This is a genomic window from Nostoc sp. PA-18-2419, assembly GCF_005869855.1.
In the GTDB taxonomy this organism is placed as follows: Bacteria; Cyanobacteriota; Cyanobacteriia; order Cyanobacteriales; family Nostocaceae; genus Nostoc.
The window spans coordinates 57,672-115,342 of record NZ_SZNH01000003.1 but is presented as its reverse complement, the minus strand read 5'-3'; the positions used below and the strand labels follow the sequence as shown (position 1 = coordinate 115,342).

Annotated in this window: 47 protein-coding genes and 1 tRNA gene (2 of these 48 cut by a window edge); 14 read left to right on the top strand and 34 right to left on the bottom strand. The window is 40.9% G+C overall.

What is annotated here, in order from left to right:
• Positions 1-1,480, top strand: the 3' portion of a protein-coding gene (locus tag FCR06_RS04295; protein ID WP_138497614.1) for a PAS domain-containing protein. The gene continues 1,616 nt to the left of window position 1, outside the view; the window shows 1,480 of its 3,096 coding nt (coding positions 1,617-3,096); the start codon falls outside the window, past its left edge; its stop codon occupies positions 1,478-1,480.
• Between the two features lie 6 nt (positions 1,481-1,486).
• Here FCR06_RS04295 and FCR06_RS34750 read toward each other — a convergent pair whose 3' ends face one another.
• The 7 genes from FCR06_RS34750 to FCR06_RS04260 all read right to left on the bottom strand — a co-directional run bounded on the left by FCR06_RS34750 (position 1,487) and on the right by FCR06_RS04260 (position 7,730).
• Positions 1,487-1,561 carry a hypothetical protein gene (locus tag FCR06_RS34750; protein ID WP_223280042.1) on the bottom strand — a complete coding sequence of 25 codons (75 nt, stop codon included), beginning with the start codon at positions 1,559-1,561 and terminating at the stop codon, positions 1,487-1,489.
• Between the two features lie 182 nt (positions 1,562-1,743).
• A complete protein-coding gene (guaA, locus tag FCR06_RS04285; RefSeq protein ID WP_138497613.1) occupies positions 1,744-3,366 on the bottom strand; it encodes a glutamine-hydrolyzing GMP synthase in 1,623 nt (540 codons plus the stop codon).
• 230 nt (positions 3,367-3,596) lie between these two features.
• Entirely contained in the window at positions 3,597-4,718 is a 1,122-nt protein-coding gene (gene cbiD / locus FCR06_RS04280) for a cobalt-precorrin-5B (C(1))-methyltransferase CbiD (RefSeq protein WP_138497612.1), read from the bottom strand.
• A gap of 58 nt (positions 4,719-4,776) precedes the next feature.
• Positions 4,777-5,301, bottom strand: a complete 525-nt coding sequence (locus FCR06_RS04275; RefSeq protein ID WP_138497611.1) for an opioid growth factor receptor-related protein — start codon at positions 5,299-5,301, stop codon at positions 4,777-4,779.
• Between the two features lie 178 nt (positions 5,302-5,479).
• Entirely contained in the window at positions 5,480-5,893 is a 414-nt protein-coding gene (aroH, locus tag FCR06_RS04270; RefSeq protein ID WP_138497610.1) for a chorismate mutase, read from the bottom strand.
• Between the two features lie 202 nt (positions 5,894-6,095).
• Positions 6,096-6,917, bottom strand: coding sequence for a signal peptide peptidase SppA (gene sppA, locus FCR06_RS04265; RefSeq protein WP_138497609.1), 822 nt, complete (start codon positions 6,915-6,917; stop codon positions 6,096-6,098).
• Positions 6,918-7,433: 516 nt separating this feature from the next.
• Positions 7,434-7,730, bottom strand: a complete 297-nt coding sequence (locus tag FCR06_RS04260) for a hypothetical protein (protein ID WP_138497608.1) — start codon at positions 7,728-7,730, stop codon at positions 7,434-7,436.
• A 482-nt stretch (positions 7,731-8,212) separates the two neighbouring features.
• Between FCR06_RS04260 and FCR06_RS04255 the strand changes: the two genes are divergently transcribed.
• From FCR06_RS04255 to plsY, 4 genes are all read left to right on the top strand, one after another.
• Positions 8,213-9,007 carry an MlaE family lipid ABC transporter permease subunit gene (locus FCR06_RS04255; protein ID WP_138497607.1) on the top strand — a complete coding sequence of 265 codons (795 nt, stop codon included), beginning with the start codon at positions 8,213-8,215 and terminating at the stop codon, positions 9,005-9,007.
• A 72-nt stretch (positions 9,008-9,079) separates the two neighbouring features.
• Positions 9,080-9,496: a DUF3119 family protein gene (locus FCR06_RS04250; RefSeq protein ID WP_138497606.1), complete on the top strand. Its 417-nt coding sequence runs from the start codon at positions 9,080-9,082 to the stop codon at positions 9,494-9,496.
• A 193-nt stretch (positions 9,497-9,689) separates the two neighbouring features.
• Positions 9,690-10,964, top strand: a complete 1,275-nt coding sequence (locus FCR06_RS04245) for a DUF3086 domain-containing protein (protein ID WP_138497605.1) — start codon at positions 9,690-9,692, stop codon at positions 10,962-10,964.
• A gap of 135 nt (positions 10,965-11,099) precedes the next feature.
• A complete protein-coding gene (gene plsY, locus FCR06_RS04240; protein ID WP_138497851.1) occupies positions 11,100-11,780 on the top strand; it encodes a glycerol-3-phosphate 1-O-acyltransferase PlsY in 681 nt (226 codons plus the stop codon).
• 160 nt (positions 11,781-11,940) lie between these two features.
• Here plsY and FCR06_RS04235 read toward each other — a convergent pair whose 3' ends face one another.
• The 20 genes from FCR06_RS04235 to pilM form a co-directional block, all read right to left on the bottom strand.
• Entirely contained in the window at positions 11,941-13,332 is a 1,392-nt protein-coding gene (locus FCR06_RS04235; protein WP_138497604.1) for a PP2C family protein-serine/threonine phosphatase, read from the bottom strand.
• A 744-nt stretch (positions 13,333-14,076) separates the two neighbouring features.
• Positions 14,077-15,705 (bottom strand): signal recognition particle-docking protein FtsY, encoded by a 1,629-nt coding sequence (gene ftsY / locus FCR06_RS04230; protein WP_138497603.1) that lies wholly within the window; start codon positions 15,703-15,705, stop codon positions 14,077-14,079.
• 187 nt (positions 15,706-15,892) lie between these two features.
• Positions 15,893-16,534 carry a transcription antitermination factor NusB gene (nusB, locus tag FCR06_RS04225; protein ID WP_138497602.1) on the bottom strand — a complete coding sequence of 214 codons (642 nt, stop codon included), beginning with the start codon at positions 16,532-16,534 and terminating at the stop codon, positions 15,893-15,895.
• Positions 16,535-16,680: 146 nt separating this feature from the next.
• Positions 16,681-17,370: a DUF502 domain-containing protein gene (locus tag FCR06_RS04220; protein ID WP_138497601.1), complete on the bottom strand. Its 690-nt coding sequence runs from the start codon at positions 17,368-17,370 to the stop codon at positions 16,681-16,683.
• A gap of 383 nt (positions 17,371-17,753) precedes the next feature.
• Complete coding sequence (locus tag FCR06_RS04215; protein ID WP_138497600.1) at positions 17,754-18,629, bottom strand: glycosyltransferase family 2 protein; 876 nt, start codon at positions 18,627-18,629, stop codon at positions 17,754-17,756.
• 208 nt (positions 18,630-18,837) lie between these two features.
• On the bottom strand, positions 18,838-19,680 hold the full coding sequence (locus tag FCR06_RS04210; protein ID WP_138497599.1) for an HpsJ family protein: 843 nt from the start codon (positions 19,678-19,680) through the stop codon (positions 18,838-18,840).
• A gap of 516 nt (positions 19,681-20,196) precedes the next feature.
• Entirely contained in the window at positions 20,197-20,334 is a 138-nt protein-coding gene (locus FCR06_RS34555; RefSeq protein ID WP_317616797.1) for a DUF2064 domain-containing protein, read from the bottom strand.
• A 351-nt stretch (positions 20,335-20,685) separates the two neighbouring features.
• Positions 20,686-21,342 (bottom strand): Tfp pilus assembly protein FimT/FimU, encoded by a 657-nt coding sequence (locus FCR06_RS04200; protein ID WP_138497598.1) that lies wholly within the window; start codon positions 21,340-21,342, stop codon positions 20,686-20,688.
• Positions 21,308-22,363 carry a glycosyltransferase gene (locus tag FCR06_RS04195; RefSeq protein WP_138497597.1) on the bottom strand — a complete coding sequence of 352 codons (1,056 nt, stop codon included), beginning with the start codon at positions 22,361-22,363 and terminating at the stop codon, positions 21,308-21,310. Before FCR06_RS04195 ends, FCR06_RS04200 begins: the two co-directional genes overlap by 35 nt.
• Before the next feature lies 1 nt (position 22,364).
• Positions 22,365-23,396, bottom strand: coding sequence for a hormogonium polysaccharide biosynthesis glycosyltransferase HpsE (gene hpsE / locus FCR06_RS04190; protein ID WP_317616796.1), 1,032 nt, complete (start codon positions 23,394-23,396; stop codon positions 22,365-22,367).
• On the bottom strand, positions 23,374-24,336 hold the full coding sequence (gene hpsE, locus FCR06_RS04185) for a hormogonium polysaccharide biosynthesis glycosyltransferase HpsE (RefSeq protein ID WP_138497596.1): 963 nt from the start codon (positions 24,334-24,336) through the stop codon (positions 23,374-23,376). The genes hpsE (FCR06_RS04190) and hpsE (FCR06_RS04185) overlap by 23 nt, the downstream gene beginning before the upstream one ends.
• A gap of 173 nt (positions 24,337-24,509) precedes the next feature.
• The gene (locus tag FCR06_RS04180) at positions 24,510-25,181 is read right to left on the bottom strand and encodes a prepilin-type N-terminal cleavage/methylation domain-containing protein (RefSeq protein ID WP_223280035.1); all 672 of its coding nucleotides are present in this window, start codon (positions 25,179-25,181) and stop codon (positions 24,510-24,512) included.
• An 80-nt stretch (positions 25,182-25,261) separates the two neighbouring features.
• Positions 25,262-26,230, bottom strand: a complete 969-nt coding sequence (gene hpsC, locus FCR06_RS04175; RefSeq protein ID WP_138497595.1) for a hormogonium polysaccharide secretion pseudopilin HpsC — start codon at positions 26,228-26,230, stop codon at positions 25,262-25,264.
• Between the two features lie 65 nt (positions 26,231-26,295).
• Positions 26,296-26,946, bottom strand: coding sequence for a hormogonium polysaccharide secretion pseudopilin HpsB (hpsB, locus tag FCR06_RS04170; protein WP_138497594.1), 651 nt, complete (start codon positions 26,944-26,946; stop codon positions 26,296-26,298).
• A gap of 290 nt (positions 26,947-27,236) precedes the next feature.
• On the bottom strand, positions 27,237-32,096 hold the full coding sequence (gene hpsA, locus FCR06_RS04165) for a hormogonium polysaccharide biosynthesis protein HpsA (RefSeq protein ID WP_138497593.1): 4,860 nt from the start codon (positions 32,094-32,096) through the stop codon (positions 27,237-27,239).
• 557 nt (positions 32,097-32,653) lie between these two features.
• The gene (gene metH / locus FCR06_RS04160; protein ID WP_138497592.1) at positions 32,654-36,184 is read right to left on the bottom strand and encodes a methionine synthase; all 3,531 of its coding nucleotides are present in this window, start codon (positions 36,182-36,184) and stop codon (positions 32,654-32,656) included.
• A gap of 791 nt (positions 36,185-36,975) precedes the next feature.
• Positions 36,976-39,354, bottom strand: a complete 2,379-nt coding sequence (locus tag FCR06_RS04150) for a type IV pilus secretin family protein (protein WP_138497591.1) — start codon at positions 39,352-39,354, stop codon at positions 36,976-36,978.
• Positions 39,355-39,542: 188 nt separating this feature from the next.
• Entirely contained in the window at positions 39,543-40,307 is a 765-nt protein-coding gene (locus tag FCR06_RS04145; RefSeq protein WP_138497590.1) for a pilus assembly protein PilO, read from the bottom strand.
• A complete protein-coding gene (locus FCR06_RS04140) occupies positions 40,304-41,077 on the bottom strand; it encodes a PilN domain-containing protein (protein ID WP_138497848.1) in 774 nt (257 codons plus the stop codon). Before FCR06_RS04140 ends, FCR06_RS04145 begins: the two co-directional genes overlap by 4 nt.
• Positions 41,078-41,233: 156 nt before the next feature.
• Positions 41,234-42,340, bottom strand: coding sequence for a type IV pilus assembly protein PilM (gene pilM / locus FCR06_RS04135; RefSeq protein ID WP_138497589.1), 1,107 nt, complete (start codon positions 42,338-42,340; stop codon positions 41,234-41,236).
• 196 nt (positions 42,341-42,536) lie between these two features.
• Between pilM and FCR06_RS04130 the strand changes: the two genes are divergently transcribed.
• Entirely contained in the window at positions 42,537-43,835 is a 1,299-nt protein-coding gene (locus FCR06_RS04130) for an ABC transporter substrate-binding protein (protein WP_138497588.1), read from the top strand.
• Positions 43,836-43,857: 22 nt separating this feature from the next.
• On the opposite strand, the gene FCR06_RS04125 is transcribed toward FCR06_RS04130, so the two are convergent.
• The 3 genes from FCR06_RS04125 to FCR06_RS04115 form a co-directional block, all read right to left on the bottom strand.
• The gene (locus FCR06_RS04125; RefSeq protein ID WP_138497587.1) at positions 43,858-45,156 is read right to left on the bottom strand and encodes a bifunctional folylpolyglutamate synthase/dihydrofolate synthase; all 1,299 of its coding nucleotides are present in this window, start codon (positions 45,154-45,156) and stop codon (positions 43,858-43,860) included.
• A 184-nt stretch (positions 45,157-45,340) separates the two neighbouring features.
• A complete protein-coding gene (locus FCR06_RS04120) occupies positions 45,341-45,466 on the bottom strand; it encodes a photosystem II protein Y (protein WP_138497586.1) in 126 nt (41 codons plus the stop codon).
• A 319-nt stretch (positions 45,467-45,785) separates the two neighbouring features.
• A complete protein-coding gene (locus FCR06_RS04115) occupies positions 45,786-46,313 on the bottom strand; it encodes a gamma carbonic anhydrase family protein (protein ID WP_138497585.1) in 528 nt (175 codons plus the stop codon).
• A 301-nt stretch (positions 46,314-46,614) separates the two neighbouring features.
• Here FCR06_RS04115 and FCR06_RS04110 point away from each other — a divergent pair, with 301 nt between their 5' ends.
• The 3 genes from FCR06_RS04110 to FCR06_RS04100 all read left to right on the top strand — a co-directional run bounded on the left by FCR06_RS04110 (position 46,615) and on the right by FCR06_RS04100 (position 50,794).
• Entirely contained in the window at positions 46,615-47,127 is a 513-nt protein-coding gene (locus FCR06_RS04110; RefSeq protein WP_138497584.1) for a TIGR02652 family protein, read from the top strand.
• Positions 47,128-47,284: 157 nt separating this feature from the next.
• Entirely contained in the window at positions 47,285-47,713 is a 429-nt protein-coding gene (locus tag FCR06_RS04105; protein WP_138497583.1) for a VOC family protein, read from the top strand.
• A 225-nt stretch (positions 47,714-47,938) separates the two neighbouring features.
• Complete coding sequence (locus FCR06_RS04100) at positions 47,939-50,794, top strand: M16 family metallopeptidase (protein ID WP_138497582.1); 2,856 nt, start codon at positions 47,939-47,941, stop codon at positions 50,792-50,794.
• Positions 50,795-50,830: 36 nt separating this feature from the next.
• Here the strand turns inward: FCR06_RS04100 and FCR06_RS04095 are convergent, their stop codons facing one another.
• Positions 50,831-51,637, bottom strand: a complete 807-nt coding sequence (locus tag FCR06_RS04095; protein WP_138497581.1) for a tetratricopeptide repeat protein — start codon at positions 51,635-51,637, stop codon at positions 50,831-50,833.
• A 160-nt stretch (positions 51,638-51,797) separates the two neighbouring features.
• Positions 51,798-52,898: a Holliday junction branch migration DNA helicase RuvB gene (gene ruvB / locus FCR06_RS04090; RefSeq protein ID WP_138497580.1), complete on the bottom strand. Its 1,101-nt coding sequence runs from the start codon at positions 52,896-52,898 to the stop codon at positions 51,798-51,800.
• Between the two features lie 182 nt (positions 52,899-53,080).
• On the opposite strand from ruvB, the gene hisF reads away from it, so the two are divergent.
• From hisF to FCR06_RS04075, 3 genes are all read left to right on the top strand, one after another.
• Positions 53,081-53,854: an imidazole glycerol phosphate synthase subunit HisF gene (gene hisF / locus FCR06_RS04085; RefSeq protein ID WP_138497579.1), complete on the top strand. Its 774-nt coding sequence runs from the start codon at positions 53,081-53,083 to the stop codon at positions 53,852-53,854.
• Positions 53,855-53,953: 99 nt separating this feature from the next.
• Positions 53,954-54,145 carry a hypothetical protein gene (locus tag FCR06_RS04080; protein ID WP_073644843.1) on the top strand — a complete coding sequence of 64 codons (192 nt, stop codon included), beginning with the start codon at positions 53,954-53,956 and terminating at the stop codon, positions 54,143-54,145.
• A gap of 93 nt (positions 54,146-54,238) precedes the next feature.
• Positions 54,239-54,311 (top strand) — tRNA-Ala (locus FCR06_RS04075).
• A gap of 272 nt (positions 54,312-54,583) precedes the next feature.
• On the opposite strand, the gene FCR06_RS04070 is transcribed toward FCR06_RS04075, so the two are convergent.
• The gene (locus FCR06_RS04070; RefSeq protein WP_138497578.1) at positions 54,584-55,240 is read right to left on the bottom strand and encodes an NAD(P)H-binding protein; all 657 of its coding nucleotides are present in this window, start codon (positions 55,238-55,240) and stop codon (positions 54,584-54,586) included.
• A gap of 178 nt (positions 55,241-55,418) precedes the next feature.
• Between FCR06_RS04070 and FCR06_RS04065 the strand changes: the two genes are divergently transcribed.
• The gene (locus FCR06_RS04065; RefSeq protein WP_138497577.1) at positions 55,419-56,066 is read left to right on the top strand and encodes a DUF1997 domain-containing protein; all 648 of its coding nucleotides are present in this window, start codon (positions 55,419-55,421) and stop codon (positions 56,064-56,066) included.
• Between the two features lie 247 nt (positions 56,067-56,313).
• Here the strand turns inward: FCR06_RS04065 and FCR06_RS04060 are convergent, their stop codons facing one another.
• Positions 56,314-56,784: a DUF4079 domain-containing protein gene (locus FCR06_RS04060; protein WP_138497576.1), complete on the bottom strand. Its 471-nt coding sequence runs from the start codon at positions 56,782-56,784 to the stop codon at positions 56,314-56,316.
• A gap of 207 nt (positions 56,785-56,991) precedes the next feature.
• On the opposite strand from FCR06_RS04060, the gene FCR06_RS04055 reads away from it, so the two are divergent.
• Positions 56,992-57,671, top strand: partial view of an ankyrin repeat domain-containing protein gene (locus FCR06_RS04055; protein WP_138497575.1) — the 5' portion only. 604 nt of this gene lie beyond the right edge of the window; 680 of the gene's 1,284 nt are visible here — the first part of the coding sequence; its start codon is at positions 56,992-56,994; its stop codon lies beyond the right edge, outside the window.

Sequence of the window (57,671 nt, the reverse complement as noted above, 5' to 3'; positions counted from 1 at the left end):
AGAAAGTGAAGCTAAGTTCCGCCGGATTGTAGAATCTAATATTGTTGGAATTTATTTCGGTGACTTCAGCGGTCGAGTCTATGAGGCAAATGACGCTTTTTTAGAAACCTTCGGTTACAGCCGTGAAGATTTGGCAGCAGGAATTATCCGCTGGGATTCCATGACACCGCCGGAATATCAAATCCTTGACCAACAAAAAATTCAAGAACTACAAGTCTGTGGTGTTTGTACTCCCTTTGAGAAGGAATATCTTCACAAAAATGGTACTCGTGTCCCTATTTTATTAGGAATAGCCGGGCTAGAAACTAGAAAGTCTGAGGGTTATAGCGTCTGCTTCGTTCTTGATCTCACCCAACGCAAACGTGCTGAACTAGCGCTGCGCGAAAGCGAAGAACGCTACCGCTACTTATCCAATGCCATGCCACAACTTGTTTGGATCTGCAATTGTGATGGTGAATGCGAGCATGTCAATCAACGCTGGTACGAATTTACTGGGCAAACACTTGAGGAGGTAATGGGGTTTGGTTGGACAAAAGTTATCCATCCCGACGATATCCAAGCAGCTATTCAAGGATGGACTCAAGCCTTGCGAACAGGAGAACTTTATCAACAGGAAATGCGCTATCAAAAACACGATGGTAGTTATTCCTGGCATTTAGTCCGAGGCGTACCCATTCAGGATGAACAAGGAAGTATCATTAAGTGGTTTGGCACGAGTACAGATATTGATGATCGCAAACACTTAGAAGCCGAACGCGATCAGCTTTTGCAACTCGAGCAAGCCGCCCGCGTCCAAGCTGAGTCTGCTAACCGCACTAAAGATGAGTTTGTCGCAATGGTATCCCATGATCTGCGCTCTCCACTCAATGCCATTCTCGGCTGGGTACGATTGTTGCGAACTCGCAAATTCGATGAAATCAGCCTTACTAAAGCTCTAGAAACCATTGAACGCAATGCTAGGTCTCAGGAAAAACTTCTCGAAGACTTACTGAATATATCCCGCATTCTCCAAAGTAAGTTACAGCTCGAACTGAGCCAAGTTAATCTTGGTGTAATTATAGGCGCAGCAATAGAAACTGCTTATCCATTGGCAAACGCTAAGAATATTTGTTTAGAGTTCATAGCCGACAGGTCAATTCCCCCAATTTCCGGCGATATCAATCGTTTGCTGCAAATTTTAGGAAATTTACTTTCAAACGCTGTTAAATTCACTTCGTCAGGGGGACGGGTAGAAGTTAGATTATTTCACACTGGCTCTCATATCCAAATCACAGTTAGCGATACAGGTATCGGCATCAGCCCAGAGTTTCTACCCTACGTCTTTGAACGCTATCATCAAGGACATTCTACTCACAAACAAGGTGGTTTGGGATTAGGTTTGGCGATCGCTCGTCATCTGGTAGAATTACATGGCGGCTCTATTGAAGTTGCTAGTCTTGGCGTTGGACAAGGAACTACCTTTACCGTCAAGTTACCGTAATAAAAATTAAAAATTAATACTATTAATTTCCTCAATTAAGTTGGATAAATCTAATTGACTCCATTGCTGATGAGGTAACAAGTTAGCCTGTTGTTAAGTCCAGGGCTGGAAATCGCTTTTATAGAGGTTTTGGTTCGCACTTTCACCTTTTTGCCCTACTTGTGGTGTTTGCACGGTGGGATCAAAACCTGGCAATGTTTTCCCAACTTTAGTATTTAGTCAAAGGGGAAAGAGAAACTCATCTTCCCCTTACCAAAACTAAATCATTCCCATTCGATGGTTCCAGGCGGCTTGGAAGTTATGTCATAAACTACTCGATTCACCCCTTTAACTTCATTGACAATCCGAGTGGAAATTACTTCCAGTACATCGTAAGGAACTCTCGCCCAATCTGCTGTCATCCCATCTTCACTAGTGACAATCCGCAAAACGATGGGATAAGCGTAGGTACGTTGATCTCCCATGACACCCACACTGCGAATAGGCAGCAATACAGCAAATGCTTGCCAAAAAGTATTATACAAACCGCGTTGATTTATTTCTTGCCGCACAATTAAATCGGCATCGCGCAAAATATTTAACCGTTCAGCAGTGATTTCACCGAGAATGCGAATTGCCAAACCAGGGCCAGGAAAAGGTTGGCGTTGGACAATTTCTTCTGGTAAACCGATGGAACGTCCAACTTTGCGGACTTCATCTTTAAATAGTTTCCGCAGTGGTTCTACTAATTTAAATCGTAAATCTTTGGGCAAACCACCCACATTATGATGGCTCTTAATTTTCACTGCTACTCGTTCGCCAGTTTGGGGATCGACGTTGGTATCAGCAGATTCGATCACATCTGGATAAAGAGTCCCTTGAGCAAGATAGTCAAAGTGACCGAGGCGTTTGGATGTTTCTTCAAATACTCGAATGAATTCGTGTCCGATGCGGCGACGTTTTTCTTCGGGATCTGTAACACCAGAAATGCTGGCTAAAAAGCGATCACGAGCATTCACATATTCTACAGGAATATGAAACTGCTCTTGGAACAGCTTCACCAATCGCTCTGGCTCATACTTTCGCATGAAGCCTTGGTCGATAAACACACAAGTCAGTTGGTCACCAATGGCTTGATACAACAAGAACGCCAAAGTAGAAGAATCCACACCCCCAGACAAAGCCAACAACACCCGTTTATTGCCGACTCTGGCGCGAATTTCCCGAATTGCTTCTTCTACAAAAGCTGCTGTTGTCCAAGTAGGTTCGCAATCGCAGATCTGGTAGACAAAATTCCGAATTAATGCTATACCACCTATTGAATGCACCACCTCTGGATGGAACTGCACGCCATAAAGTTTCCTTTTATGGTCAGCAATGGCAGCACAGGGAGTATTTTCTGTATGCGCCAATAATTCAAACCCTGGTGGCATTTGGGTAACTGAGTCTCCATGACTCATCCACATGGTGGTACCATCTTCAACATTAGTGAGCAAATCTGTAGGATCGTCTATATATAATGATGCTTTTCCGTATTCGCCTCGGTCAGCCTTTGCCACTTCCCCACCGAGTTGATTCACCATCAGCTGCATCCCATAGCAAACACCCAAGATGGGTATTCCCAAATTCCAGATTTCTGAGTCACAATGGGGAGCGTTATTACCATAAACCGAACTCGGCCCCCCAGAGAGGATGATTCCCTTCGGATTGAGTTGGCGCAAATGTGCAGAACTAGTGCGATAAGACAAAACTTCAGAGTATACTTGAGTCTCGCGGATGCGACGGGCAATCAGCTCGGAATATTGAGAGCCAAAGTCCAAAATCACAATTAATTGACGATTCAGCTGCCCATAATTTTCTAATGTTTGGGGCGCTTGTTCTGTTGGTAGAGTCACCGCTGTATTCATAACGGGGAGAATTATGTCTGTGAAGGATAAATTGAGGCCCTGTAATCTTAGCTTGATGTTATTATTCAGCCTGGGTGGGCTGATAATGGTATAAATAACCTTGACAAACGCCTATTTATATGCGCTTGTCTATTCCCGGAATCGGAGATGGTATTAGAAGGATAAACTTACCCCAAAGAGATTACTTAAAAGATTATTTATGCAAATTGTTTACGATTATTCATAATAAGTTAACATAATTTTCCCATCAACAGACCAGCAGTTTTACTCTTGACAATAATTTTACGATCACGATCAAAGAGGATCGAGCCACAGACTGTAACTTCTCTACCCCTTTGGCTGTGGCTTTGGATGTATTCTTGAGAACGAACATCGATGGTTTCGCTGATCGCACTGTAAACTTGATTTACCCAATCACTGTCTGTGGACGCGTCTAGGGATCTGAGATATGTGAGTGCAGCTTCAGTGGTAGGACTATGAAAGACAGCTTGAATATCTGGTAATTTTAAACCAGCGATCGCACAATGGGCTGCTAAAATTTCCCGGCGTCCATCAGCTAGATGGTGATGAGTGTGAAAAATTCCTCCTGCTAGTTTCAGCAGTTTACCGTGATAGCCAAATAATAAAATTTCTTTAATACCCAGTACATCAGCTTCTATTAGCATTGGCCCAAGCCAGTTAGCAGTTTTCACCAATTGTTCGGGATTAATCCCTAGTTGGCGCGCCAAATCTAGCCCATTCTCGCCAATGCAAAACACCAAACTATCAAAACGACTGGCTTTATTTTGTAATTGAGCTTGAAAAACCGCAAGTTGCTCTGGTGTACTCAAAGGTTGGGAAATGCCAGTTGTGCCTAAAAGCGAAAGTCCTTCAACCACACCAAAAGCAGAATTTGAAGTCCGAACAGCAAGCGATCGGCCTTCAGGTAGAATAATCGTCACCGTGATTTTTTCTAACGGTGCCAACATTCGTTGTAAATTCTCTTGTAACAACCTTCGAGCATAGGTATAAATAGCAGGTTTGCTATCGGCATTCATCTGTCTGCCAATTCCTTCTCCCCCCTTAATAATTACTGTCTCTCCCTCTTGTTCATCTTTGCTTCTCCACTCCACTAGCGCCCAAATCGGTGTATTTCTAGTCAAATCGAGATTATCACCAGGTTCGCTGCGGGTGATTGCCAAAGCCATATTTTCAGATAGTCCTGCTACCTGTTCAATTGGTATTTCTGCTATTTGATTTGGTTCGATTAGATTTATCGATGTTATGCTTAAAGGCTGGCGATCGCGTAACCAATGTAAAGCTGCAACCGCAGCAGCACACGCAAATACAGGTAGTGTGTATCCAGAGGGCATTTTTTAAATTTAAAAATCAAAATAATTTTTTAAAGTTCACAGAGCAATTGAGACTTGATTAAACTGTGCGATTTTGTTTGACTGCAATTGTCCAATATTGAAATGTTTCAAAGCCAATACGCTCGCTATCGTCGTGGTAGATTTGCTCTAAGCACTCATAAAACGCTTGGGCTTCATTCTCCAATCCGAAATTCATCAGGCACTTTAAAATTCGGGTGATGCGAAGATAATTGTGGTTAAATGTACAAACCCATTCGCTTTTGCATTTTAGATATTCTTCTGATTTGCTGATAACTATTTTCTGATCTTCGCTGTTTTGGCGCTGCAATCCATAAAACTTAAGTATAACTGTGAAAGAATGCAGCAAATTTTGACGTAGGCGTGGGTTGGTATGAAATGATTGTATTACTTGCTCATTAACAACAGGAGCATGAAAATTGAATGCACTTGGCTCAGGTAAAGGAAACAACCACTGAATATAATTATGGACGTATTCCAATTGTTCAAAATTCCAAGCCCATATTTCGGCAATCATCCGACCTTCTGAGTCTGGTTGCTCCCCTAAATAGAATCGGACAATCATTACAAACTACCTAATAACTCAACACCTGAATTTTGAGTCCGATCGCCTTACCAAGGATTGTAAATCACTACCAGAAGCAAGTAATCATTTTTCTACTCATCACAGCAAGTTCAGTAGCCCCATTACTACCGTAATACTTTATTCAATTTTGTTTTTTAAATAAATTTGTCTAAATAATTTACACTTTGGATTTAACTGCTTGCTGTGGTGTCTGTAAAGACTGGGGCAAACTCCAATCGGGGCGCAAACTCGCGGCGTTGCGTAAATATATATGATGAATTGGGGCGGAGGCTGGCAGGTAGGCGTGAATTAAAAACCGGATACAGCGCTGTAAACTGCCTTCCACATGCATTTGTTGGACATCTAGCATTGCCACATTATCCCAGCCAGGACGCGCTCTGGCGATCGCTGCTGGAAAAATAGCATCTAAATCCTGTGTTACGGAGAATGTGACACTAATCATATCTTTTGGCTGGAATTCATTCCGATTTTCTAATTCATCGAGTAATTCTGTAACTACCTCTCGCATTGCTTCAATAGTATTTTCGGCAACTGTTGTTGCCCCGCGAATAGCCCGCATTTGCCACTCCACGCGAAAATCCTCCTTAATTAGTCATTAGTCATTGGTCAGTGGTCATTCTTACAAAGTTCTGAGCGGAGGAAACCTCCGATCAGACTTGGCGCTTAGTCATCAGTCATTTGGTCATTGGTCATTGGTCATTAAACTTTGGACAAAAAACAAATGACTAATGATAAACAACAAAGGACAAATGACTAAATTACAAACAACCATATTATGGTCGATACAACCACAAGGGTAAACCACTAGTAGACATTTCAAATTCGAGCCAATCAATTCCAGAGCGAATTCCAGATGAAACCTGGCGATTACCTGGGAGAATCCGACTCAATAAAGGTTTACGTTCTTCTAGGGTATAGCAAAGAGTTTTTTCTGGATCGAGACCGACTAGTTCCGCTGTCCAACGACGGGCATCTTCTTCTGTGCCTAAGCGGTCTACAATTCCTAATTCTAGGGCTTGCTGTCCAGTAAAAATCCGCCCATCGGCAAAATTTCTCACGGCTTCTACCGTCAAAGAACGACCATCAGCTACCGTTTGCACAAATTGCTGATAACTTGTGTCAATCAATTCTTGAAGAATGTTCGCTTCTGGTTGAGTCAGTTCCCGGTCAAAAGCCAAAATGTCTTTGTAAGGCCCTGACTTAATTACCTTGAAGGAAACACCGATTTTTTCTAACAAGCGTTCCAAATTATTCCCACGCAGAATCACACCAATGCTACCTGTAATCGTACCTGGGTTAGCTATGATGTGTTCGGCTCCCATCCCGATATAGACGCCTCCGGAAGCCGAAATATTGCCAAAGCTGGCAACGATTTTAATTTTTTCGCGCAAACGCTTTAAGGCACTGTAGATTTCTTGGGAATCTCCAACTGTACCGCCAGGACTATCGATACGCAGTAATAAAGCCGGAAACTTTTTTTCTTCTATTGTTTTTAGGGCTTCTAGGACGCGTTTGCGAGTAGCACCCGCGATCGCACCAGTAATTTCAATTCGTGCGATTTGTTTCTTAAACTTGGGCTTAAACGGCCAAACCATGAGTTGTCAACATAACTTCGTCATAAACTTAATATAAGATGCCCAGCGGTCAAACGACCTGCTTGGTTCTGTTAAGAAACATGAGCAACCATTGTTTTCACCATAATTTTAATAATTTTTTATAATTTAGAGAGACTTTTTGTCAAATTTTCCAGTGAATATTAATTAAGTTATTGAAGATTCTGGCTAGTATAAAATACCTAAATTTAGTTTCATGTCCAGGAGATGATTTAGAAAAGCTATTTTTGCTGTTTTACGGCATTCAAAATTTCAAAGTCTTTGGGCTTCTATCTTAGAAGCAGTTTGTTACAGGCAGAGACTTGCATTAGTTATTAGTAATTAATAGCTAATAATTCATTAAGTATTTCATCAATCATTTTAGTATTTTAATTAATCAAAAATTCGTTTATTAATGCTAATCCTGATCAAGGTTCAGACCGGCCGTACTTTTAGTTTAGAAAATCACTTTTTTGTTTTGTACAGTTCATGAACATCTGAGCAAAGCTATTGTCACTATTAAGAATCGCTTCGTAAAATTTGACACCGATAACAAACATAAATATCAAACAGTGTGCCGACAAAACTACAGGTCAAGCTAATTACAAATAATCCGCGTACAGGAGTTCCACTGCCAAAGGTGGCAAGAAAATCAACAATCGCAGTAGCGATCGCGTCAGTTAACTCTTGTAAACCCGGGAAACAACCCATCAGGAATAAAAACAGCAATCCCCCGCCAACTAGCAACATGGGGGCAACAAAACTAAAAATGACCGTTAGTAACACAGAGCGGAGAAAGCTAGCGAAAATAGTCATTGAAGACAAACTCCGTGAGTGAAGATGACAAGAGCTCGATAGCGATTTGTCATTTTCTACAATACGTGTAATTGCTTGAGACTAGACAATCTGTCAAAAATCTTAAGTTTTCATTAAAATAAACTGCTACAAGTTACATCATATGCAGGGGAATGTAAAAAAAACTGAAATCTACAAAATCTTTGTCAAATAAAGGTTTTAGACAAAGTCAGTACCTGCTTACCGCTTAGCAACGCGTTTAATGACAGCTTTATTTTCTGAGAGCATCTTTAAACTAAGTTAATATTCAGCCCTATTTAGAGAGTCGGGAGATGTGGTTCGACTTGGCGGTAGTTGAGCGTAGCCCAAACTCACCAACTGGAAGGTGTGGAGATTATAAAAAAGCAACAACCCTGACTAAACTCCCAATGCCCAATGCCCCATTCCCCATTTACCACGACTTTCGCTATTCTTAAGGCAGTTACCAACTTAGCTACAAAACATTGAACCAGACTACATCCAAATCCAGTTTAGGAGAATGGAGTCAGCGGTTGCTGGCAGCGATTTTTCTAGGTGGGCAAGTACTAGTTCACCTATTAAAGGGTAAAATTCATCGCCGCAATACCTTAGAGCAAATGGCAGCAGTCGGACCAGATTCCCTATTTATTGCTCTATTGACGGCTATTTTCGTCGGCGCAGTGTTTACCATTCAGGTGGCGCGAGAATTTATCAACTTTGGCGCAGGAAACATTATCGGTGGAGTGCTTTCCGTAGCCTTGACACGAGAACTCTCTCCCGTTTTAACAGCAGTGGTTTTAGCGGGGCGAGTCGGTTCTGCCTTTGCAGCAGAAATCGGTACGATGCGGGTAACAGAACAAATCGATGCTATGTTGATGCTAAGAACAGATCCAATCGATTATCTAGTTATCCCCCGCGTTATTGCTTGTTTTTTAATGCTCCCAATTTTAACCCTGTTATCTCTAGTCACAGGGATGTTAGGAGGATTGATAATTGCGACAAATATTTACAACCTCTCTGATACTGTCTTTCTAGACTCAGCCCGTAACTTTCTTGGTCTTTGGGATATTTTTAGCGCCATGATTAAAGCGTGCTGCTTTGGTATTCTAATCGCTGTAATTGGTTGCAGTTGGGGCATGACAACAACAGGAGGAGCCAAAGGTGTAGGACAGTCAACCACAGCTGCTGTTGTGACTGCCTTGCTGATTATCTTTGTTACTAATTTCTTTCTTTCTTGGTTAATGTTTCAAGGTACTGGGAGTGCATTCCTGCAAGGCTGATAAAATTTGGAAGTTCACAGAGTTAGGAGTTTTAACTTTTAACTCCTAACTTCTCACTCTTAAAATAGAGAGATATCTACTAGCAAAGCACAATTTAAGACTGTGACCAGTTCATTTGCCCCTAACTCCACTGCGACTGTGGAACTCAAGCCTAGCTACAATATACCTATAGTGTTGGTAATTGGTGGTATTCCATTAATATTAGTACAACCGTGGATAGGCTTTGCTTTCATGGTATTTGGCTTATTTCTAATGTTTCAAGCGTTAACACTGCGCTTACAATTTACCGCTACCGACTTAGATATTCATAGAGGCGAAAAATTGATTCGACATTTTCCGTATCAAGAATGGCAAAATTGGCGTATCTTCTGGAATAGAGTCCCTATCCTGTTTTACTTTAGAGAAATCAAAAGCATTCACTTTTTACCGATTTTATTTGACCCCATCACCTTAAAAACTTGCTTGGAAGAACGTTGTCCGCATACTTAGTACCAAGTCCTGAGTCAGCGAAGATTTGAGTGGTAAAAGCCGCCGCTCAAACTTTTACCTGAATGATGAGTGGTTGTAATCTATACTTAAAGCTCAAAATTTAGTAGGCTCGAAACTTACGAATTTGAAAGCTTGTTAATCGTAATATTTTAAAAGCTATTTATCGGCATCATTAGAAATTACAACATTGTTTATGAACCCAGAGGCATCTCAAACCCCAGAACCAGTTGATGAATGGTTGGCACAAGAAGAACAGACCAATGTAGTTGAACCTCAAACAAACTCATCTGTTAATTCAGTGGTAGAAACAGCAGCCATTAGCTCATCAGAAAACCACGCAACTTTTGATTCAACTATCTCCGATACAGCAGAGGTAGATTACACACTAGAGCCAACACAAAATTTAAATGGTGAGTTTATGGGGCAGTTAGAACCGGAAATTACTGCACTGGGCTCAGACACAGCAAAATCAGAAAATAGTATATTGTACGCCGCAGCCGAGCAGCGAGTGGCAAAGTTGCAAACTACCGAAGCAGCCCTTAAGCAAGAAATAGCCAAACTGCAAGCTTCCTATAAAACCCTTCAGGCACAATTGAGTGAAACTCAAACTTCTCTGGGACGACTCGTACAAGAGTCTGTAGTGCAGTTAGAACAACGCAAACAAGCCCTGCAAATTTCTATAGAACAGCTAGAACGCCGTCAAGAACGTATTCGCAACGAGATGCGAACTACTTTTGCTGGAGCATCCCAAGACTTGGCAATTCGAGTGCAGGGTTTTAAAGACTATCTCACGGGTAGCTTACAGGATTTGGCTGCTGCTGCTGAGCAGTTGCAACTCACGCCAACTGTGGTAGAAAGAGAAAAACCATCTCTCAAAGAGGCTAAAGCAGTTGAACCTCAGCTAGGAATACCACAATTTGCTCAACAACAGTTTCAAGATACTACAAAGCAAATTCGCCGCTTAATTGACCAATACCGCAATCAGCCAGATTACTATGGTCAAGCTTGGCAACTGCGCCGCACTTTTGAACCAGTCCACGCTGAACGAGTCTCCAACTGGTTTTTCAGCCAAGGAGGGCGGGGTGCTTTGCGGACAATGGGTAGTCGTTTGCAAAATATCCTGATTGCCTCAGCCGTAATTTCAATCTTACACAAGCTGTATGGCGATCGCGTCCGTACTTTAGTTTTAGCTAATACACCTGAACGATTAGGTGAATGGCGGCGCGGCTTGCAAGACTGTCTGGGAATCAGTCGCCCAGATTTTGGGCCAGACCGAGGCGTGATATTATTTGAAGCATCTGAAGCTGTAGCCCAAAAAGCAGACCGATTGGTAAAAGCTAATCAATTGCCTTTGATTATTATTGACGATTCAGAAGAGCAAATCAGTTTGTCCCTGCTGCAATTTCCTCTTTGGTTAGCCTTTGCCCCCGACCCCAAAACAGTGAGAAACTATGATGATGACTTTTAATCAGTTATTAGTGGATTAGTCATTCGTCATCTTAAATCTTTGTCAGGGCGTGCTCTATTTATCTAATTGTCATCGGCGCATCTTCAAAAAGAAATGGTGTTAACCCAAATTTATTTCGATTTTTGAATTCTTATGATGGCTATCTGGTTGACTCTATGCGGGGTAATTGTATTTGTAGCCTACCTGCTGGGTTCCTTTCCCACCGGGTATATTGCTGTCAAGCAGTTAAAAGGTATTGATATTCGAGAAGTTGGTTCGGGTTCTACTGGGGCAACGAATGTGCTAAGAACCTTAGGCAAAAGGGCAGGAGCATTCGTTTTAGTACTTGATTCTTTGAAGGGAGTATTAGCGATCACTTTAGTTTATTTGTTGTTCAATTTTGCCATTAGTCAAAATTTTATACCCCCAACGATAGATGCAAAAACGTGGCAACCTTGGTTAATAACTTTAGCTGGTTTAGCTGCCATCCTTGGACACAGTAAATCAATTTTTTTAGGGTTCACTGGTGGTAAATCCGTTGCTATTAGCTTGGGGATTTTGTTAGCAATGAATTGGCAGGTAGGTTTAGCAACAGCGAGTGTGTTTGCCGTCGTCGTGGCGATATCGCGGATTGTTTCTTTGAGTTCAATTGCAGGTGCAATGGCTGTTTCTATTTTCATGTTGCTTTTGCATCAACCCTTACCTTATGTTCTATTTGGAATTGCTGGCGGGTTATATGTAATTTTCCGCCATCGCAGTAATATCGAACGAATAATTGCTGGTACTGAAGCAAAATTAGGACAAAATTTAGCTAAGGAAATAGATCAAACTGCATAATTAGCTAACAACCAACAGATATATCTTTAGCAGCGAACAGACGCCACTAAAGGAACTGCCAGACCGCAGTCGAGCAGTGGCTTAACAGCTGTTCCTTTAAGCGGGGGAAAATAGCCAACGGACTGCCTCAACTTTGCACCAGAGGACAAAGGACAAATAACTAAAGAATTTGCAAAACAACTAATGTCATATCATCAGTGTTTTGTTTTTCAGCGCCGATGAATTTTTGAACTTGGTCAAATAAATAATCAACAATTTCCTGTGGTCCATTACAATATTTACAAGCTGTATTGAAGTCAGCAATAAAGTTTTCTTCGTCAAAGCGATCGCCACTAGCAGCAGCAGCATCAGTCAAGCCATCTGTATAGTAAATAATTGTATCCCCAGGTTCTAACTGTACCTGGGCATCTTCATATTGGCTGTTAGCATCTAAACCAATTAGCATCCCTAAAGTATCTAAACGGCTGACACTTTTCGTAGCTGCGTGCCACCACAAAGGAGGATTGTGTGCCGCATTGCTATAGGATAAAGTTCGATTTTGGGGATTGTATTCTGAGTAAAATAGCGTTACAAAGCGATGAGAATTTTCTAAGTCCGCATACATAACTCGATTTAAGTTTTGCAGAATTCTGGCTGGAGAATTACCGTGTAGTACTTCTCCTCGTAGCATTCCCCGCATCATCGTCATAATCAGCCCAGCAGGAACACCTTTGCCCATAACATCACCAATTACCAAACCCCAACGACCATTTCCTGTGCCGCCTCTGGTGTTTGGCTGAATCTGATTATTATTGGTGGCGATAAAGTCATAATAGTCTCCACCCACACGATTTGCAGGTTTACAGCGTGCTGCTAGCACTGCACCAGGAATCGTAGGACATTGGCGTGGTAGAAGTCGCCGTTGAATTTCTGCACCAATTTCTAGTTCTTGGTCTAAACGTTCTTTTTTTCTCAGTTCTACAGCTAGTTCATCATTTTCGATCGCGACTGCTGTTTGATCTGCCACTAACCTAACTAACTTTTGCCTAGTTTCTGTCCAAGTATATTCCGGATCGCGGCTCAAAACATACAGCCAACCCCGTTCTGTATGCTTTACCAAAATCGCTGTACCAAATATTTGCACATCCGGCCCCAAATAGCGATGCATTTGGTCATCCAAAATTCCTGTAGCATTTGCTATCGGCGCAGTATTGGGCACAAGTGTGATTTGACTGGTGGCTATCTCTAACGCTTTGCGGATATTCTTACGCTGGTGACTATCTTGCCAGTGGAGTTGCTCTAGCCTGACTTGACCATTTGGTTTGTAGAGAAACAGGGCACTGCCATCTGCATCTGTTACTCTTGTTGCCATCAGCGGGATCAGTTCCAAAAACTGATTCAAATTATTGAAGCTTCTGAGGGCAAATCCTAAAGAACTGAGTAAATCTTGAATCTTATTCTGTTCCCGGTGCAACCTTGCCACGAGTTCTTTCAAGGCCACGACTGGTGTGACATCAGTCGCAGGACTACTATTATTATCAGTGGGTTGAGAAGGCAGTTGAGACACAGGCACAGGTACTATTACACTTTATTTAGTAGGTTTAAGATTATATGAGATTATATAAAAATCTTTTGGCTGTTTTGGCTTTGGTATTGCTAAACCATATTTAGACAAGACTTGTGACTTTAGCAAGAGTATAAAGACGTAACAGGAAAATTTTATAAGTATTTTATTTGCCTATTGCATTCTAAATTGGATGTTAGTCACTTCGAATCATACATTTTTAATTAAAACTCAATTCCGGAAAATTTTTACTTTAGAATAACATCTCATAAAGTTTTTTATTCTTTCATAATTTAATTTTTAAAGCATATCTCTCAAGTCATAAAAATACTTTAATAACAGAACAATTCCTATGGCTTTTGGAGTAAGTATTTGTTTTCATGTTTTGTCTTTCATCCTTTGTCATTTCTTTAGACCCATAACTAATGACAAACACTTAAAATCTCTAGATTTGTTCTAGAAAATATTTCTAAATACTTTTGGAGTATGAGCCAAGAGGACACTTGGGAGTTTTGAAGCAGTCTAATTGTACCAATTGATGATTTTAGGACTTCAGCTGTTTCTAGTGTTTTGTTTCTAGTTAGTTCCAGCGATAATACCAGATTTAATTACACTTAAATATATCAATTTGTCAAGCAAAATTTTTAATCCTAGCTTTTTTAGCTAATGGTCTGTGAAGGCAAATTTGCCGGATTTAAAACTCTTTGCCTAAAAGCCTCAGTCATAATCCTTCAAACTTCGCGTAACAAACCATTAACTGCTCAACAGGGCTTCAACAAACTCGTAGCTAGAAAAGGGGCGCAGATCTTCGATTCCTTCACCAGCACCAATAAAGCGAATAGGTAAACCTAATTGCTGGACAACGGCAAGGGCAACGCCGCCTTTGGCAGTACCATCAAGCTTGGTTAAGACAACACCACTAAGTTGGGCAGCTTGGGAGAAAATTTCGGCTTGTCGCAGTCCATTTTGACCTAAAGTGGCATCTAAAACCAACAGTGATTCTACTTTTGCATTTGGGGCTTTTTTGTCGATAATTCGCCGAATTTTACTGAGTTCGTCCATTAAATTTTTCTTGTTTTGCAGTCGTCCGGCAGTATCTACTAAAAGTAATTCTGTTTGACGTGCTTGGGCAGCAGCGATCGCATCAAATACAACTGCTGCTGGATCTGTATTCTTGCCAGGATTGGCAATGACTTCTACACCGCTTCTACTACCCCAAACTTTCACTTGTTCCACCGCAGCAGCGCGGAAGGTGTCTGCTGCCCCAATCAAGCATTTATAACCAGATTTTTGTCCTAAATGAGCAATTTTACCAATAGTAGTGGTTTTACCAGCACCATTAACTCCGGTAATTAGCCAAATATTTAAAGTTTCTTTTTCTGGAGTAAAGCTAGATTTATGGGATGTTTTCCCTGGTGTATCCAGCATATCCCGAAGGATTTGTTTTAGATAAGCGATCGCTTCTTCTGGTGGGGTGACTTCTTGAAGCAATTTTTTCTGTAGGGCATCAATAATTAAGTCTGTGGCTTCTACACCCACATCAGCTTGCAGCAGTAATGCCTCAATTTCTGATATGGCAGCTTGGTTAAGTGGCCCTTTGCCGACAATCGCTTTGAGTTGGTTAAGGATGCCACGGCGAGTTTTATCTAATCCTTGTCGCAGCTTTTTGAGCCAGGTAATTTCTTCAATCGAAACATCTTCTGCGCGTCTACCTTGAGCTGCTAAAACTTCTGCTGACCAAACAAATCCATCATCAAATACTACTACAGGGGTTTGGTCTTGTGTCTTTAATACTGGCTGTACCACCTCTGGTTCTGGGACTTCGATAGCACTGGCTATGAGTTGTTCCAACTTTGCTTGCCGTTCTGCTGCCGCCCGTTCTAAGAAGGATGGTACTGTTGGCTGTGTTGTCTCTGGCGTAGTTAATGGTTCGGTGGTTGTTATCTGAGTTTCATTTGCAGTTAATTCTGAGCTTTTAACATCAGACTGATCAGCAATTGCAGTTACTGGAGAATCTTCTATACTTTCTTCATCTGTGGTCGTTTGATTACCTTCTGCCTGTTTTCTTTGTGTTGTAGCAGTAACTTGTTCAATTGCTTGAGTTTCTATTTCAGAAGTTACTGTTTCAGTAGTTTCAGGTAGTTCTGATGGTGCTAAAGCCTCTGCTGAATCAGACTGGGTTTCTCCTGGTTGGGATTGTTGTTTTTGTTGAATATTTTTATAAGCGGCTTTAGCAAACGCCAACAAGTCTGTTGTTGTATCTGATGAAGTTTCGGCTGTCTCTGGTTGGGGTTCTTGTACAGGAGGAGTTTGTTCCTGCTTCTTCTCAGAGGGGGTTTCAGAGGAATCATTATATTGACGACGGAACCAATTAAAAACCATTGCAGCAGTATTAGTTGTTATGGAATTTATAAGTTATAAGTAATGAGTTTAATTGAACTTGGGGCATTACGAGTGCTGTTAGCTTTTTTATAGGCGTTGAGCCAGTGCTGAGTTAGGAGTCACAGTTATTCTCCCTATGCATCATCTCCTATATCTACACTTACTTCATAAACTAAGTATAGAAACACTATGCGCTTTTCTTCTGCTCGATAACTCGGCGCAAAACACCATTAATAAACCGATGACCTTCGTCTCCACTGTACCGTTTGGCAAGCTCTACTGCTTCGTTGATGGCGATGCTATCTGGAACTCCCAAGAATTTCATTTCAGCTACAGCAATTTGTAGGATATCTCGGTCAATCTGGGCGAGGCGAGTTACTTGCCAGTCTACTAAGGCATTGGATATGAGTTCATCTATAATTTGTCGATTTTCGCTGACTGTAATTACAACATCTTTAGCGTAATTACGCACTCCTTTGTCCTGATTAGCTAACTGAATTAATTCTGGGAAATCGATAGCCGTTCCCAACTGATTGATTGCTATTTGGGTAGATGCGATCGCCTCTTGGAGCATTTTTCTGGCAGTATTGAGGTCGGAGGCACGAGTTTGGCTACTTAAAAGGCGATCATTACTGCGTTGCAGTTCACCTGCGGCATTATTCAGGGTATCTTGCACTTCGGAAGTCAAGGTGCGTACTGCTCCTAACACTAACTTTGATACCAGTTGCTCGTCTTGTAATTTATCTAATTTTTTTGGGTTTACTGGTAATTGGCTAAGGCTTAAAAGTGCCAATTCACGAGCAATTTGTTGGGGTTTACGAGGTTGCATAAAAGTGAGGGGTGATTGTGCGAGAATTGATTAACCAGGTGGGACAAGCTTATAAGTCTATCAATTTTGGCACAGTCCAACAACAAAATTACGCATTTGCTTACCACTTTGCCAGATAGAATTTAAGTTTCTTCCACACGAATAACTTACTGTTGGATTCGGTCGTGTTTCATTTCCGATGCGGACTCTTTAGGGAAAACCAAGTGCGTATTGGGGGCGACAATTCCACCTGACACAATTATTTTAAAAGCGTCTTCAATCGAGATGGAGAGGTTCACCACCTCGTCCTCAGGAACGGCTGCGTACCATCCAGTAGTAGGATTGGGAGTGGTAGGGATAAAAACACTCAGCATGGGACGAGCCATCTGGGCTTGAATATCGTCGCTGATTGCACCAGTGACAAAGCCGATCGCCCAAATTCCTCGGCGAGGATACTCTACTAAAACTACACGCCGAAATTTGCCATTAGAATCTTTTAGAATTGTTTCTAAAAGCTGCTTGAGAGTTTTATATACCTGTCCCGCTAAAGGAATTGCCTGTAATAACCGTTCACCAAAATCTAGCAACCATCGCCCAGCAATATTCCGAGCCATCAAGCCAATCACAAGAATACTCAATAATGGTACAGCCAATCCTACTATTAAATTAAGTATATTTACTAGTATTGGATGTAATCCATCAAAGGGATTTAGTTGTTTGGGAATTTGAGTAAGAAAGTTAATTACCCAATTGGCAATGGTAATTGTTAACCAGATAGTTGTTGCTAGAGGTATTACCAATAACAAACCAGCAATCAGGTCATTTTTTAAATCCTGTTTTAGGCGGTCGATTACCAAGCCCCGATTCTCCTGTTTTAAACTATTTTCTTACAAGGATACATATAGACATCTACCAAGCGAATAACCAGTCGTTATTCTCAGAGAATGTTACTTTTCTTTGTAAGAATCGTAAACGTTTGTTACAAGTTTCTTAGTTATTACTAATTTACCGCGTGAAATGAAAAGCTGCTTATGCTTGTAAAAGCACTACCAGGTAAGTTGAAGACTTATTTTGTCTAGCGAATTACTCACATACTTACACGACGAGCTTTTCTGAAAAAGCTCCTTTAAAAATATTAACTTATTATAAATGAAACACATTTAGGGGCGCACAGCTAACTGTGCGCCCCTAGAAATGATTATTCGCTTGTGAATTCTAATGAATGCAAACACCTCAGACTTTATATTGCATCAGCGTGTGTACTTTCCTTTACCAATGCTACTGTTGCATCTAACTTAGGTTTTGGTAAATACTTCATTTCCCAAACTTTGAGCAAAATCAAGTATTCGTAGAATGCTTGCAATGTACACCAAGCAAGACCAGGGTGTCCATCTAAGCAACCGCCCAAGACAAAATACATGTATATAAAGCGTAGCAATGGTCTAGCAGGTAGACGCAAAGACAAATCTTTCAAGGCGCGGCGTCTTTCGACTTCCGACTTGCCAAAGAATAAATCTTGCCAGCTTACCTTTCCTTGTTCTAATTGATATAGAGTTTCTTGAGCTTCATCAGTGGAATAACGGTTATGTTTTTCAATCCAGCGACTTAAGCCTTTACTACAAGTATGGTGAGGATATGTTTCTTTTAAAAAGCCAGTTGCACCATCACAAACTTCTCGTTCCGTATGACCGTAGTCAGTAAACCAAACTTTACCGTGACGGAACAGACGCATTTGGTAACGAGGATATTGTGTGCTGTAACGAATCCAACGATTCATGAACATGACGCGTTCAGCCACATAGTAACCGATATAATCTGGATTCTGACTTACCTTTTGGCATTCAGCAAAAAGTTCCGGTGTCATTCGCTCATCAGCTTCGAGAATGTAAACCCATTCATACTTTGTGGGAATGGACTCTAACATCCAGGTGCGTTGGCGTCCGTGGCTTTCAAAAGCGTGTTGAACAATGCGGATAGGATAGCAATTGGCAATTTCCACAGTGCGATCGCCACTGCATGAGTCTACAACAATGATGTCATCCGATAGCATCGCCGATTCGATACAAGCAGCAATATCTAGTTCTTCGTTATATGTCAGTATGTAAATTGAGAACATTCCCCAAGTTTTATAGTTAAAAGTTAAAAGTTAGAAGTGCTGTTAGCTTTCTTCTCTACGAGAGACTGCGTCAACGGGCGTTAACCCAATGCTAAGTCAGGAGCAAAACCGAAGATGTTTCCTGTATTGTGCAGTTGGGAGTCAGGAGTAATTCTCCTCCTGCTCCTTCATCTTTTGGCTCATTCCCCATTCCGCACTGGCAAAATAATTAGCGTGCAGTAGCTTTAGGTTTACCACCTTGTAAAGCACCCCTACCTCTTAAGCCTGTCCAGCCGATGATAATGTAACCAATAGACAACAGCAAACTGCTAATACCAATCCGCAGTCCAGACTTCCACGCACTATCTTTTGCTTGATTTTCAGCTTCATCGCGACGCTGGCGAATTTGGCTCAATTGTTGAGTTCTCAGAGTCTGAGTATCTGTTTGTTGTTCAATCGCTTTGTCAAGCGCTTGGGGATCTGTTTTAGCCTTTTTTAGTAAGTCTTTAATTGCCGGAGGAACTTGAGAGCTTTCAAGTGCTTGCTTGTATCTTTGATCATCTTTGAGTAGTTCGGTGAACTGAGCTTTAGTTTGACTCCGCAGCTGTTCTAGCTGAGCTTTTCCTTGTTCAGTATTTAATTGTGCTTGCAACTGCGATAATCGATTGTTAAGTTGATTTTCTGCTTGATCTGCTTCTTGAGTGATTCGATTAATTGTTTGAGCTTTAGCTTGATTTACATTATTCAAGTGTAGGGGAAATATTAGCAAGAATATTAACCCTAAAATACTTGAGAGAATCAGGGCCGGGAATCTTAAGTCAATACCTTGGGGGCGATCACTTCCGGCATCAGTGCTATCAATCCAATACCCAGCAAACAAAAGCCCCAAACCTACTAAAGGAACGATTCCCCGATCTACTAACGCTGTCGCCAAACTGATTTGCCATCCGCGATCGGTTGGTTGAAAGGGCAACAAGAGAATCAAAAAGTCAACAAAAAACGACAAAATGCAGATTATTCCAACTACTTTAACTGTAAGGGCAGTAGTCACGGAAGTAAAACGGTTAACCATAGTTTTTCAAACTTGCAGTGAATACGAATGATTTTCATATTTCAAATTACTCGAATATTGTGCCCATGGCCTTAACTGTTCTGTATAAACACAAAGCAGATTTAATAACAGTGAAACCTCTATGTCTCTTGGTTTTCAACTAGACCACAGTAACATTTGTTATGTCCAATGTCTTCAGGAAATTCCTAGTATTTGAAGATACGAGGGTGAGCGGGACTAGAAATTTATACCCCTACTTATTGAAGAAGTCAAGGATGTGGGCAGTAACTTTTGCTGAGATAAGTACCATTAAGATCTAAAGTAAAACTTATTTGTTAACTTATTCTCCTCATCCCTCCCAGTCAAAGACTTGTTCTCTAATCGGCAGATCCTCTAGTCAGTCTACATTAGCTAAAGGTAGCAAGTTCATAGTTCATATATTCAGTTTTTGAGCAATCTCCAAGGTTTTCTGGAATACTTGAGCAGTTCCCCACTTGATGTTAGCGAATAACTCTGGAGCGGGTTACTGCAAACCAATTAGTGATATTCACAGTCCAATACTGAGCCTAACACTAGGTCAAATGTATGTAGCTTCTGAAAGGCTACTGCTAAAATTTGGGTATTTACTCCAAGACAATCTGTACTGATGATAATTGTTTTTCTGCACCAGATCAAAAAGCCTCGAAAAGCGATCGCGCTATCCGCAAACCTAAATCCCTTTACCTTGAGATTGATAAACTAAATCCAAGTCCTGCCAGTTTTGCATGATTTGCAAATCACCATAAATCACCATCTTAAGACCGCACTTCTACAGATATGTCAATGATTTTTTGCAATTCTTTAACCTGAAATATTGTGTATTCAGTCATTTTAAATTCAAGATTGGCAATACTAACAGCTGCCGAAACAGCTATTAGTCGGGTTTTCCTGTTACCTGGTTCAGAATAGCAAGTAAAAATAATCAAGTACTGTTTTGGATTTGCTGGTAAGTTAACCTACACAATATTTAAATAAACTAAGAGTATCTTAATAGCAATATTTATCGTTGTCATTGGCTCTTAGATGATCTTTTCCAGTTTTTATGGCTCCTAAAATCGTAGATACATAGACGCAACGTTTAACTTTTGGAGCATTTTGGTTGTATAACGTTATCTGTCCAAGTGTTCTTAGCGATGTGTTAATACACTCATCTCCAACTTCATATATAGGACAACCTTGGTAGTTAAATATAACTCGCCATACTCCCTGTGAAGTGTGTTTTCGTAAAGTTGTTTCTTTTTTTCCTTTATTATTTTCTTCTTCATCAATGCCAATTTTTGACTCAAGATTGTGCCAAAGATTACTATTGCTTTTAATATCATCAGGAATGAACTGCGTTGCTTGTGCTTGATGAACTGTCCATTGCATAACACCATTTTGTATGCGAAAACTAGCTTGCCAAGTTAATTTTTCTTTAGTAGCTTGGCTTTGGGCTTGACGTATCGCATAGTAAACTTCGTTTTGGGCAGTGTTAAGGTGGCAAGTTGCTACAAAAGCCATCCAGTTTGGTATTCCCAGCGTAGCTAAGATACCAATTAATACAACAATTATTAAAGTTTCTGGCAGAGTAAAGCCATCGCTATGGTTATTAGTCCAGAGATTTTTTGCATTAACTAGAAACGGTAAATGCACCTGGGTATTCATTTTTATTTTCTAATCTTTTTTCAACTACCCAGTTGTTTAATAAGATTTCACTTTCTTGATTTTTTATTTCACGCTGGGAAGTAATACTGTAGAGCAAGGTAGGTAAAATCAGAATTATAGCAATTTTCAATAATAGTTTTAAGCTAAAACTTATATTTTGATATCTTGAAGAATCATTCAGAAAATACTTCCATAAAAATTTAGCAGCAGTTAAACCTTTTTGCCGATTCAATGGCTTTTGTAACGCTTTGCAAGTAAGATATTTGTATAAATTTGCAATGCTTGTGTTCCAACTCTGGTTAAGTGCTGAAGGTCTTTCTTGATATGCTCTTTCAAGTAGTTGCAAGCAAGCTTTTTCCTGCCTGACAAGATTAGATGAAACTGAATTAGCACTAATTCGGTACAATATTTGTACAGATGGTACACATATAAAATTAAACTTAGATGCTAATCGCAGCCACATATCCCAATCCTGAGCCGCTGTTAAAGATTCATCAAAACCGCCTAATGTAATCAAAGCCTTTCTACAAATTAAAGGATTAGAGCCATTCTCTAAAAAGTTATTTATCAATAAATTTTCATAAACATCTCCATTTACATTAATCCGTTTTCCTGAAAGCACAAATTCTCCATTTGCATTAATATAATCAGTCCAACTATAAGCAACTTTGGCAGTCAAGTTTTCTTGCAAAGCTTTTAATTGAGATTCTAACTTTTCAGGTGTCCAAATATCGTCAGCATCTAAGAAACTAACAAATTCTCCAACCGCAATATTTAATCCTCTGTTACGACTAACATTTCCGCCAGCGTTGGCATAAGAAAATGCTTTGATTCGCGGGTCTTTAATTTCTTTAACAATCTCTAAAGTTGAATCTTGTGAACCGTCATTAATTACAATTAATTCTAAATCGGTAAAAGTTTGATTTAATACAGAATTAATTGTATAAGTAATAGTATTTTCACTATTGTATGCAGGTATGATTACAGAAACTTTGGGTAATTTATAACTAAAATTAATCATCTTAAATGGCTACTTTATTTTTAAAAGTTTTTCTCATATTACATTTAAAGTAATAAAAAGGACTCATCATACTAGCCAAATAAAATTCTATTTCAAACAGGATAATCAAATTACTTTTTAATTGTCCTTTATATTGAATTAAATACTGCAATACTCTACGTAAATTTCCTAAAACAGTTTTTATAAAAACTATTGGTTTTTGCCAATTTTTAGTATTTATTAACCGTAATTGAAAAATACACAAGCCACAACCGCGCGCCAAATCTAGTAAGTAATCTCTCTCAAATCGCCAGTGCGGTATTTGATGGTAAGTATGCATGGTAGGGTTATACCAAATTTGCCAGCCTGCATAATGTATGTGAAGTAATGGTTCATAATCTTCACCTTGCACCAAAATACCAGGGAGCTTTCCACTTAAAATAGGTCGTTCTGGTACATTTTCACACCATGCTTGTTTGCGAACAACAAGTGCTGCCCCAGGGGGAAGTCTTAAATTCTCTGCATCAAATAAATGTGGATTTGAACCATGTTCTCTGATTGCTAAAAAAGCTTGAATTTTTTCAAAGTTGTCTGGCGGTTTTACTTCAAAATCACCATGAATTTGTCCACTCCAAACACCTGCTTGAGGATGTTGTAATCCAAAAGTATATGCTTCTGCTAACCAATCAAGTGCAGGTAAGTTATCATCATCTAAAAATGCAATTAGTTCACCTCTAGCTTCGCGTACTGCGCGTAGTCGTGCAAAGGCAGCTCCCTGTTCTCTTTCAAAAAAATATCTTAAATGAGAGTTGACATCATACAGTTCTTGATAATTCTGAATTATTTGAAATGTGTTGTCAGAACTATTATTATCGACAACAACGATTTCCCAATTAAGGTTTTCTACTCCTGTCTGAGTTAACAACCTATCTAAAATCTTAGGTAAGCGGGTTGCTCCGTTATAGGTAGGAATAGCTACAGTAATATCTAAACTTTCAATTTTTAGTTGATTCATAATAATTAATCTTTTGCTAGCTTTTTCTGAAATAACCATTTTTCCAAAGATAAAACGGACTTATTAAACTACTTAAAAAAAGTTGCATTTCGCAAGCAGCTACCAAATCATGTTTTAAATTAGTTCGATATCTGAATAAATGGAAAGTAATTTTACGCAAGTCATTGACCATATAAGCTAAAAAAGCTATTGGTCTATACCAAGGTTGTATATTCACCATTCTAGTTACATAACGGCTAAGTCCAATTCCTTTAAAAAATGGAACTAAATAATCTTTTTGTAATCGTGAGCTTGGGATTTTGTGGTAAATTTTCATGTCTGGGTTATACCAAATTTCCCATCGTGCTTTTTGAATATAAGACAACATTTCTAAGTCTTCACTGGTAAGCATATTACCTTTGACTCTACCAGTTAAAATAGACTTATCTGGTACACTTTCTATCCAGGCTTGTTTACGAATAACAAGTCCGGCAGAAGGAGGTAATAATCTATTTTTTGGTTCATATAATAGAGGTAAATTTCCTCGTTCTGTAATTGCCAAGAATGGAGCGATTCGCTGAAAGTTTTCAGGTGGTTCTACTTCCCAGTCAGGATGAATCTGGCTACCATAAGCTCCTGCTTTCGGATATTTTTGGGCAAAACTATAAGCTGTAGCTACCCAATTTGATATTGGGTGATTATCATCATCTAAAAAACCTATTAATTGACCTTTAGCTTCTGCTACTGCCTTTTTTCGGGCATAAGCTGCACCTTGTTTGGCTTCAAAGCAATACTTTAAAGGGTAAGTACATTGCCAATTTCGTTGATAGGTTTGAATAACTTTAGCTGTATTATCAGTGCTGTTATTATCTATAACGATAATTTCCCAAGATAAATTTTCTGTCTGAAGTTGATTTTTTAGTCGCTCTAGTAGTTCAGGTAAGCGACTTTCACCGTTATAAGTTGGGATAGCTACAGTAAAATCTAAGCAATCAGTCATTTGGTAAAAGTTATATTTTGATATTTGCTCAGCTAATGGCTAATTTATTCTTAAATAATCAAGAAATTTATCAAACAATAAAACTGCACCTAATACTTCAATTTTGCTATCAATGTACAGTTTTTTGCTCAGTATTATTTCGTATTTTTATAAATTATTGCTATAAAAATTACTTAATTACATTCAGAGTCTTTTCCTGTGACCATTGAACCTAATAGAGTTTTCACAATAACACATCGTTTTACGCCACTAGGCGATGCCGAATTAACAGCATTTGGTACAGCCACTACTATTTTTAACCCAGGTGGCTCTGTGCCTGCTGTGACTGTTCCAAAGTTATTTGGCAGAGTCAGAGTTCCCATATAATCAAAAGTAATTTTTGCTGATGTACTTAAAGGATAAGATACAGGAGAATTATTAGTAGAATTAGCAATATTTTCATCACTAAGATTTCCGCCTAGCAGTAATTTATTAGAATTAGCTCCTGCATCTTTTCCTAATGTGTTCCATGTACTAATTCCAGCATCAGTACGATAAACAGCAACCTCTATATTTTGGGTTGTGGTATTTTTTTGAAAACTGACACTGTAGTTAAGTTTCTTCTTTTTAGCTTCACGCTGTGCGTCTTGTAGTGCAGCTAAAACAGCGTCATTAACTTTATTTAGCTGCTGCCGATTCACAAAAGTAACCCAACCGGGAGCTGCGATCGCTCCTAAAATTCCGATTATAAGTACTACTACAATTAATTCTATCAGGCTAAATCCGGCATCTTCTTGATTGTCATGAGCGCTATAGTGTTTATTTTCTAAATATTCCTGCTTTATTTTTGTTTTTTGCTTGTACAAATAGAAACAATTTAAAACTATGAGACTGTAAATATTCTGCATACTATTCTGATTTTATTAATCTTTATCAAAGATAGAAGCTATTTCGTAAAGATGAAGCTGCGTCCCTGCACCTTTATATTTCCACTGGGAAAATAACTAGATTTGTTCAGGGCATAACGCACTTTAGTTTCATCATTTATTAAGCGAGCTTGCGCGTTACCTCTTAAATAAACTTCAACAGTACTTTTATTATTTCCATCAACTGACTTGACACAAGCATAGAAGCCTGTTCTTGCAATAGTTCCTGGAAATTGTTGAAAGCCACTAGAGCAAGTTGCTGCTGGCGCTCCCTGTGTTGTTGTTGTTTGATCTATAAAATCAACCAGAACCACAGGATTTTGATCGTAAGTTACCCCTGTTGCCAAACTATTTGTCCAACTATTCATTTTTGTTTGTAATGTTACGCCCTTTTGTGATAAATCAAAAGACTTAAAACCTTTATCTGGACATCGGCTATATTTTTCGGTTGTAGCAAATCCACTACAGCTACTACCAGTACTATCTGTAACGCCATCTTTAATTTCCCATCTGGCAATGCGCGCAGCTTGAGACCAGTTAGAATTACTGTCTTGAATTAAATAGTAAGCTACTAATGAATAGACAAAAGAATCATCTTTAAATTGAACTACACCACCACTATTTTTAGTCTCAACAGCGTCTTGGCTAAGTTCTCGTTTCCAAAATATTAGAACTGGAACTCCATTTGTTACTGTAGGAATTTGGGAAATGATGCCTGTGGAAGTCGTATCATCGTAAATATATAGTGCTTGTTGAAGATCACGAGTAATATAGTCAAGCGCTGCTTTAATTTCTTGCTCAGAGTTGGCTTTGGCTTGTTCTTGACGGTCAGTGTTTAAAACGCCGATCATAAAACCTAATAACGGTGTAATTACTAGGAATGCAACGATCATAGCCACTAGTAATTCAATCAGGGTGAAGCCACTGTTTTTGTTCTGCTTGTGAGAAGATTTTAGCTGAGTAGTTAACAGCCACCTCAGTATATTCATTTTGTGATACTTTCTCCTTAGTGACGGATACTCACTAATAAAATCATTTATATTTGCTGGGTTAATTATTGACAACCACCAAGGCGACTACACAAAGCGCTATAGGAGCTTTGACCCCTGACAATTTCAGTTGTCATTTCTAGTAGTGGTGCTTTGCGATCGCCCAATCCGCCTGTGAATGTTGCTGCTTTTTTTCCACTATTAGCAGCGGTTAGAGAATCAAACTCGGCATCTGAACGATACACCCGAATTCCCAAACGATAGCCTTGACCTTTATCAGGGTCACTACCTGAGACTGCTAGCCGAATAGCTTGAATGTAAAACAGATCGCTAGTACAGCTGGGATTAGTAAGGCTGCCATTTTTATTAAAGCAATACAAAGTATTCTTGGTTGCAGTTGTAGGAACCAGCGCACTACTGAGTAAATAGTCACTGGTTGAGGTGGATACTTTTCTAGTTGGATCAGCAGTTAATGTAACGGTGATTGTAGGGTCTGAGACGATTTTAGAATTAATACCATTGACGAGGGCCTTAGCTGCTTCTGTTGCCAATTCTACCCTTCTAGCTTGCACACGAGTTGCAGTTGAGATTACTAGGACAGGTGCGATCGCTACCAGCAAAATGCTAACCACGATGATCGCCACCAACGACTCAATAATTGTAAAACCGGACTCGTTAAACTGGGCAGATGATTCTTGTAGTTGATGTGGCTTCATGGTCAGTTCCTCAATAGGGCTATGTCTTACAGCAATTTGTCAGCAAGTGTAATACGCTCGAATCGCAGGATTTTTAAAATCTCACTTCTATTCCTCTGTCCTTGTAGCAGAGAGGCTTTGGATTTTCCCCCTTCTCTACTAGCAAAGGGGGTTAGGGGGTTAGGTTTTACGTTGGTTTATTCCACGTAAAAGGTCAGGGTTAGAAAGAGGTAAGAAAGGACTGGGATTAAGTTTCGTGAGGGGTAGTTTATTTACCTGAAAAGTGCTGTAAAAATTCTCATTGAGATACTTTAGGATGGTTGGAGTTTGCAGTTACTAGGACGTTCAGTTGCAGGTAATGCAAATTTGAAACCATTGCCAAAATAGGTACTGTCCGCAGTATCAAACCCATCCCCTGTTTGAGTTTGGAGAGCACACAACAGAGTTTGCACCCAAAGGTCATCCCGACCGACTTCTCTGTAGTATTCATTCGGAGGATCTGTGGCTGGAATTACAAAACGCTGAGCAAACAAGTCAGGATTTTGCGCCAGTAACGCTACATCAAAACCCCAGTTACGGTTAGGAGGCATATAATAAGGTGCTTCCCCAGCAGCACTAGTAGTGAAAGTACTATCCGATCTATAACCAGGTGTTGTAGTATTCAGAGCTCTAATAAAGATACTATTAATATTGGCAGTAGAAGAAAGAAGAGAAGGGTTAGAAGAGGTTGCAGCAACAGTTGTTGGTCCTGGTCTCACAAGAACTTGGAATGGTGCAGTAGCATAGATACTGCGTTTAAATTGGATGAATGAACCGTTGATATTAGCATTAACACCATCCCAGTTTTCTAGGAAGCGGACAAAGTTATGCAAACCACCATTGATTTCGTAGGTAGTTGGAGTTGAACCCGCAGTTGGATTCACACGAGCAGGAGTGTCACCAGCCGCAATTACTAAATTAAAAGTTGTTTCACTTGCCTTAGACAACCATCTAGTACTTTTAACAAGACTGGATGATGTATCTCCTGCTAAACTGTCGTATCCTCCAGTTTGAGGTAGTGTTGCAGTTGTTACTTGTAATTGCAATATGGGTTCTAATAACGGCTGTAAAAAGCCATCTCTGACGAATGGTGTCGATGTTGTCGTACTTCCAGGAAAATCCCTCAGCGAAGAGGCCGAAGCACCTGGTACTTGGGGATACCTGAAAAATAAACGATTGTCATTGTTGTATTGGATCTCACTAGTGTTGAATGCTGGTGCGGCAGCAGAAGTACTTGTTGTAATTGCAAACCACAGGGCATTGGGTGCTGTTTCAGGTCTGCTACTGCCACTAAAATAGTCTACTACTTTACTTCCTGATACTGTTTTTATACCTAGTGCAACAGGAGTACCTTGATTAAAAGTTATGAAAGGTAGATTAGAAGCATCAACCAGTTGTCCAAGATTATTTCGTTTGAATGCAACCCTACGAGCAAATCGTTCAAAACCAGCTTTTGCTGGTTGAGCAGTAGTACCAGCTACTAATTGTCCAACCGCCGCATTTGCTGGAAGATTATAGGATTGTATTCCTCTCTCACTACCAGTGATCGTATTGTTGTTGTCGCTATCGTAACCAATATACCACTCATTTGCTCCACATTCTGAAACTGGTATTTTAAAGCACATCTCCATCACATACTCTGGAAAACTCCCTCGGCGTTGAATGGGTGTGACAAAGTTATTTAAGTAAGAACTGTTATAGTTTACTGAGTCAGTAGAAGTAGGAGTACCTCTGTAGTAGGAATCATCATTAGACGTAGTGAAAAAATTAGATGAAGTGACAAAATTGTTATTCCAGAAACCTACCTTCAGTCTTTTAAGTACAGTGTCAGCATCACTCCCTTGATTATTTTGCAAGTCGTAATCACCTTCATTGCGGAAACCTTCACGGAAGTTATCAGAAAGCAAGGTAACAGCATCAGCAATCACTGATGCAGATCGCCACGTTTCGCCTGTTGTGCAATTTGGTAGTCTAGAGTCACTAGGCCGACAAGCAAAGTCAGGATCGCGATCAGTGACAGCGCGAGTGTAAAATTTACTATCGTAAGTACTATCACTGGGAGCAGGTAAAAGACCAGACCCTTTAAATTCCTGCTTAGTATGTAGATTAAAATTGCCTTTAACGTAGGCTGGTAGTTCAGTGACTAAAATTAAGCCTTTTTCTTCTGCTCTGTAATTATTCTGGCGGCTCAAGTTACTACCATTAATTAACATAATGGCGTTGGGACGGCGCTCCGGATCGAGCAAGTAATCACTAGCACTGACATTTTCACTGGCTGGGCTACTGCGATCTTTTTGAGCATCATCACGAGAGGCATAGATAATACCACTATTAGGTAACAGATATTCGTTAGACCAAGTACCTGTAATTGAAGTTGTGCGAAGCAGATTTAAATTTATAACAGTGGCACGAATTTCTAAAGGCTGACGCTGTTCAACTTCTAGATTGTAGTTTCCAGTTAATGCTGCACCTTTATCTATAGCCTTAATTTGTCTGGCATCAAGAAATGTAGTTTCTTTAATAGCGCCATCAGGAATAACAGGAGTAGTATCCCGACTCACAGAGCCATCAGCAATTGCGATCGCACAAATAGTAGAGTCAATTGCTGATTGCTCAGAGAGAGTGAGTTTTCTGCTTGTTGCTTTGGCCAGTGCTTGCCGTAGTAAAGGATTAACAAGGCGACCATTGGGAAATACCAAGTTGGCTTGATATTTCAAGCGATCTAGTAAAGTTACACTAGTGTTAGTTATATCATTAGCGTTAAATGCAACAGTAAAAAAACCATTGATATCTACTGTCTGTCCTCTAGTTACACCAGCAGATGTAGTAGTAGGAACAGTGTAAACAATACCATTGTTAGATGCTGCTACCGTCGTTAAATCGCGGGGATTGTAGGTATTTGTAGTTGCTGTTGCCTGATTCGTAGGGTTGTAGTAGCTACTTACACAAGCTATGGGTGCTTGGTAATCGTCTGGTGTGGCCGCTGAAGGAGCATAAGAATCACTGTTGTAGTGATAAACTGCTGTAGCACGCATTACCAAATCACCACGTTTTGGCGTACCGTTGAGAGGATCGCTCGAATCGGGTACAACCATAGGCATAGTATCAGGCCAGACTACCGTACCAATGCTTTCCTGTACGTCTATTGTGCTTAGGTCGTCAAGTGGTGTTGGTCGAGGAAAGGGTAGTCCAGAATTTGTAATTCTATATATTCCTGCACCTGTAATTACTCGTAGTCCACCGTTGACATCAAGGGCATCAGCGCGGGGTGAAGCAGCTGCTATTTCCCAGAATCCGTCACGTCCGGTTACCCCCAAATCTGCTAACTGTTTAACGCTAGTAGTACGAGTCCGAGTTTTAGTACTACCAGTCCACGTCACACTGGTGATGGATTCGGGTTGTTCCTCTCCCACAAAAATTGCTTTTGTACTGTCCCATTTGAGTTCAGGTAGATTGTTACCTACTACAATGCGATCGCCTAACCGTGATTCTATTACAGGAGAAGTTTTTAAAGTATCTGGGTCTGTAGCAGCTAGTTCTGATGTATTTAGCGTCAGTGTTGTATTGGTATCCGTAGGATATATCCAGCTATCTGGTGGACGTAAACTGTTACTTCTTGATGAAGTATTATAATCTTGCAGAACATTTGCTGTAGTATAAGTACCTTTGCCATCACTACCATAAGGTACTTCTTTAAAAGGCACGCGTCTAGTACGTTTTTTAAAGTAGGTTTGCAGTTCTTCTTGACGTACCTTATCTGAATCTAAGCTGGGGTCAGCTGCAAGCCGCTTGGTTCTATTATCTTCGACCTCTTGGGGGTCAGTAGTTGTAGCGTGAGCTAGTTGTGCATTTACCAACAAATCGATACGTTGAGCATAGGCTTGACTGTTATAAGCAACTTCATTTGGTTTATTATTCGAGGTAGATTTATTTGTACTTCCAGTTGATGTTTGGGTAGGGACACCATTTTCTTTAAATAAATCTACTTGAATTGCTCCGGTATCTGAGGCACTTATTGGCCCATTACCTGCAACATTACCACCAACAATTATTTGACCGTTTTCTCGCTCGTAATAACAAGAATATCTACTGCTGACCTGAAATAGCGTAATATCTTGATTACTTTTTCCCATTAATAAATTACTGTTAGTGAAAATGCGTCCATTCAAACGGAATCTAGGACCAGGTGTAATATCTAAATCATCCTCATAAACTACAGCATTATTAGTAATAGGAACTTGACTGCGGTCTTGTTGCATTTCTAAAGCTGAGAAGCCTTTATTACCTCGATACTCTTCATATTTAGTTGTATCAAGACTACTTATACTACTAATGGGAACTGTTGCTGTATATACGAAAAAGCTTTTTTTCAATTCGCCAGTTGCTAGTTTATACCAACCAGAAGAGCCTACTAAACTGGCACTGGTTTCACCTGCAACATCACAGGTTCCACCTGCTTTAGCTAGCAGCATAGGAGGAGTTCTAGCATCTAGCGGTGTTCTCTTTCTAGTTTGGGTTGTACCAGTTTGGGGGGGAGTGCGGAAGTAAATGCCGTAGAGAATAAAACTGTCAAATTTACCGTTATTATCTGTATCAGCAGGAAATTTCCAAGCAGTTGTGAGGTTTTCTCTATTTTCTAAAGCTATAGTATTAGCCGCTTCAATGGAATTGTTTTTATTAATGTCATAAGCCAGGGTTATGGGGGTCTCATCACCCAATGTATAGACTGGAAGTTTGGATGTTAAAGCTAAGGTATTGTATAACGTTACGTTTGATGGGACAGAACGTGGCAGAGTGGGATCGGCGAACAATGCAGTGATTTTTGCTTTAGCTCTATCTAAGGCAGGGGTAGCCGCCTGCATTGTCACTTCATTCACCCGGACATTACTAGCATTTTTAGAGCGCTCAAAAGACCGAAATAAAAGTGCAGTTGTTAACAGCACAACTACCAAAATTACCATTGCCACTGTTGGCAATACAAAGCCAGCATTCACCGAACTGCGTCTTCTTCGAGTACCAAAAATAGTCCGCAGTAGCCAAATAATTTGCTTGTTAATTGTAGATAAAAACTTTTTACCAATTGGTCTGAAGGTTTTTTGAATTGTCTTGACTAGCTTACTTTTTCGAGACATAGCTGCTTTCCTGGCAAGTAGTTTTTAGAAGATATTTAATTTTTTCAAAATTGATGTTTCTGCTGACAATTAATTTGACCAGCAAGAGTTGAGACTAAATTTATGTAACTATTACATCTTGTTTTATGAAGTTAAAAATAAATGATCTATAACAAACAGACAATTTATTAAAGTTATATCATTTATGAATTGTTCATTTTATCCGGTAAATACTGATTTTCTAAAGTTATTTCTATCAATTTTGAAGAATAATAAAAATATAACTTTACTGTAAATTTGCGTAAATATGTTTTATTTACAGACCAATTTATAAAGATGATGTTAGAAAAGCAAGCTTATAATACCCACTTTTTAAAGGAAAGATATCAGTTACGTGTAAAATAATTAGATGTTCGCCTTAGATTTATAACTTTTTAGAGAAGTCATAAATCTTATGTAGCATTACTAATTAGCTAGTAGGGGCGCACAGCTAGCTGTACACCCCTATGAAAAACTTATACGTGCAACTGAGAATCCCTATAATTTCCCGTCTTCTCAGGTGAGGAAGGTATGAAATTCTATGCGCTAAAGTACTTCGCTACTGGGTGATAAGTAATAATCGCCGTTGTAGACTGTTCTGGATAAAGCTGTTCGCTTTCATCCATATATAAGTTAATCCTGTCAGTCTGCAATAACTCCAGTTGCTTATACTGGTCTTGGATATTCGGACAAGCAGGATAGCCAAAACTATACCGCGAACCATGATAGCGTTGTGCCAATATATCCCGAATATTATCTGGTTCCTCTCGACTAAAGCCTAATTCACGGCGAATTCTAGCATGTGTCCACTCTGCTAATGCCTCCGCTATCTGCACAGCTATACCGTGAAAATACAGGTAATCAGTGTACTTATTATCTGAGAAAAGCTTTTGGGCAAATTCTGTTGCAATTTCACCTACAGTTACCGCCTGCATGGGGAAAACATCAATAATTCCCGACTCTTTCGGTGCGAAGAAATCTGCTATGCATAGCCGTCTTAACGACTTTTGTCTGGGAAACTCGAAAGTTGCTACCTGTTGTGATTGGTTCTCTGAGTTATATATGTGTAGAAAATTTCTTTCAGCTTGACAAGGAAAATAACCATAAATTACTTGCGGATGCAATAATTTATCCTCAATAATCCGCTGTTTCCAATTTTCTAAAACTGGGTAGACTTTTTCAGCTAAAAAAGCTTGATATTCTTCCTTAGATTGTTCTTTTGGTTTGCGGAATTGCCATTGTCCAGCTATCAATGCCTGCAAATCTAAGTACCAGAATACTTCCTCTACAGGAATATCATTAGGCTGTAATAATTGTGTTCCCCAAAAAGGCGGTGTTGGGCGTTCAATATCTATAGCTACTGCCTCAGAACGCCGAGTGTCTATCTCTTTTGATTCTGTAAACGCTGTTTCCTGAGTAGTGGTGGTTGTTGATTTTTTGTGACCATTTGTCAAAACTTTAGAAGTTTCAACTTCGTTTAAAAATCCTTGAAAATCATTCCAGTTACCAGTAGTTTTAGCGGGTATTAGTTTATCCATGAAGTGCAAGTCAGAAAAGGCATCTTTGCCATAAACTACTTTACCTTTATAAGTGTTTTGGCAATCTTCATGGACAAATTTGGGAGTCAAAGCCGCACCGCCTAAAATCACAGGTACGGTAATTCCCTTTTCGTTAAATACTTCCAAATTCTCTTTCATGAAGGCGGTGGATTTCACTAGCAAACCACTCATGGCAATACAATCAGCTTGATGCTGTTGGTAAGCTTGAATGATGTTTTCTACCGGTTGTTTAATTCCCAGGTTAATTACTTTGTAACCGTTGTTGGACAAGATGATGTCCACTAAGTTTTTACCAATGTCGTGGACATCGCCTTTGACTGTGGCAATGATAAAGGTTCCCTTGGCATTATTGCCTGATTCTGATTTTTCCATGAACGGTTCTAAATACGCCACCGCCGATTTCATGGTTTCAGCAGATTGTAAAACGAAAGGTAACTGCATTTGTCCAGAACCGAATAATTCCCCGACAACTTTCATGCCATCTAATAAGAAGGTGTTAATAATTTCTAAGGGGGGATACTGTTCTAAGGCTTTTGTGAGATTTTCTTCTAAGCCAATGCGTTCGCCGTCAATGATATGACGTTTGAGACGTTCTGGGATGGGGAGACTTTCATCTAAGGAGCGATCGCGTTTTGTTGTCACCCCAGCAAACACTGTGGTAAGCTCTGCCAAGGGGTCATAAACGCAAACATTACCCTCAAATTTCCGTTCGTCATAAATCAACTGCCGACAAATTTCTTGATGGCGTGACTCAATTTTCGAGAGCGGTAAAATCTTGTTAGCGCTGACAATGGCTGCATCCATTCCCGCCGTCGTCGCTTCGTGCAAAAATACCGAGTTCAGCACCATCCGCGCTGCTGGATTCAAACCAAAGGAAATATTAGAAACGCCCAAAATTACATGGCATCCAGGCAATTCTTGGCGAATGCGTCGAATGGCTTCAATAGTGGCTTTGCCGTTTTCTCGGTCTTCTTCAATCCCGGTGGAAATTGGTAGGGCTAGAGTATCAAAAAATACTTCTGTGGGTGGTATGCCATATTCTACTGCTTGATGGTAGGCGCGTTGGGCAATTTGAAACTTTTTCTCGGCTGTCCGCGCCATTCCCTCTTCGTCAATAGTACCAATGACGATGCCAGCACCATACTTTTTCGCCAACTCCAGCACTTTTAAAAAGCGCGGTTCACCATCTTCGTAGTTGGTCGAGTTGAGTAAGCACTTACCGCCAGCAACCTTTAAGCCTGCCTCCATTTTTTCCCATTCAGTGGAGTCAAGCATCAAAGGTAATGTCACATTATTAACAAGACGTGAAACTAGTTCGTGCATATCCTGCACGCCGTCACGTCCGACATAATCAACGTTAACATCCAAGATGTGTGCGCCTTCTTTGACTTGCGCCCTCGCCATTGAGACGAGTCCATCCCAATCTTCGGCATTGAGTAAATCGCGGCACTTCTTAGAACCACTAGCGTTGAGACGTTCACCGATAATTAAGAAAGAATTATCTTGCTCGTATGCTTGAGTAGTGTAAATTGATGCTGCTGCCGGTTCTAAGCTAGGTTGTCTAACTTTTGGCTTCAAGTGTTTGGCGACTTCTGCCAACTGTTGAATGTGTTCTGGACGTGTCCCACAGCAACCCCCTATCACTTGGACACCCAAATCTTCAACGAAATGCATCAATGCCATCCGTAATTCCAACGGAGTCAAACGGTAGTGTGCTTGACCGCCGACGTTCTCAGGTAAACCCGCATTAGGAATACAGGAAACAATAAAAGGTGAATGTTCTGCCAGATACTTGATATGTGGTTTCATCAAGTCTGGGCCTGTGGCGCAGTTGAGACCGAGAATGTCAATTGGATAAGGTTCTAAAATTGTCAGCACAGCGCTGATTTCTGAACCCACCAACATTGTGCCCATGCTTTCCATTGTCACAGACACCATCAACGGGCGGCGATCGCCCTTTTTGGCAAACACTTCTTCAATCCCATTCAGCGCTGCTTTAATTTGCAGCACATCTTGGCAAGTTTCCACAATAAATAAATCAACACCACCATCCCACAGCGCTTCGGCTTGTTCAGCAAAAGTAGCTTTCATGGTGTCAAAGTCAATATGTCCCAAGGTTGGTAGTTTGGTTGTCGGACCGATGGAACCAGCCACAAAGCGGGGTTTTTCGGGAGTAGAAAACTCCGCAGCAACACGCTTGGCAAGTTCTGCGGCTGTCTTGCTGAGGTAGTAAGCCTTGTCTGCCAAGTCATATTCTGCCAGCACAATGGACGTACTGCCAAAGGTATCTGTTTCAATCACATCAGCACCAGCCGCGAGAAAGTCGCGGTGAACTTTAGCCACAGCTTCGGGTTTAGTGTGGACTAAGTATTCGTTACAACCTTCGTATTGTGCGCCGCCAAAGTCTTCTGCTGTGAGGTTTTGCGTTTGCAGGTTAGTTCCCATTGCTCCGTCGAAGACAAGAACTGGGCTATCTGGACTACGCAGGCGTTCAAGGAAAGGATGAGTCATATTTTCCTAGAATAAATGAGGAAATCAAATGAGTCTTGTGATACTCACTTACTTTATTATTTTCCAAAATTTTGGGAGTTTCGGGAGTATTTATTCTGAAATCAGGTAAGATGCCAATACGGTTTTTTAGTTAACAACAAAAATAGGTTGGGTTGAGCGATAGTGAAATTCAATAGAGTCTTGCTAATGTTGGGTTTTGTTCCTCAAACGCCACTTACGCAATTGCCGCGAAACCTTTCTAAGCGAGTAGCTCCCCAACCTACTCATCAGCAAATACTTCATTGTAAATCTCATTCTCAGAACTTACCCAATTGTGATAAGCCTGAGATTCAACAATAGAATTAACAGATTTTCTCCCACTCTTGAGCGAAAGAGCTAAATGCAGTAGTACTGTTAATTGGTCACCATTTATTGCTCAATCCCACTTAGAAATTCTTGAGGAATACTCATGGAATTACTAACTGCTAACTATCTCAATGGTATGCCATCAGGCGATCGCCTTTAATATTGTGCAGTGTCTCAACATCATAAAGTGGGTAGTGTGTAAGTAAGTCAAAAGTTAAACAAGTCAGAACATCATCTGTTGAATCTTAGTTGACAAGCTGAAAACTCACGTTTTTCAAATCATTATTTTTCCTGTTTAAACAAATAGGCAAGACGAAACAATAATCCCACAGCTTCAAGCTGTGGGAAGTCAAATATACTCTGTCATTTAGAATAGGCAGGATTTAATTACGAACTGCTTGACAGTAAGTAGCGAGGATTTGATCCAGAGTTAACTCACTTACTCTTTATTGCCCGGTAGGAATCTTCAAGCCCCGACGCTCAAGAATTTGCCGCACTTGTGGGCTGGGACTGTAGTTATAGCCATAAGAGGAGTTCTCAGAGTCATCCATAATTTGAGGTGTGAGCAACACAATGACCTCATTGCGCTGGTTCTGTCTGTTTGTACTTCTAAACAACGAACCAATAAGCGGAAGATCTCCTAAAATAGGAATTTTAGAGACAGTTGTCCGGTCTGCGTCTTGAATGATACCTGAGAGAATTAGAGTCTGACCATCTCGCAGGCGAATCAAGCCAGAATTAAGAGAGCGCTCAGACACTAAGAATATTTGTTGGCTACCACCACCTCCAACATTGATAGTAGCTGGAGCTTGGGGTGCTTTGACAACAGGAGCTACCGATAGAGAGACAAAACCATTATCATCAATTCGGTCAATTTTGACAGCCAAGGTTAAACCTACTCTGTCTTTTTCCGCTGAAATCGTTTCTGTAGCAATATTATCATCGCGAACGATTTCCCTTTTAATATTGCCTACGACTTCCTGAGTCAGATTGACATTAGCGGTTTGACCTTCTTGAACAATTAAGGTTGGGTCTGTCAAAATCTTGGCGTTGCCATTTTGGACTTGAGCCTGCAAGCTAGCGAGAAGACGCTTAGGGAACTGGAATATGGTAGGCAACGCGTATGTGGTTGTTGCAGGGGTTGTCGTGGTTTGCTGCTGAAACTGAGTAGGTGTACCAGTAACAGGATCAATCGCTGTTGGGACAATTGCAGTTGTACTTGTTCCTGGTGTAAATGCTGTAATACCTGGTTGTGTAGGATTAGAGTTTACGCCAGCGGTAGCTGTTCCTGTATTTGGGTCTATAAAAACATTTGAGCCCTGAAGTGGATTAGCAGTTGTAGGTGTACTAGTGATACTGGTTGATGCTTCAGCTCTTGTAGCTGGTCTCGAACCGCCAAAATTTAGAGATGCTGCACCACCATCATTTGTAAAGTAGTTGTTGCCAACTCCAAAGGAAAAGCTAGTGTTGTAGTCTTGGGTATTCAAGAGGTTAACATCGATAATCTTGACGTTGACTACCACTTGACGACGCCGGATATCAAGCTGAGTTAGTTGAGACATTGCCATCTCAACTAGTCTGGGAGGCCCAATCAAAGTCAGAGAATTGGTGCGCTCATCTCCTAATGCCTGTAAGCCTCTCAACAATGGGCTAGAGTCTTTAAAATCAACGCGTTGAGGTTCAATTCTGGTTTCGGTGGTCGTCTGAGTTTGGGTGATAGGCGCAACTCCAGTACCTACAGGTATAGCACTAACACTGGTAACTTGTCGTTCGCGGCTGACCGCACTTTCTGCTCCCAAGCCGACCAAAAAGTTTAGGGCAACATCGACTGCTACCTGATTGAGTCGTAAGCTACGCATAACCATGTCACGAGTTGCATTGGGTAATTTAGCCCCTACAAAAACTGTGCGACCATTGCGGTTAGCTTCTAAACCACTCAAGCGCAAGACGTAGTTAAATACATCTTGCACTGGCTCGTTTTCTATATCTAAAGAAATGGTTTGAGAGGTTGCTGGTGCAGCAGCACCTTGCTGACCTCCACCACCTTGCTCACTTCCAACATAAGCTAGATTCAAATTGGCAGCACGGGCAAGTAATGACAAAACCTCACGCACCGGCGCATCTCGCAATACTAAACGGGGAACGCGTTCCTGTGTTCCCAAATCAATGGTGCTAGGAGAAGCATCGGTAGCGGAAATAGCAATATCTCCCACCGGTGGGGCGACGGCTCTGGGTAAGAAAGGTGGAGCCTGACTCACAGGTTGACCTGGACCAGCAGCTTGTGCAGGTTGTCCGTCAATAGTGACTTGCGGGTTGGGAACGAGAACGTCTGGCTTTTGACTTGGTTGGGCATGTGTAGAAGCAGGCGGTGGTGTCGATGTTGGTCTTGTTGGCGTTGGTGAGGCAGCGGTGGTGCCAGCAGATGGGCTAAAGCTGAGTGTAATTCCATTTGCCGATCGCACCACCGGTTCACTGCCAGGCACATTGTTGCTGCCAGTTACCGTCACCCTGACACTATTGGCATCAAGTTGACTAACTTCAACCGAAGCAATTCCTGGCGCTGGACTATCTTGACGAAAACTATTACCTTGTGGTAATCGTAATTGAGTATTAATAATGTCTGCAACTAAAGACTTACCTCTTTTTGTAGTGAAAACTTGGGGACGCGACCCTGAAGAAGTTTTCAAAACAATGCTAACTCCACCATTAGCTGGATTTAACTGCACATTAGTAACTTGAGCAATTTGTGCCCAAGCTGGTTGAGCTGCAAAAAAGACAAAAGCAGCAGTACCTAATATAAAATTTTTACCGTGAAGCTGTTTCACAGTTCATTCCTCACCTAAATAAAACCTTGTTGACAAACATTTTGAGCAGTTGGCTATGAGTGTTGATTTTTGAAAGTAAGGAGTTAAGAATAATTTAGCTAGGAGTGAAGAGTTAGGATTGAATAGTTAGAAATGATAGCTCGTAACTTATAGTTCATAACTCATAACTCATAACTTATAACTCATAATTACTTTTTGGCAGCAGTTTTAGCTGCCGCTGCTATTTCTTCGGGACTAAGTGGCATCAATGCTTGTAATTGGAATGATGTATTAATCTCTGTTGGCCCCATTTTCACTGGTGTTTTATCTAATGGGGATCTAACCTCTAATGGAGCTAATGTTGATTGATAATCTTTAACTATCAACAAAGGCTGTAAACGCTCAATGTTACGAACTATTGATTGTGTTTGTTCATAGGTTCCTGTAATTTCGGCACTAATACTGCTGCGTTCTAGTTTGCCGTCAACTTGTTTTCCCAAACTTCCATCAATAATTGGTTCTGGCTTTTGAGAAACTGGCACAAACTTCTTGAGTTTGGCTCTGACTCCATTAATCGGAGTTTGAGCATTACCAGATTCAACTAATCGATTCACATCTAGCAGCAATGTATCTAAAGTTTTTTCACTAGCAAATAAACCTAAAACCTGAACTTTTTGCTGTTTTGCCTGTGCTAATTCCTCTTTAACTTTATCAATCTGTTTGATATTAAGTTTCTTTTGCTCTATTTGTCCTTGGAGTTCCGAGGCTTTTGCTTGCTGTTGCTGATAGCTTTCCCAAGCTGGCATTAACAGGTTTAAGAATATATATCCTCCTCCTGCTAAACCAATTACCCCTAATAAAATACCGATAATTTTTGGTGTGAAAGCAATGCCAAATACCACGGGGTAAGCTGGGGTTTGTGCATCAAATTCTCCAGCTTGTTCGGCAAAATTTAAATCATCACTCAGCGTCATTTTGAAATGACTCCTGTTTGTTGCATAGTACGAATTCGAGCTACTAACCCGACTGTGCCTTTTTTTTCCAACTCCCGAATTAATTCTGAAGCTGGAACATCATTCATACTCGATTGAATAGTGTATTTAACGACTTGTGGCGGCTTAATTATGACACCAGGAATCGCAGCTACACCTGATGTAACCGGAGCATCTACTAAGGTTGCAGTAATAATTCTGCTTTCTGAGGACTTCAAAAATTGAGACTGTTGCAAACTCAATAAGAAATCATTGACATCGTTAAAGGAACGAGCTAGTCCGGTAATTTCTAATCCTCCGGCTGGATTGTTGGGTGGCTGACCTTCCACCACCGCAATGGGTGGGATTTGCTTGATATTTTCAATTTGCACTGCTGCAGGAATGCGATCGCGCAAATCTTGCAACATTGCTGACCAAGGTCGAATCTGGTCAAATACAGTAACTAAAGCTTGAGTTTCCCCTTTAATTGTGCTCGTCTCTGCTTTGATTTGATTCAGGTTGCCGATTTGTGTATCTAATCTCTTGCTTTCCTGGTCCAGTTGTGCTACTGTGCCCTCTAATTCAACAATCTTTCCTTGCAATAACCACCAAGCAATTCCGAATAAACCTGGAAGACCTACACCTAATGCAGCTCCGATATAGACTGGTGTTAAATTTCCTCCAGGAAGGCTTAGAGCCATTCCTCTCTTTTTGTCAGGCTTTTTTTGATAGGCTGGGCGGTCTTTAAGAAAGTTAACATCCAAACTGTACATTTTCTCACACCAACTAAAGATAAATATTATGGTTTGAGAATTCTCAAACAGTGCGATCGTTAAAACAGACAATCCAGAATTTAAAATCCCAAATCTCAAAAGTGTGATTGTCAAAACAGACAATCCAAAATTAAAATTCCAAATCTAAAATTGGTATTACACCTCCCGCATTCCTAAACCAAGTACAATCGCTAACCCAGAGCGTTGTACTTGTGGATATTTCTCGCTATCGACTTCCAAAGACAAAGCCCCAATTGGATCTATTTGGATAGTTGGCAAACTTAATCGTTGGGTAAAGAATTCATCAAGCTGTTGGAGTCCACCTCCAGGTCCAGCTAATAAAATCTGCGCTACCTCCAAATTTTCACTTTGATTGAGGTAAAAATCGATGGAACGGCGCAATTCATCTGTTAGTTCTCCCAATACTCTCAAGATGGCTGCCATCCCAGGATTGAGTTCTGTAACGCCGGTTTTGCCACCGTCTATAACAGTTGGGGTAATAACCATCCCCTGTAACAGTTCCATATCTCGCGATGTGGGTAAGCTCATTGCCCTAGCCAGAGCAGTTTGCATTTGATAAGTGCCTATAGGTACCGTGCGGGAAAATTGCGGTACTCCGTTAACAATGATGGCAATTTCTGTGCTGTCAAACTCTATATCAACTAGTACTGCTGCTTCTTGCGGTCCAAATTGTCGCAATTGTTCGCGAATAGTGCGAATCAGAGCAAAACTGTTAATTTCTAAAACATCGATTTGTAATCCTGCTTGTTCAAATGTACTTATATAGGTATCTGTTACCTCCTTGCGGGTGGCAACTAAGAGTACCTGTACTTTTTCAATGCCATCTTCATCCACAAAGTACCCAAGTTTCTGATAGTCTACATCAGCTTCTTCCCGAGGATAGGGTAAATACAAACCTGCTTCATGGTTTAACACCATTTCTCGCAGTTCTTTGTCATCTAACTCTGCTGGCACCGGTATTAAACGGACGATAGAATCTCGCCCTGGTACACCAGTAGCAACACGAGAAGTTTTGATTTTGCTTTGGGCTAGCGCTTCCTGAATTAACTGCGCCATCGCTGGAGGGTCGGTAATTTGACCATCAGTAACTACGCCTTCGGGAACTGCTACCGATGTGAAGTTTTCTAGTTTCAAGCCTTGACGCTGCTTGCGTAGCTGAACTACATTTACCCGTTCGGGAGCAAGTTCAATGCCGACCCCTTTATTTGATTTGCCAAACAGACTATTGAAGCTTTTCACCACAGTTGTGCCCGCTGGACTGGTAAATTGAATTGGGGATTGGGTATTGGGTATTGGAAAATAGTATTTTTAATCTTATTTCCCCGATCCCCAGTCCCCATTCCCTAGTTATCTCTAATACTGGTAATTGATTTAGCCTATAATCTCGTCAATTCTGCATAAGATTTTCAGCCCGATCAAGCGTAAAAATACTGGGAAAATGATTCAATTACGAAAATTTAAACAATTTACTGCTTTACTACTGCTTGGCGTGTTAACTAGTTGGATTGTAAGTTGCAGTACAGGTAATGTTGGTACAGATACAAAACAAGCTACTTCAAAAGGCACAACGATTGAGTTTTGGACGATGCAACTCCAACCTCAATTTACTGACTACTTCAAAAGCCTGATTACAAATTTTGAATCGCAAAATTCTGGTATAAAGGTTAACTGGGTTGATGTACCTTGGGCAGCAATGGAAAACAAAATATTAGCAGCTGTCTCAGGAAAAACGCCACCTGATGTTGTTAACCTCAATCCCGGTTTTGCTTCTCAACTTGCAGGACGAAATGCTTGGTTAGATTTGGATACAAAAGTTCCAAATGATGTACGTTCCTCCTATCTACCGAATATTTGGGAATCTTCTACGCTTAATGGTAAGAGTTTTGGAATTCCCTGGTATCTCACTACACGGTTAACCATTTATAACACCGATTTATTAAAACAAGCAGGTATCAGTAAACCACCTGCTACTTACGCAGAATTAGCACAAATAGCGCAACAAATTAAAGATAAGACTGGAAAATATGCTTTTTTTGTGACATTTGTACCGCAAGATTCTGGGGAAGTACTAGAATCTTTTGTGCAAATGGGAGTGACTTTAATAGATACCGAAGGTAAAGCTGCGTTTAATTCGCCACAAGGGAAAGCAGCATTTCAGTATTGGGTAGACTTGTATAAAAAAGGCTTATTACCTAAAGAGGCTTTGACTCAAGGACATCGCCACGCGATTGATTTGTACCAATCTGGAGAAACAGTGTTTCTAGCTTCTGGGCCAGAGTTTCTCAAAGCGATCGCTAATAATGCTCCGAAAATTGCTCAAGCTTCAGAAATAGCGCCCCAACTCACCGGCAACACAGGTAAGAAAAATGTCGCTGTGATGAACATAGTTATTCCTCGCGACAGCAAACAACCAGACGCCGCCGTGAAGTTTGCTTTATTTGTCACCAATGATGAAAATCAGTTAGCCTTTGCAAAAGCCGCGAATGTTTTACCTTCCACAGTCAAAGCATTGTCTGACAGCTATTTTAAAGATATTCCAGCTAATGCTTCAACAATAGAAAAAGCGCGAGTCATCAGTGCTAAGGAATTACAACACGCAGAAATATTAACTCCCACTTTGAAGGATTTTAATCAATTGCAAAAAGCAGTTTATGAGAACTTACAAGCAGCAATGCTAGGCGATAAAACAGTAGATAAAGCGGTAGAAGATGCCGCACAACAGTGGAATCAAAGGTAAATTTTTAATTCGTAATTTGTAATTATGATTTACGAATTATATTAGTAGTTGCTAAAAAATTGCCTACTAAGTAAAGCGAACCACATATAACGATTAAATCGTCTGTGGTGGCGGTTGATATTACGGCTTCTAATGCTGTGAATAAATCTGGATACTTCTGGCGATCGCTTAATTCTGGACAGGCAGTGTCAGCTAAATTGGCTAATTCATCTAGGTCAGCAGAAGTTCGGCCTGGCCAAGATTCTACTGGTATTGGTACTAAAAAAAGATGGTCACTTGGTCGCAGTAAAGCTGTAAAAATATCAGCACAATCTTTATCAGCAAACATTCCCATTATCCAATTTACAGGCTTGTGTTTGACTGTATTTAAGCTATCGACATACTGACGGAGAACTTGGGCTGCGGCGGGATTGTGAGCGCCATCAAGTAATAATTGATGATTTTTCCAACTAGTCCATTGCATCCGCCCCAGCCATTGAGTTTTTGCCATTCCGTTGATGATGGCTGCTTCAGAAATCTGCCAACCTTGTTTTTGGAGAATTTCCAAAGCAGCTAAAGCCAAAGCTGAATTAGTTAACTGAATTTGTCCGGCTAATGCCAATGGATATTTAATTAATTTTGAATTTTGTATTGATAAATATTCTGCCGATTCTGTGGAGATTTGACGGGCGGGTTGAGGCGTAAAAATTGGGCATTCTAATTCTAAAGCACGCGATCGCACCACATCTTCGGCATCTGGTGGCAATGGCCCTACCACAACAGGGCATCCACGTTTGAGAATACCCGCTTTTTCTCTAGCAATATCAGAAATCGTGGGGCCAAGTTGTTGCCAGTGTTCCCGGCTAATAGAAGTGATGATTGTTACTAAAGGTTCTAAACAGACATTGGTAGCATCCAAGCGCCCTCCTAGTCCGACTTCTACAACTGCGACATCAACTTTAGCTTGGGCAAAATACAACCAAGCTGCTGCGGTAATTACTTCAAATTGAGTTGGTGATTGCTCGTTAGCAGGAATCGCGGCTTGGACTGTTTGCAACAATTGCTTTAGTTCTTCAGCTGAAATTGGCTGTTCATTGAGACAAATACGTTCCGTCCAATTAACTAAATGGGGCGAGGTGTAGCGTCCTGTACGATAACCAACCTCAGTGAGTACCGAGGAAAGATAAGCACAAACGGAACCTTTCCCATTGGTGCCAGCAACGTGAATTACCGGAACTTGGTGATGGGGATTACCAAGATTTCTCAAGAGATTGACAATGCGATCAAGTCCTAGATGGACACCAAAGCGTTGCAGAGGTTGGATTACAGAATCGATATCCACGGGAAGAGTAAATGGGGAAGGTGGGCCCCCTGTGGGGATAAGGGGTAATAGGGAAATGGGGAGCAAAAGGGCTTTAGGAGCAGAATAACTCCTCACTCCGCACTTCCAATGCTCGCTATGAATAAAACCGACTGTCCTAGTAAAGAGAAACAGTCGGTTGGAAAATAATGATATTAAGCCTAATTTAGGCTTCCCTATCTAAAAAGCCTTGAATTTGCCTTAAAGCCACAGCACCAATATTAAATACTGCCCAGCCAGCAGCAATAGCAACTGGTGCTAAAACGATAGCTAAACGGAAATCGATATCCATATCTAGAACCCCTCTTTTAAGTAGAAATTAAAGTTTTGTCAACTTCTCTCATTTTTATTTTTAGCTGAAGTGGGCAATTTTTCCCAATTGATATGTAAAGAATGTTTAAATTATTAATTAAAGGGCTAATGTTAAGTGTTGAGACCCAGTTGCTTCTATGGGGGAAAATACGCAACGCACTTGCTGTTTTTAAGTGAAGAGTTATTATTCTCTCCTCTGTTAACATTTTTCTCATCTTTGGGTTGGTGAGTTTTGACTAGGTAAAAATCGAGCGAAGTCGAGATTTAACTACCGCATAGTCGAATCACATCTCCCACTGCTAAGCCTTACCAAAGCCAATATCAGTACCTTTACCTGCATGAACTAAAGCTAACTTCTCGTAACGCTTAGCGTGTTCGATAAGTTCAGCGGCTTCAACTTCTGTTACTTGACGTTGTACTTTGCCAGGAATGCCGACTATCAAAGATAAGGGAGGTACATTTTTAGTTACCACTGCACCAGCGCCAATAATACTACCAGTACCCACTCGTACACCGTCTAAAATCACTGCCCCAATACCGATTAAACTTCCACGCTCAATGTAAGCCGAATGTACCACAGCACGATGCCCTATCGTCACATGATCTTCTATGATTGTGGGAAAACCAGGATCGCAATGTAAAATTGCCCCGTCCTGAATATTCGTGCATTCGCCAATTTCAATGCGTTCAACATCTCCCCTAACCACTGCTCCATACCAAATGCTCACTTTGGGTGCTATGTTTACCGAACCAATAACAACAGCATTGGCTGCAATGAAGGCAGCTTGAGAAAAATCGACAGATGTCCAGTAAGAAGCGGTAGACACGATAGAATATTAGTATGGTACCCAGGAACACTGGAGAAACTCCAACCTTTGAGGCTGGTTGCACAACCAGGATATCACAGCGTCAAGCCTCTAGATTCAGGAGTACTGAGTTGCTTAACGAAGTACCGATGAGTGTTGAGTTGAAGGAGAGTTCTTCATGCAAAACTTAAAACTCACGACCCAGGATTTATTTGTTGAGCTTGCAGTGAGTAAATATCCCAAAGTGGCGGAGCCGAAGTGTATAACCCAACCTACTAGTGTTTAGTGCTGGTAAAGACAAAATTATGTTTGTACGCACTTCATGATGAATCCAGGCTTGCAGTACCCAATATTTGGCCCTGAAATACAGTGTCCCCACTGTCGGCAGACTATTCCGGCGTTGACACTAACAGATACCTATTTATGTCCGCGTCATGGCGCTTTTGAAGCTAACCCGAAAAATGGAGAGCTAATCCATTTGCAATCAGGGCGTCATTGGCGGCGGTGGAATAATGAATGGTATAGACAGCATACTCATCCTGATGGTATCCGGTTTGAAATTCATGAAGCGTTAGACAAGCTGTATACCCAAGGCTATCGAGCAACACGAGTAATTATTGCTCGACGCTATCAGGAATTGATGAGTGGCTACTTAGAACGCAGTACACCTTGGCGGTCTGGACAGCCAGAAGCAACAGCTGCGCGATTGTACGGTTTACCTGTAGAGTTTAGTCCCGATCCTCCAGAAGATCCCTGCTGGGAAGTAATCAATTTTGACTTGGAAAAAGAACCTGGTGTCCCTGTGCGCTACCCTTATTTCAGGTTATTTGAGTAATGGTCATTGGTCATTTGTCACTTGTACTGAGCGAACCCGAAGTATTAGTCATTAGTGAATAACGAAGGACAAAGTATAAAGTTATGACCAGCCAAATCCCTCATCATAACTTTACAGCAAAGGACAACTGACAAATGACCAAGGACTGAGAACAAATATGCACCACGCTTCTATTCGGACAGCGAATATTCATCGAGCGATCGCTTTCTACGAACATTTAGGATTTACAATTTCAGAACGCTTCACTACAGGCTACACCTTAGCTTGCTGGATGGAAGGATTAGGTGGCAGAATTGAACTGATCCAAATCCCTGAACCAAAACCAGCCCCAGACGCATTTGCTGATGAGCATTATGTCGGATATTATCATCTTTCATTCGATTTAACTGAGATTGTGGCAGATTTACCTAGCTGGTTGACAAGTTTACAAGAACGTGTATTAAAAATAGAAGAATTACAACCATTAAAGGTGTTATTAGAACCAACACAACAGCAAATAGGCGATCGCATTTACGAAGTTGTTTTTATCGCCGATACTGACGGCTTACCTCTGGAATTTATTCGTGTTTTAGCAAAACTGCCATAATTTAACTTTTTAATAAATTTTATTGCTAATATATTCTTTTTCTTAATTGTTGCTGAACTGTAATAATCTACTTTGATTTTTAAAGTCTTAAGTTTTTTCAAAAATTAAATTGACACTAGTGAATATTACTGTACCCCTACACAAGATTTGGGTTGAAATAAATGAAAATAGTTTTAATTTACATATAAATAAAAATACAAGTTTTGCTTGCTAATAAAAATAATAATGCCCTCAACACTGACAGAAAACGTCTGCAAGACAGTACTGGAAAATGGTCTAATTGTCCTCACAAAGGAAGTGCATACTGCGCCTGTGGTAACGGTGCAAGTATGGTATAAAATAGGCTCGCGGAACGAGGAAGCGGGAGTAAATGGTATTGCTCATCAATTAGAACACATGATGTTTAAAGGCACAAAAAATCGTCCGATTCAATTTGGACGTTTGTTTAGTGCTTTAGGTAGTGATTCTAATGCTTTCACCAGCTATGACCAAACAGCATATTACGGGACTGTGGAACGAAGCAAACTCAAAGCACTTTTAGTGCTGGAAGCTGATAGAATGCAAAATTCCCAGATAGAAGCAGAACAACTAGCAAGTGAAAAGCGAGTAATAATTTCCGAACTCCAAGGTTACGAGAATAGCCCAGAATATCGCCTCAATCGCGCCGTAATGCAAGCAGTATTTCCCAATCATGCCTATGGATTACCTGTAGGTGGCACTACAGATGATGTCAAAAAATTTGAACTTGACCAAGTAGAAAAATATTACCGCAATTTCTACACTCCCAATAATGCTGTCTTAGTAATGGTTGGAGATTTTCAAACGGCAAATACTCTGGAAATTGTTAAAGAAGTATTTGGCAAATTACCAAATAGAGTCACAACTGAGGAGTTAGGAGTTAGGAAATGGGAAACTCGCTATCCTCAGGAAGTGGAGATTAAAAGCAATGCAAAGGTAAGGAGCAGAGGGCTTCAGGAGCAGAGCAGCACAGGAGAGAATAATAATTTTTTACTCAACAGTAAACAGTCAGCACAGGCTAAACGCGCTGCTACCCCTAACACTACTCCCATAGTATTACGAGAACCAGGAGTAGGGCACTTGTTGCAGGCGGTTTATCCGTTACCAGATATTAATCAACCGGATGTACCTGCACTGGATGTGATAGATTACATTTTGACTGAGGGACGGAATTCTCGTCTTTATCAAGCGTTGGTGGAATCAGGTTTAGCTCATGAAGTTACAGCATCCGTTACCAGTTTGCGGGAATTTGGCTGGTATGAGGTATTGGTGACGGCTGCATCTAAACAAAATTTAAAAAAAATTGACTCAGTGCTAAGCAGTGCGATCGCCAATGCAGCAAAAAAAGGTGTGACATTAGAGGAAGTGGAACGAGCCAAAACTCAGTTAACAGCAGATGTAATTTTGAGTAACCGTGATATCACTTCTCAAGCAATGCAATTGGGTCATGATGAAACTACTGCTGATGATTACCGCTATACAGACCGCTATTTAGCAGCTATCCGTTTGGTTACACCAATGGATGTTATGGCTGTAATTAACAAATACCTGACACCAGAAGCACGTACAGTAGGGTTTTTTGAACCAACCCAGAAGCAAACAACAGAACTTGGTAATAAACCAGATTTTACTCAAACGATGGAAAATTTCTCTGCTGTAGCACCTGTAGATGTTGCTGAAGTGGTGAAGTACTTACCAAGCGTGGATTTGGTAACAGATGCGTTGGTTGCTGTCATTGGCGTTAGCGAAGTGGTGGCGAGTCCTGGAGCATCAACCTCTCGTACAGAAAACATTGCCCAGATATTACCACAGCAATTCAAATTGAACAACGGACTGCGGCTATTGATGTTACCCGATCCTAGCACTCCTACTGTTACTCTGAGTGGCTACATTCAAGCTGGGACGGAATTCGATTCAGATGAGAAAGCCGGACTAGCTGCTTTTGTCGCAGAAAATTTGCTTAGTGGTACAAAAACTAAAAATGTCTTAACAATCGCCAAAACCTTGGGAGAACGAGGTGCATGTCTAGATTTTCAAGCCTACCCAGAAGGTGTGCAGATTGAAGGTGATAGCTTAGCACCAGACTTGTCAATACTGATTGAAATTTTGGCAGATGTTCTTAAAAATAGTACATTTCCCGTCAAAGAATTAGAACTGCATCGCCAACAAACTCTAACCGATTTGCAAATAGAATTAGATGAACCATCACAAGTAGCTAGAAGAATACTTGTTCAGTCAATTTACCCAAAAAAACATCCCCTAAACTCCTTTCCTACAGAAGAAAGTTTACAGCGAATTAAACGCCAGGATGCGATAGATTTTAAAGCTAAACATTATCGTCCTGACACAACAGTGCTAGTAGTAGTGGGAGATTTTGAGTTAGAGTCAGTGCGATCGCTCATTGAAGCCAACTTTGCTGACTGGCAAGTTAGCAATCAAGCACCGACATTAAAATATCCTACAGTGTCATTGCCAGAGAAAATAGTCAGTGTCAGCCGAGTCTTAGCAGGTAAAGCTCAAGCTGTAACTTGTATGGGTTACACAGGTATTAACCGTTACGATCCTCGATTTTACGCAGTTCTAGTGCTGAACCAGATTTTGGGAGGCGATACCCTATCTAGTAGACTGGGAACAGAAGTGCGCGATCGCCAAGGTTTGAGCTATGGAATTTATAGCTACTTTCAAGCTGGAAAAAATGCCGGGACATTTTTGATTGAGATGCAAACTAGTGCTGAAGATAACACCAAAGCGATCGCCAGTACCCGCCAAATATTACAGCAAATCCGTCAACAAGGCGTCACTCAGCTAGAAGTAGAAACAGCTAAACGCACCCTCATCGGTAACTACAATGTTTCCTTGGCAAACCCAGAGGAATTAACAGATACAATTTTGATGAATGAAGTCTACGGACTAAATAGAGTTGAATTATACTCCTTAACTCAAAAAATCCAGAAAGTCACCCTTGAGGAAGTCAATCAAGCAGCTAGGGAGTTAGTCCATCCAGATAAAATCGTAATCGTTACTGCTGGCCCTGCTGTGTTGGCAAAGCAAAGTATTAGCTAATCTAGTCTTGTTGAGATGACTTTCGCTATAACTTGCCTACTGGAGTTTTAGAAACTTATCTAAAGCCACTACCATACTCGCAGGCCAACGACGGATATTTGTTACCCAGTTGATGTCCTTATAACGGTTATCGAGTCCATAAGCAGCCACCCAGTTACTTTCAGCTTCCCCTTGCTTTCCATTTACCCAGTAAGCAGCGGTGAGAGCAGCACGCATATCAGCAAATTTGGGATATTTGCGGACTATATTTTGCATTTCCCGGATTGCTTGGTCGATTTGACCAGTTTCATAAAGGGCGAGGGCATAGTTAGCACGAGCAAAAGCAAAATTCGGAGCTATCTGATTAGATTTTTTATAATCAGCGATCGCCAAATCCCATTTTCCTGAACCAGCTTTGGCATTACCGCGATTATTATATGCCATCGCATCGTTAGGATCTAATTCTAGGACATGATTATAATCTGTGATCGCTTCTTGCCATTTTCCCAACCCTTCCAACGCAGCACCGCGATTCAAATAAGGATCGGTGGCATTTGGAGCAAGTTCTATGGCTTTGTTGTAATCTCCCAGCGCCGCTTGTAATTTGTTCTGACTCACCCGCGAATTTCCTCGGTTACTCCACGCCCCCGCATTCGTGGGAAATTGCTCAATAATCTTTGTCCAGTAAGTTTCGGCCGTGGCAAAATCACCCTTATTTGTAGCGACAAAAGCCTGATTTGCCCACTCATCACCTTGTTTTAATTGCTCTGGACTAAAGTTTGGCAATTGAGATTGTGCCATCACTGGTGTACCCCAGCCAAATACAAGTAACAAACTGAGAAAAATACCAATCAACTTCATCATCTGGGTTTACCGTAAGTGAGTGGGGAGTGGGGAAATAAGGAGGTAGGGGGAGAATAACTTTTAGTTGTTAACTCCTGATTTGAGCAACAGAAGGTCTTTGGTGAGGCTCAACAGTCAACACTCAACAATCAGCACTCCCTCTTTGCCCAATTTTCCCTAATTACAATAACGACAATTGTTCGCTAGGCGGCGTAAATCCTAAATGCTTGTATGCTGCTTTTGTCGCCATCCTCCCACGTGGAGTCCTAGTTAAATAGCCAATTTGCATCAGGTAAGGTTCGTATACCTCTTCAATTGTTTGGGTATCTTCACCTGTTGCAGCTGCCATTGTTTCTAATCCCACTGGGCCACCGTTAAATTGTTCAATAATTACACTGAGCATCTGCCGATCTGTCCAATCTAAGCCACACGGGTCTACTTGGAATAGTTGCAATGCCTCCGATGCAACACTTTCAGTAATTTCTCCAGATAATTTTACTTGTGCATAATCACGTACTCGTTTAAGTAATCTATTAGCAATTCGTGGTGTTCCACGCGAGCGCCGCGCTATTTCTGCTGCACCATCTTCTGTAACGGGGGTTTTAAGTAATTCAGCGCTTCGCAGTACAATTTTACTCAGTTCATCAACTTCATAAAATCGCAGCTTCTGAACTAAGCCAAAGCGATCGCGCAGTGGTGAAGTTAAAGCACCTACCCTGGTTGTAGCTCCTACTAAGGTAAACTTTGACAACGGCAAACTTCTAATCCGAGCGCTTGAACCCTTACCAATAGTAATATCTAACCGATAATCTTCCATCGCCGGATAGAGAATTTCTTCTGTCATCCGCGAGAGGCGATGAATTTCGTCCACGAATAAGATATCCCCTGGTTTCATGTTGACCAGTAGCCCGACAATATCTCGGGGACGTTCCAGCGCTGGGGCACTGGTAATTTTGTAATTTACCTCCATTTCCGATGCTAAAATCATTGCCATTGTGGTTTTACCCAATCCTGGCGGTCCATATAGCAGCAAGTGATCCAGCACTTCACCACGAGACTTAGCTGCTTTGATGGCAATGTCTAGTACATCCTTTAAATCTTTTTGCCCAATGTAATCGGCAAATCGCTGCGGTCGAATACTTTCTTCCTGTCTGTCTTGTTCATCAATAGCAGCTTCAGCTTGCAAAATATTGTTCGTGGATGCTGCTTTCGCCGATTCCCGACGCTGTTTTGGTTCTCCATTGGGTTCTGGAGGCTGTTTTTTCGAGGAGATTATCGCCATAATTCAGCTATCTACTTTTTAGGGGACTGGGTGGAGGAGCAGGGGGAGCAGGGGAAGCAGGGGGAGAAATAACCAATGCACAATGCCCCATACTCTATATCTGTGAAAATTTTCGTTTGTGCATACCCGCGCCAATTTAAAATTTAAATTCCGGCCAATTACCTAGAAGTACAAAAATTACTATGTTATCTAAAAGAATCTTACCGTGCTTAGATGTGAAGGCGGGGCGGGTTGTAAAAGGAGTTAATTTTGTCAACTTGCAAGATGCAGGCGATCCGGTAGAACTAGCAAAGGTTTACAACCAAGCCGGTGCCGATGAGTTAGTATTTCTGGATATTACAGCCACTCATGAAGACCGAGGTATTATCTTAGATGTTGTTTACCGCACTGCTGAACAAGTCTTCATTCCATTGACAGTAGGTGGCGGTATCCAATCCTTAGAAAATGTTAAAGCTTTGTTACGAGCTGGGGCAGACAAGGTTAGTATTAATTCTGCGGCAGTACGCGAACCAGACTTAATTAATCGGGCAAGCGATCGCTTCGGGAATCAATGTATAGTTGTTGCTATTGATGCTAGACGCAGAGTCAGCCCGAAAAATCCGGGTTGGGATGTATATGTACGTGGTGGCAGGGAAAATACAGGCTTAGATGCTCTACTGTGGGCAGAAGAAGTTGAAAAACGGGGGGCCGGAGAACTACTAATTACAAGTATGGATGCTGATGGAACCCAAGCTGGATATGACCTAGAGTTAACACGGGCAATCGCAGAAGCTGTAGAAATTCCAGTTATTGCTTCTGGCGGGGCGGGTAATTGCCAGCATATATACGAAGCTTTAACAGAAGGCAAAGCTGAAGCAGCATTACTGGCATCGCTCTTACATTACGGTCAATTAAGTGTCGCCCAAATCAAAAATTATTTGTCTGATCGGCATCTACCTGTACGCTTGTGTTCCTAATTCATTGTTTATGAATTCATCGCATCTATCTTAGGTTAGACACACTTAATCAAAAGGATGTTAAGATTGGTTTACATGTATTAATAAATATTAATAAATATGTTGCTTCCTATTTTACTTTTTGATGTTGCCTTAGTGGCATGGTCGCTGCACCTAATGGAAAGAGCCTACGAGAATAAGGAATTCTCTCTGATGCTGGCTGGTACATTGGTTGCTTTGGCGGCTGCTGCTATGTTAGTAGTCTACTTTTTAATGGGTCACTGTATGACCTATTTGTTGCAAGTGTCCTAAAAGGGGCTAAATAATATGAGAGATAATTTAAGTCTCTTAGCAAAAGCTTGACAAAGCAGCGAGAAATAGGTTAATGTGTGGAACGCATTGTAAGGGGTTATAGCTCAGTTGGTAGAGCACCTCAATGGCATTGAGGGGGTCAGCGGTTCGAATCCGCTTAGCTCCATTTTTGAGAAATATTCGTTGTGTGTTTAAATTTTGGTGACAACAAGTATTTGTTGCCTAAAGTCATTTACATCGCCAAAAAACTTGGGTTATATCCAGTCAAAATATCCTGGATTATATCACGCTCTATAACACACGTATTTTTTATTTAATTCTCAGGATATAAGAATTATGAAAAGCGATCACTGTTTTGTCTAAAAGCGATCGCTTTAACTGTAATTTACACTACTCCCTACTCTTGGCAAAGTGAAAGTTAAGATGTGCAGATTGCGATCAACACTGTTGAAATAGCTCTGCAAAAGTTTTTGAGGCGGCTTGTGGCTTGGCAACAATTTCGACAACTTTATTACGTGCAGCTGGTTCTAACAGTGCCTCGACGCTAACTTGGGCAACTTTTTGCCGAGGAATGCTACCGTCAAACAGGGTATCGGCACCCTGCATCACAATCAAGTCACTATTATCTTCGTTCTTTAATCCACCAGGTCGGACAATTGTATAGGTAAGACCACTTTTCTGGATGTATTCTTCAGCTTGCTTTTTCCACACCAAAATCAGCCAAAACAAGTTAAGTGGATGGAACAACTGGGACGTACACAAAGAAGAAACAAAAACAAACTGCCCAATTCCCTTTGCTTTAGCAGCATCAACTAAATTTTTCGTACCTTCAAAATCTACTTTATAGGGGCCAGTAGGGTCAAAGCTAGGTTTTGCTCCAGTAGCAACCAACACAACTGTGCTATCTCCTAACGCAGCAACCAAAGTTTCTGGTTGTAACACGTCGCCTACTACCAATTCGGCTTCAGGAGACACAATACCCTTAGCTTTTTCTATATCCCGGACTAAGGCTCGGACAGGAATATTCCGCGCTACCAATTCTTGCACTATTCGGCGACCTGTTTCACCCGTTGCCCCTGCTACAAATGCTTTCATAAGAAATGCTATCCTGGGAAACTATTGTGTGCTTGTTTAGTTCTTTATTTTAGTGATTCTATGGACTTGATGGCAGATTATTGAGGTTTCTGTCAAAATAGGATATTTGTGCGAAACGACTCAAGTCAGCGGGGAATTATTAATATAGACAAACGCCAAAGATATACCTAATGCATTTATGCTTTTAAGAAACGGCGAGTATCAATCCTTAGAAATAGAAGCGGACGACACATTAACCCCAGCAAATGTAGCGACGCTAACAAAGTTTTACGGTCGTTATCAAGACTGTATGGAAATGTTTGCCCCAGCCGTGAAGGTTGCTGAGTATCTCAATTCTCACAGTTCATGGTTTTCGCGCTGCGCTGAACCGATGAAGGTGCAACCGTTGGGAGAAAATGGCTATGCTCTAGTAATTGGTCGTTTTGGTTCTTTTGGTTACGAAGTAGAACCGAAAATTGGTTTGGAATTATTACCTCCAGAGGAAGGTATTTACCGCATCCGCACAATTCCCATTCCCGACTACCACCCGCCTGGTTATGACGTAGATTATCGGGCATCTCTCAAGTTAATAGAAAATGTAGCAAGTGATGTTTCTACTGATATAGGAGAGGTTACAACAGTTGAATGGGAGTTAGATTTAATAGTTTATTTACACTTTCCCAGATTTATTGAGCGATTACCCAAATCTTTAATTCAATCTACAGGCGATCGCTTACTTAATCAAATTGTTCGCCAAGTCTCCCGCCGCTTAACTCGCAAAGTCCAACAAGATTTTCATAAATTTTTGCAAATACCCTTTCCTCTTGATTCTAAAAAAAAGCGCTGAGTTAACAGTTCTTTGTCCTTTGTCATTTGTTGATGACAAAGAACAAAGCGCGAAGTCTGTAGACGCTTCTGCGGCTTCTTGCAGTGTGCGCCGACTTCCGGCGTAGACGCCCAAAGGGCGGCTTGCCGGAGGCATCAGTTAGCGAAGCGTTAGCGACGCAGCGAAAAGTCGGAGCGGCGGCTTTTGCCCATCTGAACTTTTCAAGACAGAATCGTCACTTTGTAACAAAAGACAAATAACTACTGAACTATGCTTGAGTGAGAAGTTTTTGGACAATTTGTACCCCAGTGAGAGCCTGCCAAGCAAAAAGTCCTAAAAGCGTGAAATTCAGCACAATGTGAGTTGCACGTGCCCAATTTGCTCCTTTTTGCATATAGGGAGACATAGCCGCAGAAAATGCAATTAGAATCATCATCCCCAATCCTGCTAGTAGGTGAGGTCCTACAAACAACTTGCCATTATTGATGTAAGTGACAGCCATCGCTGCAATTGCACCTGTCACCATAAAAGCTAGGATTATAGACCCTATTTGGTAATGTTTGATGTTATATCTACCTTTTATCAGCTCTTTCTTTTCTTCCCCCTGAGCATTTCTAGTACGCTGTACTTGCAACCCTAAATAGGCAGCATAAATTGAGAGTGCTAGTAGCGCCCACATAATCACCGGATGAATGAAGTTCAGCCAATATTTTACCGACGGAGAAAGTTCCAGACTCATCGTGTCCTCGTCCAATTATTAAAGAAATCTTCATAAAAATTAGCATAACTCTATTTTCTGTAGTTGAAGTTGCACAAATTGAAGAAGAAGTGAGAGTGCAATTGATTAGAGTTGAGCAGAAAATCGAGACAGTCGTTTGGACATATTTTGGCTTAAGCTGAATTTTGAGGATAGACGAATCAAACTTCCCTGTGTGGGATCTGATCGATGACTGAAAACAACGACAGTTTGCTACTGAAGGCTGCTAAAAGTGGGGATATCAAGGGGCTATGTGCGCTACTGGCTGCTGGTGCGAGGGTAGACGCCTGCGATCGCCAAGGCACTACGGCATTAATGTTTGCTGCCAATCTAGGCTACACAGAAATTGTGCGATCGCTGCTTGATGCTGGGGCAAATATCAATTTGAAAAGAAAACTTTATGGTTTGACAGCTTTGATGTTAGCAGCTAGCGCCAAACAGCTTGACATTGTGCAACTTTTAGTATCCAAAGGTGCTGATGTCAATGCCATTAATGAAGATGGCAGCACAGCTTTAATGGCAGCAGTACTCAAAGGTAATCTGGATGTAGTAAGAGTTTTATTGGCTGGCGGTGCAAAGGTGGACATCGCTGACAAAGATGATGATACGGCTTTGAAGCTGGCAGTTAAGCACGCACACCTAGAAGTTATCAAAGCAATCCTCCAAACCAATGTAGATGTCAACGTCTTAGATGAGGAAGGTGAAACATCCTTGATGTTAGCGGCTGACTTGGGACATTTAGAAGTTGTCCAAGCACTGTTGGCGGCAGGTGGTGATGTGAGGGTGAAAAACGCCGATGGTACAACTGCGTTGTCGGTGGCGGTAGCAGCAGGGTATAGTGCGATCGCATCTGCTTTACTAGATCGAGG

Bases quoted from the DNA above. Each gene is read 5' to 3' on its own strand.
- guaA (WP_138497613.1), bottom strand. From the start codon at position 3,366: ATGAATACAGCGGTGACTCTACCAACAGAACAAGCGCCCCAAACATTA.
- cbiD (WP_138497612.1), bottom strand. From the start codon at position 4,718: ATGCCCTCTGGATACACACTACCTGTATTTGCGTGTGCTGCTGCGGTT.
- FCR06_RS04275 (WP_138497611.1), bottom strand. From the start codon at position 5,301: ATGATTGTCCGATTCTATTTAGGGGAGCAACCAGACTCAGAAGGTCGG.
- sppA (WP_138497609.1), bottom strand. From the start codon at position 6,917: ATGGTTTGGCCGTTTAAGCCCAAGTTTAAGAAACAAATCGCACGAATT.
- FCR06_RS04260 (WP_138497608.1), bottom strand. From the start codon at position 7,730: ATGACTATTTTCGCTAGCTTTCTCCGCTCTGTGTTACTAACGGTCATT.
- FCR06_RS04245 (WP_138497605.1), top strand. From the start codon at position 9,690: ATGAACCCAGAGGCATCTCAAACCCCAGAACCAGTTGATGAATGGTTG.
- plsY (WP_138497851.1), top strand. From the start codon at position 11,100: ATGGCTATCTGGTTGACTCTATGCGGGGTAATTGTATTTGTAGCCTAC.
- ftsY (WP_138497603.1), bottom strand. From the start codon at position 15,705: ATGGTTTTTAATTGGTTCCGTCGTCAATATAATGATTCCTCTGAAACC.
- nusB (WP_138497602.1), bottom strand. From the start codon at position 16,534: ATGCAACCTCGTAAACCCCAACAAATTGCTCGTGAATTGGCACTTTTA.
- FCR06_RS04215 (WP_138497600.1), bottom strand. From the start codon at position 18,629: ATGTTCTCAATTTACATACTGACATATAACGAAGAACTAGATATTGCT.
- FCR06_RS04210 (WP_138497599.1), bottom strand. From the start codon at position 19,680: ATGGTTAACCGTTTTACTTCCGTGACTACTGCCCTTACAGTTAAAGTA.
- FCR06_RS04200 (WP_138497598.1), bottom strand. From the start codon at position 21,342: ATGAATACCCAGGTGCATTTACCGTTTCTAGTTAATGCAAAAAATCTC.
- FCR06_RS04195 (WP_138497597.1), bottom strand. From the start codon at position 22,363: ATGATTAATTTTAGTTATAAATTACCCAAAGTTTCTGTAATCATACCT.
- hpsE (WP_317616796.1), bottom strand. From the start codon at position 23,396: ATGGTTATTTCAGAAAAAGCTAGCAAAAGATTAATTATTATGAATCAA.
- hpsE (WP_138497596.1), bottom strand. From the start codon at position 24,336: ATGACTGATTGCTTAGATTTTACTGTAGCTATCCCAACTTATAACGGT.
- hpsC (WP_138497595.1), bottom strand. From the start codon at position 26,230: ATGAATATACTGAGGTGGCTGTTAACTACTCAGCTAAAATCTTCTCAC.
- hpsB (WP_138497594.1), bottom strand. From the start codon at position 26,946: ATGAAGCCACATCAACTACAAGAATCATCTGCCCAGTTTAACGAGTCC.
- hpsA (WP_138497593.1), bottom strand. From the start codon at position 32,096: ATGTCTCGAAAAAGTAAGCTAGTCAAGACAATTCAAAAAACCTTCAGA.
- metH (WP_138497592.1), bottom strand. From the start codon at position 36,184: ATGACTCATCCTTTCCTTGAACGCCTGCGTAGTCCAGATAGCCCAGTT.
- FCR06_RS04145 (WP_138497590.1), bottom strand. From the start codon at position 40,307: ATGACGCTGAGTGATGATTTAAATTTTGCCGAACAAGCTGGAGAATTT.
- FCR06_RS04140 (WP_138497848.1), bottom strand. From the start codon at position 41,077: ATGTACAGTTTGGATGTTAACTTTCTTAAAGACCGCCCAGCCTATCAA.
- FCR06_RS04130 (WP_138497588.1), top strand. From the start codon at position 42,537: ATGATTCAATTACGAAAATTTAAACAATTTACTGCTTTACTACTGCTT.
- FCR06_RS04120 (WP_138497586.1), bottom strand. From the start codon at position 45,466: ATGGATATCGATTTCCGTTTAGCTATCGTTTTAGCACCAGTTGCTATT.
- FCR06_RS04110 (WP_138497584.1), top strand. From the start codon at position 46,615: ATGATGAATCCAGGCTTGCAGTACCCAATATTTGGCCCTGAAATACAG.
- FCR06_RS04105 (WP_138497583.1), top strand. From the start codon at position 47,285: ATGCACCACGCTTCTATTCGGACAGCGAATATTCATCGAGCGATCGCT.
- FCR06_RS04100 (WP_138497582.1), top strand. From the start codon at position 47,939: ATGCCCTCAACACTGACAGAAAACGTCTGCAAGACAGTACTGGAAAAT.
- FCR06_RS04095 (WP_138497581.1), bottom strand. From the start codon at position 51,637: ATGATGAAGTTGATTGGTATTTTTCTCAGTTTGTTACTTGTATTTGGC.
- ruvB (WP_138497580.1), bottom strand. From the start codon at position 52,898: ATGGCGATAATCTCCTCGAAAAAACAGCCTCCAGAACCCAATGGAGAA.
- hisF (WP_138497579.1), top strand. From the start codon at position 53,081: ATGTTATCTAAAAGAATCTTACCGTGCTTAGATGTGAAGGCGGGGCGG.
- FCR06_RS04080 (WP_073644843.1), top strand. From the start codon at position 53,954: ATGTTGCTTCCTATTTTACTTTTTGATGTTGCCTTAGTGGCATGGTCG.
- FCR06_RS04070 (WP_138497578.1), bottom strand. From the start codon at position 55,240: ATGAAAGCATTTGTAGCAGGGGCAACGGGTGAAACAGGTCGCCGAATA.
- FCR06_RS04065 (WP_138497577.1), top strand. From the start codon at position 55,419: ATGCTTTTAAGAAACGGCGAGTATCAATCCTTAGAAATAGAAGCGGAC.
- FCR06_RS04060 (WP_138497576.1), bottom strand. From the start codon at position 56,784: ATGAGTCTGGAACTTTCTCCGTCGGTAAAATATTGGCTGAACTTCATT.